47 protein-coding genes, 8 tRNA genes and 1 pseudogene (2 of these 56 running past the window's edge) are annotated in these 57,671 nt (G+C 43.7%); 16 read left to right on the top strand and 40 right to left on the bottom strand.

Annotated elements, in window-relative coordinates; all coding sequences use genetic code 11:
• The 5 genes from J7649_RS14060 to J7649_RS14040 form a co-directional block, all read right to left on the bottom strand.
• A protein-coding gene (locus J7649_RS14060) for a sensor domain-containing diguanylate cyclase (RefSeq protein WP_219308712.1) crosses the window boundary here: on the bottom strand, window positions 1-275 show its 5' end (the start). 1,537 nt of this gene lie to the left of the window's left edge; the window shows 275 of its 1,812 coding nt (coding positions 1-275); it begins with the start codon at window positions 273-275; its stop codon lies beyond the left edge, outside the window.
• A 241-nt stretch (window positions 276-516) separates the two neighbouring features.
• Complete coding sequence (locus J7649_RS14055; protein ID WP_004280661.1) at window positions 517-855, bottom strand: FKBP-type peptidyl-prolyl cis-trans isomerase; 339 nt, start codon at window positions 853-855, stop codon at window positions 517-519.
• Window positions 856-940: 85 nt separating this feature from the next.
• Complete coding sequence (locus tag J7649_RS14050; RefSeq protein ID WP_005247801.1) at window positions 941-1,564, bottom strand: MgtC/SapB family protein; 624 nt, start codon at window positions 1,562-1,564, stop codon at window positions 941-943.
• A gap of 85 nt (window positions 1,565-1,649) precedes the next feature.
• Entirely contained in the window at window positions 1,650-2,180 is a 531-nt protein-coding gene (locus J7649_RS14045; protein WP_026056583.1) for a YaeQ family protein, read from the bottom strand.
• A 101-nt stretch (window positions 2,181-2,281) separates the two neighbouring features.
• Window positions 2,282-3,289, bottom strand: a complete 1,008-nt coding sequence (locus J7649_RS14040) for a CobW family GTP-binding protein (protein ID WP_005265917.1) — start codon at window positions 3,287-3,289, stop codon at window positions 2,282-2,284.
• A gap of 391 nt (window positions 3,290-3,680) precedes the next feature.
• Between J7649_RS14040 and J7649_RS14035 the strand changes: the two genes are divergently transcribed.
• Both J7649_RS14035 and J7649_RS14030 read left to right on the top strand, forming a co-directional pair.
• The gene (locus J7649_RS14035; protein WP_219308707.1) at window positions 3,681-3,914 is read left to right on the top strand and encodes a hypothetical protein; all 234 of its coding nucleotides are present in this window, start codon (window positions 3,681-3,683) and stop codon (window positions 3,912-3,914) included.
• 353 nt (window positions 3,915-4,267) lie between these two features.
• On the top strand, window positions 4,268-5,872 hold the full coding sequence (locus tag J7649_RS14030; protein WP_219308705.1) for a bifunctional 3-(3-hydroxy-phenyl)propionate/3-hydroxycinnamic acid hydroxylase: 1,605 nt from the start codon (window positions 4,268-4,270) through the stop codon (window positions 5,870-5,872).
• Window positions 5,873-5,954: 82 nt separating this feature from the next.
• On the opposite strand, the gene J7649_RS14025 is transcribed toward J7649_RS14030, so the two are convergent.
• The 7 genes from J7649_RS14025 to J7649_RS13995 all read right to left on the bottom strand — a co-directional run bounded on the left by J7649_RS14025 (window position 5,955) and on the right by J7649_RS13995 (window position 11,881).
• Window positions 5,955-6,569 (bottom strand): glutathione S-transferase family protein, encoded by a 615-nt coding sequence (locus J7649_RS14025; protein WP_219310134.1) that lies wholly within the window; start codon window positions 6,567-6,569, stop codon window positions 5,955-5,957.
• Between the two features lie 132 nt (window positions 6,570-6,701).
• Window positions 6,702-7,595: a LysR substrate-binding domain-containing protein gene (locus J7649_RS14020; protein WP_005247812.1), complete on the bottom strand. Its 894-nt coding sequence runs from the start codon at window positions 7,593-7,595 to the stop codon at window positions 6,702-6,704.
• A gap of 1 nt (window position 7,596) precedes the next feature.
• Window positions 7,597-8,796, bottom strand: a complete 1,200-nt coding sequence (locus tag J7649_RS14015) for an MFS transporter (protein WP_005104033.1) — start codon at window positions 8,794-8,796, stop codon at window positions 7,597-7,599.
• A gap of 40 nt (window positions 8,797-8,836) precedes the next feature.
• Window positions 8,837-9,400: a TetR/AcrR family transcriptional regulator gene (locus J7649_RS14010; protein ID WP_219308703.1), complete on the bottom strand. Its 564-nt coding sequence runs from the start codon at window positions 9,398-9,400 to the stop codon at window positions 8,837-8,839.
• A 151-nt stretch (window positions 9,401-9,551) separates the two neighbouring features.
• On the bottom strand, window positions 9,552-10,073 hold the full coding sequence (locus tag J7649_RS14005) for an acyl-CoA thioesterase (protein WP_004280680.1): 522 nt from the start codon (window positions 10,071-10,073) through the stop codon (window positions 9,552-9,554).
• Between the two features lie 287 nt (window positions 10,074-10,360).
• Entirely contained in the window at window positions 10,361-10,537 is a 177-nt protein-coding gene (locus J7649_RS14000; protein WP_004731959.1) for a hypothetical protein, read from the bottom strand.
• Window positions 10,538-10,876: 339 nt separating this feature from the next.
• Window positions 10,877-11,881, bottom strand: a complete 1,005-nt coding sequence (locus J7649_RS13995; RefSeq protein WP_219308701.1) for a patatin-like phospholipase family protein — start codon at window positions 11,879-11,881, stop codon at window positions 10,877-10,879.
• 124 nt (window positions 11,882-12,005) lie between these two features.
• Here J7649_RS13995 and chrA point away from each other — a divergent pair, with 124 nt between their 5' ends.
• The gene (gene chrA, locus J7649_RS13990; protein WP_219308699.1) at window positions 12,006-13,211 is read left to right on the top strand and encodes a chromate efflux transporter; all 1,206 of its coding nucleotides are present in this window, start codon (window positions 12,006-12,008) and stop codon (window positions 13,209-13,211) included.
• Window positions 13,212-13,266: 55 nt separating this feature from the next.
• On the opposite strand, the gene J7649_RS13985 is transcribed toward chrA, so the two are convergent.
• Entirely contained in the window at window positions 13,267-14,742 is a 1,476-nt protein-coding gene (locus J7649_RS13985; RefSeq protein WP_004731963.1) for an alanine/glycine:cation symporter family protein, read from the bottom strand.
• A 45-nt stretch (window positions 14,743-14,787) separates the two neighbouring features.
• On the bottom strand, window positions 14,788-16,026 hold the full coding sequence (gltS, locus tag J7649_RS13980; RefSeq protein ID WP_219308697.1) for a sodium/glutamate symporter: 1,239 nt from the start codon (window positions 16,024-16,026) through the stop codon (window positions 14,788-14,790).
• A 903-nt stretch (window positions 16,027-16,929) separates the two neighbouring features.
• Here gltS and J7649_RS13975 point away from each other — a divergent pair.
• Window positions 16,930-17,637, top strand: coding sequence for a nitroreductase (locus tag J7649_RS13975; RefSeq protein ID WP_044111503.1), 708 nt, complete (start codon window positions 16,930-16,932; stop codon window positions 17,635-17,637).
• Between the two features lie 77 nt (window positions 17,638-17,714).
• On the opposite strand, the gene J7649_RS13970 is transcribed toward J7649_RS13975, so the two are convergent.
• Window positions 17,715-18,932 carry a multidrug effflux MFS transporter gene (locus J7649_RS13970; RefSeq protein ID WP_219308695.1) on the bottom strand — a complete coding sequence of 406 codons (1,218 nt, stop codon included), beginning with the start codon at window positions 18,930-18,932 and terminating at the stop codon, window positions 17,715-17,717.
• A 138-nt stretch (window positions 18,933-19,070) separates the two neighbouring features.
• On the opposite strand from J7649_RS13970, the gene yccS reads away from it, so the two are divergent.
• From yccS to J7649_RS13950, 4 genes are all read left to right on the top strand, one after another.
• On the top strand, window positions 19,071-21,245 hold the full coding sequence (gene yccS, locus J7649_RS13965) for a YccS family putative transporter (RefSeq protein ID WP_219308693.1): 2,175 nt from the start codon (window positions 19,071-19,073) through the stop codon (window positions 21,243-21,245).
• Window positions 21,246-21,330: 85 nt separating this feature from the next.
• On the top strand, window positions 21,331-21,891 hold the full coding sequence (locus tag J7649_RS13960) for a YcxB family protein (RefSeq protein ID WP_004280696.1): 561 nt from the start codon (window positions 21,331-21,333) through the stop codon (window positions 21,889-21,891).
• Window positions 21,892-22,060: 169 nt separating this feature from the next.
• Entirely contained in the window at window positions 22,061-24,691 is a 2,631-nt protein-coding gene (locus tag J7649_RS13955) for a PepSY domain-containing protein (protein ID WP_219308691.1), read from the top strand.
• 98 nt (window positions 24,692-24,789) lie between these two features.
• Window positions 24,790-25,584, top strand: a complete 795-nt coding sequence (locus tag J7649_RS13950; RefSeq protein WP_180037071.1) for a YdcF family protein — start codon at window positions 24,790-24,792, stop codon at window positions 25,582-25,584.
• A 25-nt stretch (window positions 25,585-25,609) separates the two neighbouring features.
• Here J7649_RS13950 and J7649_RS13945 read toward each other — a convergent pair whose 3' ends face one another.
• The 11 genes and pseudogenes from J7649_RS13945 to J7649_RS13895 all read right to left on the bottom strand — a co-directional run.
• Window positions 25,610-26,071, bottom strand: a complete 462-nt coding sequence (locus J7649_RS13945; protein ID WP_004645832.1) for a DUF2750 domain-containing protein — start codon at window positions 26,069-26,071, stop codon at window positions 25,610-25,612.
• 72 nt (window positions 26,072-26,143) lie between these two features.
• A tRNA-Val gene (locus J7649_RS13940) sits at window positions 26,144-26,219 on the bottom strand.
• Between the two features lie 105 nt (window positions 26,220-26,324).
• A tRNA-Asp gene (locus tag J7649_RS13935) sits at window positions 26,325-26,401 on the bottom strand.
• Window positions 26,402-26,413: 12 nt separating this feature from the next.
• Window positions 26,414-26,489 (bottom strand) — tRNA-Val (locus J7649_RS13930).
• 69 nt (window positions 26,490-26,558) lie between these two features.
• Window positions 26,559-26,635: transfer RNA gene (locus J7649_RS13925), tRNA-Asp, on the bottom strand.
• Window positions 26,636-26,649: 14 nt separating this feature from the next.
• Window positions 26,650-26,725 (bottom strand) — tRNA-Val (locus J7649_RS13920).
• A gap of 21 nt (window positions 26,726-26,746) precedes the next feature.
• Window positions 26,747-26,823 (bottom strand) — tRNA-Asp (locus J7649_RS13915).
• A gap of 48 nt (window positions 26,824-26,871) precedes the next feature.
• A tRNA-Asp gene (locus J7649_RS13910) sits at window positions 26,872-26,948 on the bottom strand.
• A 28-nt stretch (window positions 26,949-26,976) separates the two neighbouring features.
• Window positions 26,977-27,052, bottom strand: a tRNA-Val gene (locus tag J7649_RS13905).
• Between the two features lie 493 nt (window positions 27,053-27,545).
• The gene (elsL, locus tag J7649_RS13900; RefSeq protein WP_004731981.1) at window positions 27,546-28,079 is read right to left on the bottom strand and encodes a cell wall-recycling L,D-carboxypeptidase ElsL; all 534 of its coding nucleotides are present in this window, start codon (window positions 28,077-28,079) and stop codon (window positions 27,546-27,548) included.
• A 125-nt stretch (window positions 28,080-28,204) separates the two neighbouring features.
• Window positions 28,205-28,558: pseudogene (locus J7649_RS13895) on the bottom strand (YbaN family protein); the annotation flags it as partial.
• Window positions 28,559-28,645: 87 nt separating this feature from the next.
• Between J7649_RS13895 and J7649_RS13890 the strand changes: the two are divergent.
• The 3 genes from J7649_RS13890 (at window position 28,646) to dapE (ending at window position 31,044) form a co-directional block, all read left to right on the top strand.
• Window positions 28,646-29,521, top strand: coding sequence for a DUF1853 family protein (locus tag J7649_RS13890; protein ID WP_219308688.1), 876 nt, complete (start codon window positions 28,646-28,648; stop codon window positions 29,519-29,521).
• Between the two features lie 112 nt (window positions 29,522-29,633).
• Entirely contained in the window at window positions 29,634-29,786 is a 153-nt protein-coding gene (locus J7649_RS13885) for an entericidin A/B family lipoprotein (RefSeq protein ID WP_004280704.1), read from the top strand.
• A 121-nt stretch (window positions 29,787-29,907) separates the two neighbouring features.
• Window positions 29,908-31,044: a succinyl-diaminopimelate desuccinylase gene (dapE, locus tag J7649_RS13880; RefSeq protein ID WP_114540997.1), complete on the top strand. Its 1,137-nt coding sequence runs from the start codon at window positions 29,908-29,910 to the stop codon at window positions 31,042-31,044.
• Window positions 31,045-31,109: 65 nt separating this feature from the next.
• On the opposite strand, the gene J7649_RS13875 is transcribed toward dapE, so the two are convergent.
• From J7649_RS13875 to pilG, 6 genes are all read right to left on the bottom strand, one after another.
• The gene (locus tag J7649_RS13875) at window positions 31,110-31,568 is read right to left on the bottom strand and encodes a hypothetical protein (protein WP_219308686.1); all 459 of its coding nucleotides are present in this window, start codon (window positions 31,566-31,568) and stop codon (window positions 31,110-31,112) included.
• A gap of 3 nt (window positions 31,569-31,571) precedes the next feature.
• Complete coding sequence (locus tag J7649_RS13870; RefSeq protein WP_219308684.1) at window positions 31,572-36,023, bottom strand: hybrid sensor histidine kinase/response regulator; 4,452 nt, start codon at window positions 36,021-36,023, stop codon at window positions 31,572-31,574.
• 167 nt (window positions 36,024-36,190) lie between these two features.
• The gene (locus J7649_RS13865; protein WP_005106253.1) at window positions 36,191-38,263 is read right to left on the bottom strand and encodes a methyl-accepting chemotaxis protein; all 2,073 of its coding nucleotides are present in this window, start codon (window positions 38,261-38,263) and stop codon (window positions 36,191-36,193) included.
• A gap of 46 nt (window positions 38,264-38,309) precedes the next feature.
• A complete protein-coding gene (locus tag J7649_RS13860; RefSeq protein WP_004280709.1) occupies window positions 38,310-38,846 on the bottom strand; it encodes a chemotaxis protein CheW in 537 nt (178 codons plus the stop codon).
• Between the two features lie 5 nt (window positions 38,847-38,851).
• The gene (locus J7649_RS13855; protein WP_004280710.1) at window positions 38,852-39,220 is read right to left on the bottom strand and encodes a response regulator; all 369 of its coding nucleotides are present in this window, start codon (window positions 39,218-39,220) and stop codon (window positions 38,852-38,854) included.
• 24 nt (window positions 39,221-39,244) lie between these two features.
• A complete protein-coding gene (pilG, locus tag J7649_RS13850; RefSeq protein ID WP_004280711.1) occupies window positions 39,245-39,628 on the bottom strand; it encodes a twitching motility response regulator PilG in 384 nt (127 codons plus the stop codon).
• A 286-nt stretch (window positions 39,629-39,914) separates the two neighbouring features.
• Here pilG and J7649_RS13845 point away from each other — a divergent pair, with 286 nt between their 5' ends.
• From J7649_RS13845 to J7649_RS13830, 4 genes are all read left to right on the top strand, one after another.
• The gene (locus J7649_RS13845) at window positions 39,915-40,562 is read left to right on the top strand and encodes a hypothetical protein (RefSeq protein WP_219310132.1); all 648 of its coding nucleotides are present in this window, start codon (window positions 39,915-39,917) and stop codon (window positions 40,560-40,562) included.
• 51 nt (window positions 40,563-40,613) lie between these two features.
• Complete coding sequence (locus tag J7649_RS13840; RefSeq protein WP_219308682.1) at window positions 40,614-41,741, top strand: efflux RND transporter periplasmic adaptor subunit; 1,128 nt, start codon at window positions 40,614-40,616, stop codon at window positions 41,739-41,741.
• A gap of 24 nt (window positions 41,742-41,765) precedes the next feature.
• A complete protein-coding gene (locus J7649_RS13835) occupies window positions 41,766-44,873 on the top strand; it encodes an efflux RND transporter permease subunit (RefSeq protein ID WP_219308680.1) in 3,108 nt (1,035 codons plus the stop codon).
• Window positions 44,874-44,969: 96 nt separating this feature from the next.
• Complete coding sequence (locus J7649_RS13830) at window positions 44,970-46,688, top strand: proline--tRNA ligase (RefSeq protein ID WP_219308678.1); 1,719 nt, start codon at window positions 44,970-44,972, stop codon at window positions 46,686-46,688.
• A gap of 53 nt (window positions 46,689-46,741) precedes the next feature.
• Here the strand turns inward: J7649_RS13830 and J7649_RS13825 are convergent, their stop codons facing one another.
• The 8 genes from J7649_RS13825 to J7649_RS13790 form a co-directional block, all read right to left on the bottom strand.
• Window positions 46,742-48,025, bottom strand: a complete 1,284-nt coding sequence (locus J7649_RS13825) for a hypothetical protein (RefSeq protein WP_219308676.1) — start codon at window positions 48,023-48,025, stop codon at window positions 46,742-46,744.
• A 17-nt stretch (window positions 48,026-48,042) separates the two neighbouring features.
• On the bottom strand, window positions 48,043-50,328 hold the full coding sequence (locus J7649_RS13820) for a hypothetical protein (RefSeq protein ID WP_219308674.1): 2,286 nt from the start codon (window positions 50,326-50,328) through the stop codon (window positions 48,043-48,045).
• A 33-nt stretch (window positions 50,329-50,361) separates the two neighbouring features.
• Complete coding sequence (locus J7649_RS13815) at window positions 50,362-51,084, bottom strand: hypothetical protein (protein WP_219308672.1); 723 nt, start codon at window positions 51,082-51,084, stop codon at window positions 50,362-50,364.
• 12 nt (window positions 51,085-51,096) lie between these two features.
• The gene (locus tag J7649_RS13810; RefSeq protein WP_219308670.1) at window positions 51,097-53,112 is read right to left on the bottom strand and encodes a hypothetical protein; all 2,016 of its coding nucleotides are present in this window, start codon (window positions 53,110-53,112) and stop codon (window positions 51,097-51,099) included.
• 234 nt (window positions 53,113-53,346) lie between these two features.
• Window positions 53,347-53,916 (bottom strand): dCTP deaminase, encoded by a 570-nt coding sequence (gene dcd / locus J7649_RS13805; protein ID WP_004280726.1) that lies wholly within the window; start codon window positions 53,914-53,916, stop codon window positions 53,347-53,349.
• A 123-nt stretch (window positions 53,917-54,039) separates the two neighbouring features.
• Window positions 54,040-54,633, bottom strand: coding sequence for a LysE family translocator (locus J7649_RS13800; protein ID WP_004732019.1), 594 nt, complete (start codon window positions 54,631-54,633; stop codon window positions 54,040-54,042).
• A gap of 257 nt (window positions 54,634-54,890) precedes the next feature.
• Window positions 54,891-56,150: an iron-sulfur cluster carrier protein ApbC gene (gene apbC / locus J7649_RS13795; RefSeq protein ID WP_219308668.1), complete on the bottom strand. Its 1,260-nt coding sequence runs from the start codon at window positions 56,148-56,150 to the stop codon at window positions 54,891-54,893.
• Between the two features lie 273 nt (window positions 56,151-56,423).
• The gene (locus tag J7649_RS13790; protein WP_219308666.1) at window positions 56,424-57,221 is read right to left on the bottom strand and encodes a putative sodium/potassium/calcium exchanger; all 798 of its coding nucleotides are present in this window, start codon (window positions 57,219-57,221) and stop codon (window positions 56,424-56,426) included.
• Window positions 57,222-57,534: 313 nt separating this feature from the next.
• Between J7649_RS13790 and metG the strand changes: the two genes are divergently transcribed.
• Window positions 57,535-57,671: the 5' end (the start) of a methionine--tRNA ligase gene (metG, locus tag J7649_RS13785; RefSeq protein WP_219308664.1), read on the top strand. It continues 1,924 nt past the right edge of the window; 137 of the gene's 2,061 nt are visible here — the first part of the coding sequence; the start codon lies at window positions 57,535-57,537; the stop codon falls past the right edge of the window.

Genomic DNA, 57,671 nt, shown 5'->3' with positions numbered 1-57,671 from the left:
TCTTTCGGAATTTTAAAATAACTAATAAAGGTACCGTAGCCAGAGTTTGAACCCGCTAGAGTTTTAAAAGAGGCTGGCAATTCAACTGTTTTTGACTGGAGTACGGGGCTGGGCTGAACAATAAACTGACGCGGATAAAACAGCCATTTTCCCTGCAAAGGACTCGTACTATGTTCGGTAAAATGAACTTCAGTAATATGGTCGTGAGATTGCTGCTGAAATGACGGCGAAGGGAGTTCATCCTGAGCGATTGCTGAACTTATGATGCAAGTCATCCAGCTCAAGGCACAGACAAATACGAAAAAACAGACATTCCTTATCAAGTTATGCAAATACGTTATATCTCAAAATAATTCTTTATTATTCTTATAATTTACAAGGAATATTTTCGATTTCAAATCTTTTTAGATGTTTTTTGTAGCTTCTCCGGCACAGCTTATTTTGAAGCGACTGCACCGGAACCAGCGTACATCTTTAAATAAAAAATATAATTTATATTCAGCTAGTTAAATGATTTTAATCACGTGTTTTTACGTCAAACAATTCAATTTCAAAAATCAGGTTGGAATTGGCTGGAATGACTTTACCCATTTTACGTTCGCCATAGGCCAAATGTGCAGGCACCATCAGTTTACGCTTACCGCCAACTTTCATTCCCAGAATACCCTGATCCCAACCTTTGATTACACGGCCTGTGCCAATGACGGTTTCAAAATAATTACCACGGTCAATAGAGGAATCAAACTTGGTTCCATCTTCCAGCCAGCCAGTATAGTGCGTGGTAATTAGGGCACCTTTCACCGCTTCCTTGCCTTCGCCTACTTTTAAATCAATAATTTCAAGTTCGTTGATCATGGTTATTTACCTGAGAGGAGCATAAAATTCAAAGCTCAGTATAAACCGGATTGCTCTGTTTTTTTAAACCTTGGCCATTGATGGGTTAAAAGCTGAGTTCCTGAATATTCTTATCATTGAGTAAATCTTGGGTTAATTCTTGATGATTCTTGGCTGAGCCCATCAGGATCCAGCGTCCGACAATCTGTTGGTCAATTTTTTTTTGTGAGGAATGCACCACTTTTAACTGATAACGTTTGAATAGCATTTCGTAGTGATTGGAATCATTTTGATCGAATGGGCAGACGATTTCATAGCTGCGTTCCTGATTCAGAGATTCGATACCGCGCTGGACATACATCAATAAAACCAGCACCGCCATGACAATAAAAGTAGCCCAAATACTTAAGAGTTCATAGCCTGCACCGACCGCCATGCCGAGTGCGGCTGTCATCCAGATCGTGGTTGCGGTGGTAATTCCAGAAATACGGTTATCATCTTTCAGAATAACACCGGCACCCAGAAAACCCAGTCCAGTCAAGACATTGGCGGCCAGCCGGTCAGGATTGGCCACGCCTATTTTCAGGGAGATAATGGTAAATAAACAGGAACTCAGACTGACCATAATCATGGTACGCAGTCCGGCAGATTTACTATGATACTCACGCTCTGCACCAATAATTGCGCCGATCGCGACAGCCAGCAGTAAATCATAAAGTTCATGGTACATGGTGCAGCCCTGCGTATTCTTATCCCTCAGATATACGCAATTTGAGCTACAGGATACAAGTCCAGACTTGCATCCTTATTTGGCCTTATTGTAACTGTTCCCACTCCACCAGCACCTGGCCCTGATCACCGATCAAGGTCCATTCACCATCCATCACATTGAGCTGTAACTGCATGGTGCGTTCGCATAATTGTGGCAATGCGTCGGTGGTTGCGGTAGATAACTTCCACACTTCCACATTTTTTAAGGTTTTTAATTTGCTGCTGCGCTTATACCATTCATCCACCGCAGAACCATAGGTGACAACTGCGACCTGCTTGCAACGCGCACTGGCCTTTTTGACTTTATCTTCATCCGGGCTACCGACTTCAATCCATTTGACCAGTTGACCGGTCAGATCTTTTTCCCAGAGTGCCGGTTCATCGGTTTCAAAAAGATCCTTGGTAAATTCCAGCGCTTCATCGGCATAGCGTGCATAGGCCAGAATACGCACCATCAAGCGTTCAATGGTTTCTGAAGGATGCAGCGCCATCGTCAGCTGATAGTCTGCATAACGATGCGTATCCATGTCCGCAATATTCAAATCAACCTTATAAATCGTCGCTTTTAACGCCATCACATAATCCTCAAATTTGGCGCCTAGCATATAAGATTTAGCGCTATTTTGCTGAACAGATTTAGGCCAATAATTCATTCAGCGCACTAGAAACAGTACCATTATTTCTCTGGATCCATACGACATTGCATCAGGGCAGTTTCAAAGGCCAGCCAATCCCGTGACTGTTGATAAATCACTTCTACCCGGTTATCAATGCCTTCATCTGCCGACTGATAATTAAACTGCTCAGGATTAAAATTAAAGCTTTTCCAGCCTTGATCCGTATTAAAAATTCCCTTGATTCTGAGCCAGTCTTTTTGTTCACAGAGCAGATCCAGCAGATCATAAAAATTGAATTGCCAGCGTTTTGGCAATTTCCAGCCCGCAACCTGATAACCCTGCGCGCTTTCTACATAATGATAAGGCATTTGCTGAATCACTAAGGGCGTATCTGCTGAACGGGTGATCTGTTGCTGTTTTAACAAAGGCTGAATCTGACGGGCGGAACCCCGATAGTCCTGCTTGATCAGTTCGATATCGAGTTGTCCATGCTCGGTGAACAACCACTGTTGGGCATAAGGTTGATATTCTGTCTGAAGTTGCGTGAGTGCTGCGTGGTCTGCGGTTGTCATCAAGTCAGTATGTGAAATCACCACAATATGCGCTGCCTTGAGTTGGTCTGCGTACAGGTTTTGCTGAGTCCAGTCTCGATCATGCAAACGTGAACCATCTACCACTGTGACCAATGCCTGCATGTTTAAATGACTCTGCCAGTGCGGTTCGGTCAGCTGTTCCAGTAATTGGCCAGGATGCCCCAGTCCGGTAGGTTCGATAAACAGACGATCCGGTTTCACTTCTGACAGCAGGCGTGACAAGGCAATCTGCATCGGCAATTGGCTACTGCAACATAGACAACCACCCAACAGCTCTTTGACCGCATAACCCTGATCTTGCGGCAATAACTGCTGGTCTACCCCAATCTGGCCGAATTCATTCATTAGCACAGCCCAGATTTCCTGTTCCGGTTTTTGCTGTAATAAATGTTTGAGTAGTGTGGTTTTACCTGCACCCAAAAATCCGGAAATGATATGGACAGGAATAGCCTGCGACGCTGACAGAATTTTCAAAATCGACTCTCAAGAGATTGAATAGAAATAGCAATACTCTGCATTATAAAGCACAGTGTGACTTTAAAATGCGTGTTCTTCGCAAATACGGCGTGAAAATCACAGAGATAAAAATTAATGGAATGATCCCAAATTACCAATTTTCTATGTTAACTTTTATTTCAAATTGGATTCTTGAAATATTCACACACACTTTCATTAAATAAAACTCCGCATAATTAACAGAAATAAAACAACTTTCTCAGTTTTGTATCTACAAGGTTATTCCCTGCGTGTCGCTTTTGTTAATTGATTTGCTCAGTAAATTTTCAGTGCTTAGGATGGGCATCTGTCGAATTGATGTGATGGTCAGCTCGGCAGATTACATGACATGAATAAAAGGATGCCAAAAATGAAATATGCACAAATCTTACTTGCCACTACGCTTACTGCTGCTGCAGCCACCAGTTTTGCTGACAGCAAAACCACAGATGCGAAAACCACCACTGCAGAAGAAAAAGTGATTGTGACTACACAAGAATTACCTGAATCGAATGCTCCTGTTGCAGGTGCATCTGCAGAGCAGCCTGCTGCCTCTGAAGCTGCTATAGAAAGCACGCCCCCTGCAAAACCTGCTGCACGTTAAGTAATTGAACGACTCGTTTAATCCTTCAATGAAAATATCAGGGACAGTAATTCTCCAGTAGGCTTTGTCCTATACTGCCCCCGATATTATTCGATGCTGAATCATGCTTGATGCTGGTTCAGCATTTTTATTGCACAAAATCTATTTATCACCATAGTCAAAACTGATCATAGAATTAATACGGGCTATCAAATTTTTATTATTTTTATAATTAAAATCAATTGTTTATTTAAAAACCACCTATTTCATTCCAATATTATCCATATACTTAAGCTACTATCGCCTAACTTGTTTCTAGCTTCTAACTGTCCCTTAATAGCATCAAATGCAAGTCGATTGAATGGACATTCGCTATGAGCAATACTAATTACACTACTGAAGTGGCAATCCTTGGCGCCGGCCCTGTAGGCTTAACCATTGCCAACTATCTGAGCAAGCAAGGCGTAGCTGTCACGATTGTCGAGCAACTGGATAGTTTGATTGATTATCCACGTGCGATTGGAATCGATGATGAATCCTTACGTACCATTCAATCTTTGGGTTTAGTCGATCAAGTCTTACCGCATACCACTCCGAATCATGCGATGCGCTTCTTGACGCCTAAAGGTCGCTGTTTTGCAGATATTCAGCCTTTAACACGTGAGTTTGGTTTCTCGCGCCGTAATGCCTTTATTCAGCCACAAGTCGATAACGTCCTACTGCAAGGCTTAAAGCAATATAAAAACACCCAAGTGCTATTTTCTCGTCAATTGACTCAGTTTAGTCAAGATGCTGACGGCGTAACACTCAATCTGCAAAATAAAGAGGGCGATGCAGAAACCATCCGCGCTCAATATCTGATTGCCTGTGATGGCGGTAATTCTTATGTGCGCCGCAACCTGGGCATTGCCTTTGAAGGTGAAACCGCACCGAATCAATGGATCGTGATTGACCTTGAGAATGATCCGCTTGCTACACCACATATTTACTTATGTTGTGATCCGGTTCGTCCTTATGTATCAGCCGCATTACCACATGGTATTCGCCGTTTTGAATTTATGGTCATGCCGGGTGAAACGCAGGAAGAACTGAGCAAACCGGAAAATATTGCCAAACTTCTTTCTAAGGTTTTACCAAGCACGGAGGGTATCGAAGTGATCCGTCAGCGTGTCTATACCCATAATGCCCGTATTGCCGACAAATTCCGTGTCGACCGAATTTTACTGGCCGGTGATGCAGCGCACATTATGCCGGTGTGGCAGGGTCAGGGTTATAACAGTGGTATGCGTGATGCCTTTAACATGGCCTGGAAAATGGCACTGGTTGTTCAAGGCAAAGCTGGCCCAGCACTTTTAAATTCTTATCAGATCGAGCGGAAAGACCACGCCAAGGCGATGATTGACCTGTCGGTGATGGCAGGTCACGTACTGGCACCACCGAAAAAATGGCAAGGTTTTGTTCGTGACGGCATTGCCTATGCCCTGAACTACATCAAGCCGATCAAACAGTATCTGCTGGAAATGCGCTTCAAACCAATGCCGAAATATCATGACGGCGCACTTTTGAGTAACGGAGCCAAAAACTCTCCAGTCGGCAAGATGTTTATCCAGCCTCAGGTTCAACTGGCTTCGGGTGAAACCGTATTATTGGATGAAGTGATCAGCAATGATTTTGCGATTATTGCCTGGGGTGTCGATCCGAAATGGGGTCTTAGTTCGGAGACGTTGCAACAGTGGAAATCGCTCGGCGTGAAATTCATTCAGGTAATTCCTGCGGTGCAATTGCAAAATAGCCAGCGTAAACAGTATGAAGATGTCATCACCATTGGTGATATCGGCACAGATATCCGCTCGTGGTTTGGCAACACGTCTGAATCCGTTGTGATCTTGCGTCCTGACCGTTTCGTAGCTGCCCTGGCCATTCCTCAATCGATGGAAAGCACCAGCCAGCAACTGTTTAAAAAGCTTTACCTGAAATAATATTAGGGTCACTTTTCACCACGCTTCGGCGTGGTTTTTTTTATTGTTTTTAAATATCTCGGACAATATATAGACCGAGGAATTAGACTCGGTACTCTTGAAACCACGGGATATCTTTCAGGGAATCACGGCGAGCCATCTGCTGCAGGAAGAGCCTAAACTCGTCAAATGGCGGTAAAATTTTCGCAGATATGGCGAAGATCAAACAGTAAGCCACATAGAGATCCGCCGCCGAGACTTTTTCACCCAACAGATAAGGACTAGCCTGCCCGATGCCCTGTTGCAGAAAATCAAATACGGCTGCTTCATTCCCAAAACTTAAACTTCTCCGGTTCTTTTCAATATTTTCTGGCGACACCTGCAAATTTTTTATATCGATATATTCGGTGAAGGGTCCATGACAGAAAAACATCCATTTTAAATACGCCCCACGCTTCGGATCATCCAAAGCAGGTGCCAATCCTTTGTCACGATATTTATCTGCCAGATAGATAAAAATGGCGGCCATTTCTGAAATGACGACATCCTGATCTACCAGACAGGGAACTTTTCCCATCGGATTGATCTGTGTATACGCCTGCTGATGCATATGCCCATAGGCGACTTCCACCTGTTCAATCTGATCTTCAATCTGCAATTCTTTCAGCAAAGGCAACAAGGTCAGGCCACGTGATTGCGGGTTGTTATAGAGCTTCATCATCCTGCTTCAACCGGTTTTTTATTGTTAGATGTTCAGTATAAAGTGATTTGCAGTCCCGATTTAAAAGGATGTGCTACAGATCATTTCTGTCGCACGGCTTTTCATCTGGGCTGATCAAGGATGCAGATATTAGAAAAGATCCACACAAAACTTTTCTTTTAATACTTTCAAAATCAGATCAATCACCACATGTTTTTGATCCTTGCGATAATTGGCATACAGTCCAATCATCGGTAACGGTTCTAGGGTCTTTTTCACCACAATATTATCGCCGAGCAATGGAATCACATAGGCTGGCACCAGACTCCAGCCCACGCCCATTCCCACCAGATTGACATTGAGCAGAATATTGGTGGAATACTGCACCACATTCACTTTTAATTTGGACTGTTTAAAAAAATCCTGAATCAGCTTATGCAGTTGCGGTGAGGACTGCTCATCACTAATCACAAAGTCCTGATTTTCAAAACTCTTGATACTGACATAGGACAAGGCCGCAGCCGGGGAATCTTTCGGCACGATCAGGGTTAGAGGCTCATCAAAAATGCGGATCGAATCAAACTCACTCAACTGCCCTGGATATCGGGTAAAGGCAATGTCAATCTGTCCATTTCTTAAAGCACTAAACTGTTCTGCATCGGTCAGACTGTGAAACTGTGCTTTCAGTTCAGGAAAATGCGCGCGGATATTCGGCATGATATAAGGAAAGACTTTCATTTCCGCGACCGGGACAAAACCGATATTCAGCTGGTCCTGCTGTGCATTGGCGATCTGTCTGGCAGTCTGAATGGCGCGCTCTGCATGCTCAAGACTCAGCAAAGCTTCTTTTAAAAACGCCTGACCGGCTTCAGTCAGTCCGACCTTACGGTTATTCCGCTCCAGCAACTGCACGCCAACCTCACGTTCCAGATCCTTGATCTGCTGGCTCAGTGATGGCTGTACCGTATTTAATTTTTCCGCGGCACGGGTAAAATTCAGTTCCTGCGCCACTGTAACGAAATAACGTAAATGCCTTAATTCCATTTTATAACTCCAAACTTGCCGGGCGCTTATTTTGCTTTTTGGCAACATACTGACGATAAACCAATATCGTCACAATGACGAGTGCGGCACTCAAAACATAAGTAGTTTCAAAGCCCCAATAGGCAATCAATACTCCCATTGCCACGGAACCGATCGCTAAACCCAGATCAAACAGGGTAAAGAAGGTTGAAATCGCATGTCCCATACGCTGTTTGTCGACCGACTGAATGGCCAAGGTCTGCAAACATGGGAATAGTGAACCATAACCGATGCCAATAAACACTGCCGACAACCATAATATCCATTGATTGGAAATCAGACTGACAATCACCAGACCAATGGCAAAGAAAATAAATGAAGGATAAATCACCGCACTGGGTCCCTTACGGTCATAAATCTTTCCAACCCAAGGTCTGACCAGCAACATGGATGCTGCAAATACAATAAAGAATACGCTGGTATAGCCCAAAAGCTGCTTGGTTTCACTAAATGCAGTAATAAAACTCATGATGCCCGAGTAGGCAAAAGCGGTTAGTAAAGCCACAAAACTTACCGCCAGAACTTTGACTTCCAGAATATCCTGCAAGCTCAAGCTGGTTTTTTCTGTGCTTATAGCTTCAGGTTTTGGTAACTCTGTGATTTTGAGCATCCAACAGAAAATGAGCCCCAAAGAAATGATAACGGCAAGAATGCCAAATAAGACTTTGAAGCTGGTGAACTGAATTACGGTCAATGCCAGCAAGGGTCCAAAAACCACACCCAGATTGGTCGACATGACGAAATAGCCCATGCCCTCACCTTTGCGCTGTTCAGGAATAAATTCATTAGCGACGGGTACTGCCACCGTGGTCAGAATACTGAACCAGATACCATGTAAAAAACGCACCAGCAACAGCGACCACATGCTATCTACCAGCAAATAACTAAAGGAAAATAAGGCAAAAATCACGCCTGCACCGCGCATCGAGATTTTCTTGCCGAGCTTTTCGATGATCATGCCGGAAAATGGCCGAACCGCAATCGAAGAGGCCAAAAATAGCGTCAGCGCCAGACCCGCTTCTTTTACCGAACCGCCCAGATCTTTCATGATGTAAATCGGCAAGATGGTCAGTAAGGCAAAATAATAAACAAACAGGAAAAAATTATTGAATAAGCACAAGATAAATGAGCGATTCCATAACCGCTCAGCGCTAACTGACATAATCACCAACTCTTAAAATTTGTAGGGAAATAGCACAAACTCAGGCTTGAACAGTGACCGGATGCAAGGCCAACTCGACCAGATTCTGGATATAGTGTTCATCTGGAATCCGGTTGAAAAAAATGATCTGGTAATGAATCGGGCCGTATAAGGTATCCAGCATCAAATCAAAAGGATAATCAGCGCGGATTTCTCCCCGTTCAATCGCTTGCTGAATCAGTTGATGGGTCTGTTGTCGACGTGGCAAGAGATATTGCTGAAAGAACTCACCTGCCAGTTCGCGGTGATTGGCAATCACTACCAGCAAAGCCCGCCCCACTGGATGATTCAGTGCTTGAGATAAAGAACTGAGTTGTTGAATAAGATTACTTTTCAGGCTTTTAGACGTATCCAGTTCAAATACCGAAGCCGTATGTTGCTTGAAAGTGTCTAGTACCAGTTCCGATTTATGTTTCCACCAGCGATAAATCGTGGACTTGCCAACGCTGGCACGTGCCGCTACATCTTCAATCGTCAGCTGATGATATTCACATTCTGCCAGCGCATCTGCGACTGCCTGTAAAATGCACTGCTGTCGCCGGGAACTTTTTTCGTCACTGCTCATATTTTTCTACTTAACTTTTAAAATCTAAAAACCGAAACGATACGTATCGTTTTATATTAGAGTAAAAAATGGCAAAGCTCCAGTGAAAAACAAAAATTGAATCAAAAAAAAAGACCTCCTGAGGAAGGTCTTTTCTCAATCACGATTTAACTTAACTCTGTGCAGTCTTTTTATAAATGCTGCAAGAAGGATGATGATTTTCTTGCAAACGCGCGACTTTACGCTGTTCCGCTGCTTCAAAACGGCAACGTTTCCAGTCATTGTCCAGATTCAAAGCTGGAATCTGTTTTGGTTTACCATTTTCATCCACCGCGACCATGGTGAAATAACAGCTATTGGTATGACGTACCGTTCTCTTTTGAATATTCTGAGCTTCTACACGAATCCCGATTTCCATCGAGGTACGGCCAACATGATTCACACTGGCCAGAAATGTAACCAATTCACCGACGTGAATTGGCTCTTTAAAATTCACCTTGTCTACAGATAAGGTCACGACATAACTACCCGAATAGCGACTTGCACATGCATACGCCACCTGATCCAATAATTTCAGAATGGTTCCACCATGAACATTTCCTGAAAAATTTGCCATATCTGGCGTCATGAGAACTGACATCGTTAACTCTGACTGGTCATCCGACACTGCTGCAATTTGATCTAAAGGGGCCATCGTTTTCTTTGAACTCTTTGAATGACAAGGTTATCGTTTATTATTATAGCGTTTTTAACATGAATAAAATGTTCAATTCGGCAAATGAAGCATCACAATTATTGATATAGAAAATGTATTCATACAGAAAAAAATATATTTAATTGCTTAAAATCTCAGTTAGAAAGTTAAGTGCCAATAAATCAACACTTATTTATCTGGGGTTGATCACACAGCAACTGAGAATTTTTCACTGTTTTAAGCTCTGAACAAAAATAATTCAGGAAAATAAAAAGGCTCTGTGTGATTTAAAGCATCACTGGCCTGAGCATTTCCTGCGCCACGTTCTGATAACTTAAAATTTGTTGACCATCCAAGGTCGTTTCAACGGTAAAAGAACCATCCTGATGGGTCGCGGTCACTGTAAAAATATAGTGTTCGAATTGTGCCAGTTTGACCTGCTGTCCAATTTTAATATGCATCATGATGTCTACATCTGTGTAGTGATCTTTTCAAACTGCATTCTGGCATGAACATCGATGCTTTTGAATATTTGATCAACTTAAGTATACGAATAATAATATTAAAATTTTAATTTAAGACGAATAAGGCTTATTATTTAAAACAATATACTTATAATTCAATTTGTTATATTTAAAATTAATTTTATCTTTTGCGATAATTCCGACTGACTGATACACATAAGCAATCATCTTAGCTTTTATAACAATCAGTTAAGCGTTACAGCCGATGATCCGTTATCCTTTTGATTGAATATCCCTATACTGCGATATAGGGATAAACAGAAATTTCAAAAAAAAGATTTATTGAGCTTGATGTTTATGTACCACAAACTGTGGAATGCGATGTCCTTGAGCATAATCATGTTTTTGGTAGGCTTGTGAAATTTCCATCAACTTTAACTGGGTCGCCTCGGCACCAGCCTGCATGGTGAGTTCCCTGCCACGTACATCAAAGATATGGCCTTTTTCGCGTAAGTCCGGCTGAATCACCACATCTGCATGCTTTAATTCTTCATGTGCCAGATGTTGCTGCATAATATTAATGTTCTGATTAAACAGTCCCCAGACATTGGTGGTTTCCGTGTGAATGGGCTGTGCCAGAATATCCACCGCAATCACAATATCGGCTCCCAGCTCACGTGCCACATCGACCGGCACCGGACTGACCAGACCACCATCTACATATTCTTTACCTTGAATAATAGTCGGAATAAACATACTCGGAATCGAGACTGAAGCACGTACCGCCTGTCCGGTATTACCATAATTAAAAACGACTTTCTTGCCTTCTTTCAGCGCGGTTGCTACCACAAACATCGGGATTTTCATGGCTTCAAGCGGAGTTTGATCGACCTGCAAATTGACATAGTCCTCAACTTTTTTGCCATCAAAAAAACCTTTTCTGGCCAGTTTGATATCACGGACATCATTCGGTCGCATGCTGAGAGCAATATTGCGCAGTTCAATCGCCGGTTTGCCACTCGCATAAATGGAACCTACAATACTGCCCGCACTGGTTCCGACAATAAAATCGGGGTGAATACCCGCTTGTTCCAGTACTTCCAGCGCACCAATATGCGCATAACCACGCGCACCCCCACTGCCTAGGACTAAAGCAACTACAGGACGCTGTTGGGTTTGCTTGATCTTTTGAAAATCAATTTGATTTGGACGTGCCTGAGCTTCTCCGCGTTGTGCAGCAGGTTGTAGATGACTGGTCGCCGCTTGGGCTGTCATGGGGGTCGTTTGGCAAGCACTCAGGCCAAATGTACCCAGTATCACCATACTCAACACATATTTCTGCATGCAGAGAATGTCCTCATTAATCTAAAGCAGCATAGTGTATAAACACATGCATAAATAGTCTGTAGAATTTCGTAAAACTGTCATACAGTTCAGCTACTTTATCTTCATTTTTCCCCATAACTGTATGTCTTCAATCTCACTGTATCGGATTTTCCTGATTTTCTTGCAACTGGGCTGCATTTCATTTGGTGGTCCAGCGGCGCATCTGGTGTTTTTTCACCGAAAATTTGTGACCCAACTGCAATGGTTGAATGACACCCAGTACAGTCAACTGGTCGCTTTGGCGCAACTTTTACCCGGGCCGAGCAGCAGTCAGGTGGGGCTGTCGATCGGTTATCTGCAACGGGGCTATACTGGTGCCGTGATCGCATGGTTGGGTTTTACCCTGCCCTCAATGATTCTGATGACCTTGGTGGCGCTCTTGGGTCAAAGCTATTTCCATATTTTAAACTCAAACAGCTTTCATACCATCCAGTTAATTGTATTTTCTGTCATCGCCTGGGCATTCTGGCAAATGCTGAGAAGCTTCTGTAAATCAGCTTGGCAATATGCTGTCTTAATCCTCTCTGTCGCATTACTGATAGTCGTTTCAGTGAGTTTTAATCAGATTCTTGTGATTATGCTGGGCGCAATCTGTGGACTCTTGGCTGGATATTTTTCCCCATCAGATTCAAAACCTAAAGAAATTAACAAAACAGCAATCAGCTCGCCTTATATTCGATCTGCCGCTGCGCCCTATTGGCTGCTGGCATTTATCCTGCCATTTTTGCTGCTGCCCTTAGCAGGCAAATTATGGGGCCAATCGGAGCTACAATTTTTTTCTAATTTCTATCAGACTGGCTCGCTGGTGTTTGGTGGCGGTCATGTAATTCTGCCTTTGCTGCATCAGGATTTTGTCACAACCGGTTTAGTCAGTGCAGAGTCTTTTGATCTTGGCTATGCATTTACCCAGCTAATGCCGGGACCTTTATTCAGTTTTGCCAGTTATATTGGTGCTTTGCTGCCTTGGACGCCTTATGCCCGGCTGAATACATTGTTAGCGACCTGTGCAATCTTTTTACCTTCATTTTTCTTGATCTTTGCCACCTTGCCTTACTGGTCGTGGTTGATGCAGCAGCGCCATATTCATCAGGCGGTGATGGGCATCAATGCTGCAGTAGTGGGACTGTTACTGTATTTATTGCTGGATCTTTCACAACGCTATTTTAGTTATGGGTCCGACCTGGTCTTTGTTGCGGTGATGATTGCCCTGCTACGCTCAAAATTACCAGTCTGGTTCAGCCTGATTTTGGGCTTCGTGCTTTATCAAAGTTATTTAAATTTCTTCTAAAGAAAACTTTGGCACAAAAAAAGCCCCGAATGATCGGGGCTTTTTGCTTCAAGTCTTACCAGATATCTGATTTGACCTTGTCTTTAAATTTAGGATGGTTATCCAGTTTAAATTCAGGCTCTTTCACGCCGCGCTTCAGCTGACCGGTATAATCTTTGAGTAGCATCAGCAGGAATGGCATCAGCAACAAGATTGCGATCAGGTTGATACTTGCCATGACACCCATGAACAGATCCGCCATATTCCAGATCAGTGGCACGCTGGCGATGGAACCGAAATACACCATCACCAATACAAATAAACGGAAAATCAACATAACCCGGCTATTATTATTGATGAACTGGACGTTTCCTTCGGCATAGGCATAGTTACCGATAATCGAAGAATAGGCAAACAGGAACAGAATCAAAGCCAGGAAGTCATCACCCCAAGCACCAATTTGGCTTTCGAGTGCCATTTGGGTCAAGGTCACGCCTTCAAAGCCTGCATTTTCATACAGACCTGAAACCAGAATAATAATCGCGGTACATGAACACACCACAAAGGTATCTACAAATACCCCGAGCATCTGTACCAGACCCTGGTTGACCGGATGTTTGACATCGGAAGCTGCAGCAGCATTCGGTGCCGAACCCATCCCTGCCTCGTTAGAGAACAGACCACGCTTGATGCCCATCATCATGGCCATAGATACCATGGCACCAAAGAAACCACCAGCGGCGGCTTCAAACTCAAAGGCTTTACTGAAAATGAGCTGGAAGATGGATGGGAGCAGATCGTAATTGATGACCGCAATATACAAAGCCACAGCCAGATAAAGCACAGCCATAAACGGCACAAAGCTTTCCGCGACTTTTGCAATCCGTTTAATTCCACCAAAAATGATCACCGCAGTCATCAAGACCAGAAACAATCCGACCCAGGAAATTTCCAGATTCAGGCCGCCTAATGGCAGAATCAGGTTCGCCTGATCCCAGCCCCAGGCATGAGAGGTTGCTCCGGTAATGGCATTGGCCTGAACTGCATTGAAGACAAAACCATAAGTCGTGATCAATGCAATCGCAAAGACAATCCCGAGCCATTTCTGTTTCAGGCCTTGAGTAATGTAATAAGCTGGACCACCACGGAATTGCTGGTTTTTGTTATCTCGCACCTTAAACAACTGTGCCAAAGAGGATTCAACAAAAGCAGAACTCATGCCCAAAAAGGCAGTAAACCACATCCAGAACACGGCACCGGGGCCACCAATCGCAATCGCAATGGCGACACCTGCGACATTGCCCACCCCGACCCGGCTTGCCAGTCCAGTGACAAAGGCCTGAAACGGGGTAATGCCGTGCGTATCCTGAACCTTGCCACGGCTATTTTTCATGACTTTCATGCTGTGCCAGAACAAACGAATTTGTACTGCACCGGTCATGATCGTGTAGAAAATACCGACTGCGACCAGAAACACCACCAGAAAATCCCATAAAGGACCATTCAGGGCATTAATCCAGCCGAGTAAGGTTTCATTTAACTGATCATTCATGTCACATCCTTATGAGCCTATGACTCATCGTATCAGGCATAAAAATTATGCAAAAAACTTCAAAATCATCTGAATAACAGTAGCATTGATTAAGTCAACAAAGAACGCACCACATAATGGAACGATCAGGAAGGCTTTATGCGACGCACCATACATATTGGTAATCGCCTGCATATTGGCAACCGCTGTTGGCGTTGCACCCATACCGAAACCACAATGACCTGCTGCAAGTACCGCAGCATCATAGTTTTTGCCCATCAGGCGGAAAGTGACGAAAGCTGCATACAAAGCCATGGTGATGGTTTGCGCACCCAGAATCACCATGAGTGGTCCTGCAAGGTCAGCCAATTGCCATAATTTCAATGATAACAATGCCATTGCCAAGTACAGCGACAATGAAGCATTACCGAACACATCAATCGCACGATCGAAAATCTGAACCTTGAAAACACCTTCCAGTACATTACGCAGGATGACACCACCCGCCAATGCCCACACAAATGTTGGCAGTTCAAATGCAGTACCTTTACTGAAACCCGTCATAAACTCTGCAAAAGCCAAACAGCCTGCGAACAGGCCCAAGGTCGTGATTGCATTATCAGCGGTAATTAAACGCACCTGATGCGGATATTCAAACGGTACATATTCACTGGTCGTGCTATCCATTGGCGTATTGTCACGCTTTTCGATCTGCTGATCGGTACGTGCAGTAGCCAGGTTATGACGATTGATCAGTAATTTGGCCAATGGTCCGCCAATAATACCGCCGATAATCAAACCAAAGGTCGCACTTGCCATACCTAGTGCCAGCGCACCTTGAATACCATGTTCGACTTCTAGAATTTCACCCCATGCGCCTGCAGTACCATGACCACCAGTTAAGGTAATCGAACCGGCAATCAGGCCAATCAACGGATCAATACCCAGTAATGTTGCCAGACTCATGCCGACCGCATTTTGCAAAATAATGAAAGCCGAAACAGCAAACAGGAAAATAACCAGACCGATCCCGCCTTCACGCAACTTGGAAAAGTTGGCACTCAGACCAATCGAAGCAAAGAAAATCAGCATAAAGCTGGTTTGTAATTCTGCACTGGTGGTGATGCTATATCCCCACAATGAATGCACCAGCAATGAGATAATCGCCGCAACCAAACCGCCCGCAACCGGCTCAGGAATATTGTAACGTCTTAAAAAATCGATTTTATTAACCAGGAATCGGCCGAGTAACAAAACAATGACTGCGGCAATCAAGGTATAAAATGCGTTAAAAGTAAAATCCATAATTTTTTGCCCAAGATGATTTTGAATTTTTTATTGTTCTAAAAGTGAGGGAGTGCGCTAGATCTCTAGCTCGCTCATTAGATCTTTATCTGGAAATATCCTGATTTGATCTATCACCATTAGAAAAACAAACCGATTTATCATCTCTTTTAAACTTATGAATATCATCATCACGATCATATTCAACAAATGAGAGATTTATAAAAGCAACACCTTTTCTATTCCGACACTCAGTCTGTTTGAAAATTGCAGACATTTTTCTAACAGACGCGCATGCTGGTAAAAAAAACTGTGTTTTAAGCTCAAAAAAACATTCAGTGCTTGATGAGTGCTTTCAACCTAAAGACTTCATTCAAGCCATCTGGAATCGCGTTATTTAAAACAGATCTTAATCACAAAATGCATGAATTAAGATGAAAAGTCGTACATTATGCTGTTTCTTTGTATCAAGTTTTATTTCTTTTTATTAGCAATAGTTAATTTACCTATAAAAAATAATTATAAATTCTCATTTTTATATGAAGATTAATCTATATTTTAATTCAAAAAAAATATTAATCTTTTACTCGACACGGAATGAAACAGGGATCTTGAAATTAAATTATCTTGATTTTCAGTCAAAATAAACCAGTTCTCTGTTTGAAATTGTTATTGTTGAATGGTTCAAGCACTTGGGTTTTAAGCCATTTTTTAAATCAAAGACCAACATTATGGGTAAATCCATTGCTATCACTGAGGCGATTTAAGCCCAGCTAAAAGCATGCGAAATTTTATTATTCAAGTCATTTTGCTGACAAATTGTTTTTTTCAGCTGGCGGAGAATGAAATTTTCCTATCCCCCGTTCTGTTTGTTTAGTTTATAGTCATTGCAAACTCAATAAGGATATTTGACTGGACCTCATAATGGATCAAAATCTTGTTCATGCTGTAGATCACACGATCACCTCTCGCCATTCAGTGCGTGCTTTTTTAAATACCCCCGTTAGTACAGACACCTTAAAAGAGATTTTGACGGTTGCCAGCCGCGCGCCCTCAGGAACCAATACCCAACCCTGGAAGGTGTATGTGGTGACAGGTAAAAAGCGTGATGAACTCGTGCAACGTGTCTGTCAGGCACAAATGCAAATCTATGCAAATCCTGCATTGTCACAGCAGTATCAGGAAACTTTTGCCTATTATCCTGAACAATGGATCTCGCCATTTATTGAACGTCGTCGTGAAAATGGCTGGGGTTTATATGGCTTGCTGAATATTCAAAAAGGCGAAAAGGAAAAAATGGCGCGTCAGCAGCTGCGTAATTTTGAATTATTTGATGCACCTGTCGGCCTATTTTTTACTGTACATCGTTCTTTGACCATTGGATCCAAGATGGATGTTTCCATGATGATCCAGAATGTCATGCTAGCCGCAAAAGCCCGTGGCCTGGACACTTGCCCGCAGGCAGCCTGGAATCACTTTCACCCGATCGTGCTTGATCTGGTCGGCGCACCTGGTGATGAAGAGCTGGTCTGCGGTATGGCACTGGGTTATGCCGATCCAGAGCAGATTATTAACAGCTTTATCACCCCGCGCGTTCCCGTAGAGGAATTTGCCGTGTTTATCGATGAGTGATGCAAGCAGGGCTAAGCCAACTTGCTTAGCCCTCTGTTCGATCCAGCATTTTTAATATATTAGAGAACGCCCAGCATCTATGCATTTTGCAAGATTGGCATCTTTATTTTAAAAATCGCCCAAGCGGAAATACCGACAAAAACCAGCATGATCAAGGCCATATTCAACAAAGCATGCCAGATCAGAAAATTCAGTAATACACCGCCCAATAAACCACAGACAAATTGCATACTGCCCATAATCGCACTGGCAGTTCCTGCCCGCTCGCCCTGTTCAGCCATTGCCAAAGCCATGGCATTCGGACCAGTAAACCCGATAGATGCCACCACAATAAACATGCCTAACAACACCCAGAGCACAGAATCGACGTCCAGACAGCCCAGCAAGATTAACCCTAATACACCGGCAAACTGCAGGCAGGTGCCGATTTTCAGGCGCTGCAATATCGAGAATCGTCCAGCCAGACGTTTATTCAAGGTCGAAAACAGCATGATGCCGAAAGCATTGGCACCAAAGGCATAAGCAAACTGCTGCTCGGTCAGTTGATAACGATCCATCAGAATAGTCGAAGAAGCACTGATATAACAGAACATCACCGCACCGGAAAAACAGCCGGCATAGAGCGGGCGTCGAAAGCTTGGATCCTGAAAAATAGTACGGTACAAACTTAATACCTGCTGGAAGTTCAGCTTGAGACGACGTTCTGGCTCCAGGGTTTCTTTAAATAGAAAATGTACACAGGCCAGACTCAACAGACCGCAGCCCATCAGCACCAAGAAGATCACATTCCATTCATAAAACATCAATACCCAGGCCCCCAGACTCGGAGCGATGATTGGTGCAATCGCAGTCACAATCATCATGCTGGCAAAGGCCTGAGCTGCTGAATGCATATCCAGGCGATCACGAATTGCAGCACGTGCCATGACCACCCCGACACAGCCACCGAGGGCTTGCAGAATCCGTGCAGCGATCAGACTCCATTCATCCTGCGCAAAGACACACAGCAAACTTGCCACAATGTATAAACACAGCCCAAAATACAGTGGCGGTTTACGCCCAATCCGGTCACTGATCGGACCATAAATCAGTTGTCCGATCGCCAGACCGAAGAAATAAGCTGGCAGGCTATTGGAAACCATTTGGGTACTGACACCAAAATCTGCTGCCATGGCCGGTAAGGCCGAAAGATACATATCAATGGACAAAGGCCCGAGTGCACTTAAGGTCGCCAGCAACACAATCCAGAACATGGCATAAGGTTGTTGTACTATTTTATTTGTTGTCATAAGCATGAAGATTTAAAGCGCTAATATGCAGACAAATTAACACAGTGCATAGTATGATTTAGCCTGAAATGAAGATTTATAAATATACTATTTTCATTAGCCTATTCAGATTCAGCTCTAAGACTGCAGTATAAAGGATGACCTTTGAAATCTTGGCTCACTCGTCTCAAGCAAACCACCTATAATACGACTTTGATGTATAACCTGCGCATGATGACGGCATTTGCAGGTACCGCCTTTGTTCCCTATTTTATGGGACAACAATTGATGACGATTCCACTGACTTTAGGCGTGGTCGCAGCCGGTTTAAGTGATATTGATGACCGCTTTTCGGTGCGGATTTTAAATCTGCTGTATACCTACATTGGCTTCTTTATTACCGCAGTGGGCGTATATCTGCTCTTTCCTTATCCCCTGCTATTTGCCTTGGCCTTAATTGTGTCCTGTATTGCCCTGATTTTGCTGGGTTCACTAGGGCGACGCTATGCCACGATTTCTTACGGCTGTCTGGTGATTTCCGTTTATTCCATGCTTGGGGTGGAGCTGTTTGATGAATGGTATAAACAGGCTGGTTTATTGGTCATCGGCGCGATGTGGTACGGTCTGCTGTCGACACTCAGTTTCCTGACTTTCCCTGCCCGGTTGGCGCAAGACAAGCTTGCCATTTCCTATTCTGCGCTCGGTGACTTTTTATATGCTAAGTCCAATCTGTTTGATGTGGACATGACGCCGAAAAGCTATCAGCAGAGCATGATTGAACTCTCGCTTGAAAACGGCAAACTGATTGCGATTTTTAATGAAATGAAAACGGCTCTCCTGACCCGCCTGAAAGGCGACCGTGGGCAAAAAGATACCCGTCGCAGTCTGCAATATTATTTTGTCGCGCAGGATATTCATGAACGTGCCGATTCAGCGCATATTGATTATCAGAAACTGGCCAAGATTTTCCAGCATAGCGATATCCTGTTCCGCTTCCAGCGCATCATGTCAATTCAGGGCAAAGCCTGTAAGGACCTGAGTGAAAGTTTGCTGCTGCGCAAACCTTATGTGCATAACCAGCGCTTCAAGCATGCCTTTGATAACCTGAGACAGTCTCTGGATAAGTTACGTCAGGAGCAGCAGTATGATCAGGTCTGGATCAATTCCTTATTTGCGCTGTTTCAAAACTTGAAATCGATTGATGCCCAGTTACGCAACCTGGAAACCGAGCAAAATATCAAGTCCGAGCGTTTCAAACATATCGAAAACCAGCTCAGAGATGATGACCTGAAAGGCTGGGATGACATCAAGATTCGGATTAAACAGCATTTGACACCCGAGTCGGTGCTGTTCCGGCATGCCATTCGCCTGTCGATTGTGCTGCTGATCAGCTATATCTTCGTACAGGTCAGCAATATTGAATATGGTTACTGGATTTTATTGACCGCACTCTTTGTCAGCCAGCCCAACTTTAACGCCACCAAACGCCGTTTACGTCTGCGTATTGTCGGTACGTTGGTCGGTATTATTCTAGGTTATGCCATTTTGTATTTTGTGCCTTCCATCGAAGGACAATTATTGCTTCTGGTACTAAGTGGAATTCTGTTCTTTGAATTGCGCAGTAAACAGTATGCACAGGCCACCGCCTTTATCACGATTTTAGCCCTAATCAACTTCAATCTGGACGGTATGGGCTATGCCGCGGCCATTCCGCGTATGATCGATACCCTGATTGGCTGTGCGATTGCCTGGTTCGGCGTCAGCTTTATTTTTCCGGACTGGAAGTTCCGGCGTTTGCCGCGCAGTATCAAACGCAGCTTGCAGGCAGAAGCGGATTATTTGAGTGAAGTGATCGAGCAGTATAAGTCAGGACGTAATAATGGCCTGAAATATCGGATTGTGCGCCGTGCTGCCCACAATACCGATGCCGAGGTGGCTTCACTGATTTCGACACTGGCCACTGAACCGGATATTGATCCGGTACAAAAATCGCTGGCCTTTGAGTTCCTGTGCCTGAACCATACTTTTATCAGTTATATTGCCGCACTGGGCGCACACCGGGAAAAAATTGAAGATCAGGACATTCTGAATTTACTGGACAAAGCTCTTGAGAACATTCGTGGTGCATTGATACGAGATGAAATGCCCGATTTAAGTGCGCAAAATATGATTCCCCATATTCGCCAGCGCCTGGCTCAAGATCAGGAGCAAGATCAGAAATCCCTGATCATTTTGCAGCAGCTGTCTTTAATGTTCAGCATTTTAAAGCAGTTGAGCCAACTGAAACAAAGTTTGAGTCATGAGCGTGATGAACAGGCAACTGAATTAGGTTCATTATAATTTGGCTGATTTTGGAACAATATACTCACTGAATTGGTACAATTAGTGCTAAACTTTTTACAGTTTAAAATCTGCTAATTTCATTATGACCGCGAAAAATTTATACGCTTATACCCTACAGCCTGTGAACTATGAAATTTCAGAAGCCGAGCAGCGTCATGCTCAGCTGGTGATCTGGCGTAGTACCAATAAAATTGGCATGAAAGCATGGCTGATCATGGGTGCTGTTGTTGCACTTTCTATTCTGGGCATTCTGCTCCTGAAGAACTATTCTACCGTCTTCTGCTGGGTGGCGATTGTCTGTGTAGTGTTGTATTACCTGATCCGTACCTTTGGTCTGGAATGGTATGTTAAACGCAAGATGAATGAATTTCCGGTACAGGAAATCAAGGGTGTTCGCCTGGGCGTACAACCACATGGCATCGTGATGCGCCAGAAAATGGGCATGCAAGAAGGTGTTGGCGCGATTAGCTGGAAAGACATCTATGAATGGTACAACACACCAGAATTCATGTTGGTCAATTTCAAAGTAAAAGGCCAGCAAGGTGCGTATATCCTGCCGAAACGTCTGGACAGTAAAAACTTCTCTTTCGCCACGATTCGCAAGCATCTGGAAGCCGAAGTCGGCGCAGCAAAACAAATCTAAACTGTTCTTTCTTCAGTGAAAAACCTCCTGCCCCGGCATGGAGGTTTTTTTAATCTCAAAACAATAAATGATAATGAGAATAAATATTATCCTCAACACCTATAATTCGGGCTCAAACTTCAGTTATAATTTTGCCACTTTTATAGATCTCACCCTTAATCTGACGACCATGTTTAAAAAGACATTTTTCCAAATCCACTGGTTTCTGGGGATTACAGCAGGTTTAATCCTCTCGATAATGGGGGTCACTGGCGCAATCTATTCCTATGAACAACAAATATTAAAATGGATGAATAGCGACAGTTATACGGTTCAGGTTCAGCAACGTGACAAACTCACGCCTGCCGAGCTGTATCAGCACTTTAACCATACTGCGCCTGACATGAAGATCAACAGTATTACCGTGGCACAAGATCCGAGTGCTTCGAGTACTGTGAATGTTGCCAAAGAAGGCGCACGGCGTGGTCAGAACATCATGATCAACCCCTATACTGCGGAAGTCTTGCCAGAGATTAAGGGTGGGGAATTTTTCCAGTTTGTTCAGCAACTGCATCGTAATTTGACGGTTGGTCCGGTGGGTAAGCAGATTACCGGTGCCTGTACCCTGATGCTGATCTTTTTTGTCTTGTCAGGTCTGTACCTGCGCTGGCCGAAACGTCATTCGATCAAGCAATGGTTCTTTGTAAAACCTCAATTGAAAGGCCGTAATTTTATCTGGGATCTGCATGCTGTTGTGGGAACCTGGGTGGTAATTTTCTACTTGATTCTGGCCTGTACCGGTCTGTACTGGTCTTATGACTGGTGGCGCAATGGCATGTTTAAAGTGCTGGGTGTGGAACGCCCGCAACCGGAAATGCAGGCCAATGCCGGCAATAACCGTGGTGAAGGACGTCCAGGCGGCGAACGTGGCCCACGTGCTGAAGGTGAAGCACGAGGTGAAGGCCGTCAGGGTGGCGAACGCGGTGCTGGTCGTGAAGGCCGCGAAGGTCTCAGCCCTGAAGCTACTGTCCGTGCATTGGACCAGAGCTGGATTGGCTTTAACACTGAATTTTCAGATAAGTATTCTACTGTAACGTTTAACCTTCCGAAAAAACCGGATGGTGAAATGCAACTGAGCTTTGTCGATCCAATCGTTCAGCATGAACGTGCACGAAACAGCGCTACTTATAATTACCAGACAGCTGAATTTACCAAAGTTGAGCTGTATGAAGATAAAAAGCTCAATGAAAAGATCATGAGCAGCATGTTACCGGTGCATCGTGGCAGCTTCTTCGGCCCGATCTACCAGTTCCTTGTCATGGTCGCAGCCTTGTTGATGCCATTATTCTTCGTAACCGGCTGGATGCTCTATCTGAAACGTCGCAAACAGAAACGCTTAACGCTGGCAGCACGTCAGGGTGCAACTCTAGTAAACTTGGATGAAAATGCCAAACCGTGGCTCATTGCTTATGCCTCACAAACAGGGGTTTCTGAGCAGCTGGCTTGGCGTACAGCAACTGCCCTGCAGGAAGCGCGTCAACCGGTAACAGTGAAGCCAGTACAACAACTGACGCTAGCCGATTTACAACAAACCGAACAGGTATTATTTGTTGCCAGCACCTATGGCACAGGTGAAGCGCCGGATCTGGCCTCTTCTTTTGAGAAAAAAATCCTGTCTGCTCAAGCTGATCTCAGTTATTTAAGTTATGCGGTATTGGCCTTGGGTTCTCAGGAATATCCAGACAGCTATTGCAGTTTTGGTCACCGTATTGATCAGTGGTTAAAACAGAATGGTGCCCAGCAGCTATTCAATACGATTGAAGTCGACAATGCCAATAACGAGCATATCCAGCAATGGAATAGTGCGCTGGAACAAGTCACTCGACTTGAGCTACAAGCGATGAGTATCGATAAGACCTTTGATCGCTGGAGTTTGAGTAAACGTGAAGTCCTCAATCCGGGTAGTCTGGGTGCGCCTGCCTTCAATATCGAACTGACCCCTGAGCATGAAGCCGTCTGGCAAGCAGGTGATATTGCCGAGGTTCAGCCAGGGAATAGCCAAGAACGTATCGATGCATTTATGCAAAAGCACCAGATAGCAGCGGGTACACAAGTACATTCTATGCAACAGAATATTGAACAGGCACTCTGGGATCGTGATCTGACTCAGGCTGAACCTTTTGATTCTCTGGATCAGCTCCTCACGCAATTACCGGTTTTGGCAACACGTGAATACTCCATTGCCAGTATTCCAAGCCAGCAGGTTTTACGTCTGGTGGTACGTCAGCAAACCGATGCTAGTGGTAATCTGGGATTGGGTTCAGGCTGGCTGACCCAGCATGCGGCTCTCAATACGCCAATTGCACTGCGTATTCGCAGCAATGAATCTTTCCACCTGATTGATGACAACCGCCCGATTATCTGTATTGGTAATGGTACCGGGATTGCGGGATTATTAAGCCTGCTCAGTGCGCGTAACCGTCAGGACTATAGCCAGAACTGGCTGATCTTCGGTGAACGTCAGCGTGAACATGACTTCTTCTTTGAAGAAACCATTCAGGCCTGGCTGCAAATGGGAACCCTGAAACGTCTCGATCTTGCGTTTTCTCGCGACCAGCAGGAAAAAGTCTATGTACATCACAAATTGCGTGAACAGGCTGAAGAACTGAAAGCCTGGATTGCTCAAGGTGCAGTGATTTATGTCTGCGGTAGCATCAATGGTATGGCCAGCGATGTGGATCAGGCCCTGACCGAGATTCTCGGTGAAACAATGCTAGATCAATTACGCCTGGATGGACGTTATCGCCGTGATGTATATTAAGATAACCTGATATGCTAAAAACCGGGCTCAATGGCCCGGTTTTTATTGAAGATGCAAAAGCAATAATAAGAATATGAATAAGAAAAAAGGAACCCTGGATGCTCAATCAACTTAAACGAAGTCTTAGCCTGATCTCTGGCTTGATCCTATGTATCAATAGCGTCTGGTTACTGAGCCAAGGTCAGAGGCATTTTGCTATTGCCCTGTCGATCTTCATTGGGGTGGCACTCATCCTGTACGCCTTATTTTTTTCATCTATTCAGCGCTGGAAACAGAATTCCCGATTCAGAACCTTGTTCTGGAACAGTCTCTGGGGCGGATTTTTATTCTGGATAATCAGTGTCGCGGCTTTCTTTGTTTATATCCAGATGTCAATCAACCCGAATATTCCGGCACGACCTGCTGCAGCGATTTTAGTATTAGGCAGTGGCATTAATCAGGGTCAGCCCTCACCCATCTTAAAAAATCGTCTGGATACCGCAGCAAAATATGCAGAACGATATCCAAATACTTTAATCATTATGACCGGTGGACGAAATTTCCGGGAGAGACAGAGCGAAGCTGAAGTCATGCAAAGTTATATCTACACGAACTATCCGCAGCTCAAAAACCCCATTAGCTTAGAAGATCAAAGCAGAAGTACCCAACAGAACCTGCAATATTCTCAGGCAATCCTAAAACAGCAACATATTGATCGAAATGAGCCCATTGCGATTGTCACTAGCGATTTTCATAGCCCTCGTGCCCGTGCCATTGCCAGACATCAGGGTTATCAACAAGTCATCAGCCTGAGTGCCAGCACACCCCAGAATGTTCGCTATAATTCCTGGTTACGCGAATATTTTGCTTTGATAAGTGGCTGGCTACTGAATGAATATTCATTGTTCCAATAAACAAGCTGTTTTAAAAACAATAAATTTAATTTAAACGGATCTGCCTAGGCAAAGGCATATCCGGATTTTTAAACAGTTCCGGCTTTTGTACATAGATCTGATACAGATAATTTTTAATATCAAGTAATAATTTTTCCGGTGCCACCAGAATATTCTGCCCTTCCGGGGTCAGGTCAAGCGAAACAATGGTACTTTCCTGACGTAAAAAGGGAATGACTTTCTCTACAAAATCCTTGAGACCAATTTCCTGAATCTCGTAATTTTCCCAATTGTCTTTAATCAACAGTCGAGCCAGACCTTTACTTTGCCAACAGGCAAATGCGCGTTGTCCGGTCGGCGTGGCACATAAGGCCCACCCATCCTGATAGAGTGCAAAAATGCCAGCATTAGCAACAATGGCTTCAATATATTGCTTATAAAGCTGTTGAGGATCGAAAGCAGTTTTTTGGGATTTGGTCGCGGCTTTGCGCTGATAGGGATTTCTCATGGTCGTGAAATCTTAATATTATTATAATAGAATCAGATTCTAAGGAATAAATAGCGTTGAAGCAAGAAGATATGGTGGGCGCTGACGGGATCGAACCGCCGACATTCTGCTTGTAAGGCAGACGCTCTACCAACTGAGCTAAGCGCCCTGAGAAAACAACAGTGTTGTTTTAAATGACGCAAGACCAACAAGGGATGTAGTCTTGGTATCTTGAAAACTCAGATCTCAGGAATCCAAGCTTCTCATCTTAGGATGGCGCAGCGGACGGGGCTCGAACCCGCGACCCCCGGCGTGACAGGCCGGTATTCTAACCAACTGAACTACCGCTGCATCGTAAGAATCTGGTGGGCGCTGACGGGATCGAACCGCCGACATTCTGCTTGTAAGGCAGACGCTCTACCAACTGAGCTAAGCGCCCTGATAAAGAGTGTCAATCTTTAGTTTATTAAATTCAGGCTCAGGGACCTCAATTTAATTTCTTTTGAAATGGCGCAGCGGACGGGGCTCGAACCCGCGACCCCCGGCGTGACAGGCCGGTATTCTAACCAACTGAACTACCGCTGCATCGCAAAAGAATCTGGTGGGCGCTGACGGGATCGAACCGCCGACATTCTGCTTGTAAGGCAGACGCTCTACCAACTGAGCTAAGCGCCCTCAAAAGGTCTATCGTATAAATGGCGCAGCGGACGGGGCTCGAACCCGCGACCCTCGGCGTGACAGGCCGATATTCTAACCAACTGAACTACCGCTGCATTTACACAATGTCGCTATTGTGGCAAACGAAAATCAAGATCTTAAAGTGGCGCAGCGGACGGGGCTCGAACCCGCGACCCCCGGCGTGACAGGCCGGTATTCTAACCAACTGAACTACCGCTGCAACTATAAGGTCTCAACATGAAAGAGCTTGGTGGGCGCTGACGGGATCGAACCGCCGACATTCTGCTTGTAAGGCAGACGCTCTACCAACTGAGCTAAGCGCCCTTTCTAAACGTCTATCATCGTTTGATGGGTGCATTATAGAGAATCTGCACAGCCTGTCAAACGCTTTTCGGAATGTTTTCCACTTTTTAGGTGTGAGTGATTAAAAAATAGGTTGTTTGTTAAAAAAAACAACACTTTTTGTTTATTTTTTAAGTCTCTACCGAAATTTTTTAATTTTCAAAATGAAAATTGAAGCGAAATTTTGTGTTTTACCCTGCGAAGTTTCAGTCTAACCACACGACATATTGCAATTCTGATTAAGGATTATACAAAGCTTTAAAATACTCGACGTTGTGTTCATGTAATCTTACAACTGTCATTTATTTTTATTCAGAAAATGCCAGTAAATCTAAGCTTCAAATAATCATTTAACCCATTCCATGCGATAAAAATACCATCTGGATCAGATTAATCAATCTTTTCTGCTGTCTCCACCAAGCAGATTCAGTCCATAAAAACAAAACCATTTTCACATAATCTTAAAATCTAACTTTTATTCGCTTTTCGAAACATTCAGCCTGCCCAGATCTAATGCCTGTTCTGAAATATAGACCAGTGCATCTTCACTGATCAGGTCAAATAATTCAGCGACCTCCGGATTACGCATACGGATACAGCCGTGCGACAGCGGCTCTCCCATCTTTTCGGTTTCTGGGGTGCCATGAATATAGATATAACGCTGATAGGTATCGCAGCCCTCGCCTTGATTAAAACCCGCTTCAAGGCCACTCAGCCATAAAATGCGCGTCAGGATCCAGTCCCGCTGCGGGAATTCTGCCGCCAATTGGGGATTATAAATTTCACCCGTCGCCTGACGTGCGACAAATACACTATTTAAGGGAGCATTCTGACCAAACTTTTCAGCAATCTTGTGCCAGCCACGAGGAGTCTTGCCACTATTTTCAGTTTCACCAATGCCATTTTTGCCACTGGAAATCAGATATTGCTTGTTTAGACGGGGCAGATACAGTTTTTGTTGGGCAAGATCAATCAGGATATCGGCTTGATCCAGATGCAAGGTATTCATGACTTGTTATTCTCAGATTCTATTTTATTTGGCTTTATAGGGTTTAACTGATTATCTTCAGATGGCGCTGTTGGTAGATCTGTCTTTTCTGGGTCAACTGTATTTTGCTGAATAAGGATCTGATTCGGTTCAGGGCGTCGCCATAACCAGATCGCGACGATCAGCATCGTAATATTGGTAAAGGCTTTTACGGCCAAGGGTGCAGTAGTAAACAGCATGATGATCCCGCTGATCAGCATCATGATACTGGCCAGCCATTTGGCCTTACGCGGTACACTACCATGCGCGCGCCAATCTCTTAAGGTTGGACCATATTTGGGATGATTCAATAACCACTCATCCATTTGCGGCCAGCCTTTGGATGCTGCCCAGGCCGCCAGAATCAAAAAGACCGTTGTTGGCATACCCGGCAGGATTGCACCGATAAAGCCCAGGATCACAAACAGCACCACCAGACTTCGCCAAAACAACACTTTCATACATCAACCCTAGCCGCAGAATTCAGGTAGTATAAAGCGTTTTCCGATACTGTCCGTTGTATTTCTGCACTTTTCACAGGTTGTACTATGCCCTTTTCCAATTTAAACCAAAATCTTGTAGAAGCATGGCAACGTTATCAACATCCTCTGGTGCGTCAACTGGCATTTGCTGTTGGCAGTCCGAATATCCTGTCCCATATTCCAGATGAACTTGAGCTCATACATCGCTTTGAGTTGCATGACAGCCAGATCTGGCAGCAACATCTTAGCCGTTATCATCTACGTTTAGAGTTTCTTGATCAGCACCCAGAAGAATTAATTGAATTTGTGCAGCAACTGAAAAGCACGCGTTTAGGGCTGCGTTTTGAAATGCTGGTCTGGTTCTGGTTGCTTGATGATGCTTACCATCCCTATCGGCTGCTTGGCCATAGTCTGCAAAAAATTGAAGGCGCCAAAACCTTGGGTGAGCTGGATTTTCTGCTATTGAATACTGCTACAGAACAGATTGAACATTGGGAAGTAGCACTGAAATATTATCTGGCCGAAGCCGATTTTAGTCTGCCGCATTGGTATGGCCTGAACCGCACCGATACTTTAATCAGAAAAATGAAACATTTCACACAAAAACAATTCCAGTTTGATGAGGCTTTGCAGCATCCCATTCAAAAACGGTATTGCGTCCTGAAGGGACAGCTGTATTTGCCTACACATCATGCCGATCAGCCAATTCCCTCATGGATCAATACCGAGCGTCGTCTGGGCTTATGGGGACAGCATATTCCTGCTGCACAGCACGGTTTCTATCGTCTGCAACGACATGAATGGATTTATCCGCAAGCCCGGCCGAGCAGTTCAGCTGCGATTTGGTGGACGGATGGACTTTATAAAAAACTCGATAGCAATGACTTTTATATGTATCGCAATCCGGTGCTGATTCAGCATCCTTCGCATAAGCCCCTATAAAGCATTACATTTATTAACCGAAGCACTATGAAAACCACATATTTTTTAGAGCGTATATTTTCTACTCTAAGTCCCACATCATAATAATTTTATTATTGATTATACGGAGATGATGATGAAAAAAATTCTTGCTGCTTCATTAATGATGGCTTTTGTATTGACTGGCTGTAACACCGTAAAAGGCATGGGCAAAGATGTGTCTAAGGCTGGCGATGCGGTAACCAATACTGCTGAAAAAACCTCTGACGAAATCCGTCAAAACTAGTTTTTTCCTAAACGCTCACAGAACCCTATCCCAGATAGGGTTTTTTTATATCAGTCGTTCACATTCAAGCCTATATTCGCCTATTATAGAACCGAAAAAATTATCGACTGTTGAATACCGTATGAGCTCTTCCGCTACCCTCGATTTAAGCCTGCAACTATTACGTCAGCCTTCTGTCACACCGATTGATCATGACTGCCAGAACATCATGGCTGAACGTTTAAAGAAGATTGGTTTCAATATTGAATCCATGCGCTTTGAAGATGTAGATAATATCTGGGCACGCAAAGGCACAGAAGGTCCGGTCTTCTGTTTCGCTGGCCATACCGATGTCGTGCCAACAGGGAATCTGGATGCCTGGAACTCAGATCCTTTTTTACCAGAAATCCGTGAAGGCAAACTTTATGGTCGTGGCAGTGCCGACATGAAGACGGCTTTGGCAGCCATGGTAGTTGCAACAGAACGTTTTGTTGAAAAATATCCGAATCACAAAGGTTCTATTGCCTACCTGATTACTTCAGATGAAGAAGGTCCATCGATTAACGGCACGGTGAAAGTGATTGAAACACTGGAAGCGCGTAATGAGAAAATTACCTGGTGTCTGGTCGGTGAACCGTCAAGCACTAACAAACTAGGTGATATTGTTAAAAATGGCCGTCGTGGGTCTTTGAATGCCAATCTCACAGTCAAAGGCAAACAGGGTCATGTGGCTTATCCGCATCTGGCCGTGAATCCGATTCATACCGCCTCTAAAGCGATTGCTGAACTGTGCGACACAGTCTGGGATCATGGCAACGAATATTTCCCGGCGACGACCTTCCAGATTTCCAATATCAATTCGGGTACAGGCGCAACCAATGTTGTTCCCGGCACCATGAACCTATTGTGCAACTGGCGTTATTCAACTGAAGTGACCGCCGAAGAACTCAAAGCACGTACTTTAGAAATTCTGGATCGTCATGGTGTGGACTATGACATTTCTTGGACTTTATCTGGCCTGCCTTTCCTGACGCCAGTTGGTGAACTAGTAAATGCAGCTAAAACCGCCATTCTGAATGTGACGGGGACTGAAACTGAACTATCGACTTCGGGCGGTACCTCAGATGGCCGCTTTATTGCCCCTACCGGCGCACAGGTACTGGAACTTGGCGTATTGAATGCCACGATTCATCAGATCAATGAACATGTCGATATTGCAGACTTAGAGCCATTGGCTGAAATCTATGAGCAGATTCTCGTGAATTTACTCGCCAATTAAGTAAATTCATAACGCAATAAAAAAGGAACTCCATGGAGTTCCTTTTTTATATTTTATAGCCTGGATTACAGCCCGATTGTAGCCTGAATATTGGTCATATTCGGAATATGGAACAGCTGTTCGTTCATGCGCACATATTGAAAGATGGCAGGATCATTCACGGGCTGATCGACATCGACCACTTCGGAAATACGAATCCGGATGGTTTTCGGCATTTCATTACACATCAGGGCAAAGCGCTGAGTAATTTCATCCCCCTCAATCACCAGTGCCACCCCATTTTGACGTGACGGATCATTCACTGCATAGACCGGTAACTGTGCCTCATGCCATTCTACAGTTTTGACCTGCGTATTGCTATCCAGTGCTGAAAGGACAATATTTTGTGGCAATAGCATCGGATCTTTGCCATGACAGTCAATAATATAGGCATCAATAAATCCGGTCGATACCGTAATCAGATGCTGAAGTTCCTGCTGGCTAATCTGATCAGCCATTTTACTGCTTGAATTGGTCTGACTCATGTATTACCCCTGTTTTTCAGCAATGAGTTGTTGGATATTGGCCAGCAGTTCCGCTTCCTGGAACGGTTTACCCATATAATGCGTTACGCCCAGGCTGAATGCACGTTCACGATGCTTCTCACCGGTACGTGAGGTAATCATGATAATCGGCAAGTCACGGTGAATATCATGGTGACGAACCAGATTGGTCACTTCGAAACCGTCCATACGTGGCATTTCGATATCCAGCAACATCAGATCCGGTCTGACGTTTTCGAGCTGTTCGATCGCATCTACGCCATCTTTGGCAGTGACAATATCATAGCCTTGACGTTCCAGCAGACGCGACGTCACTTTACGTACAGTCACCGAGTCATCGACAATCATCACCAGACGACGTGCATTGGAATTACGCGAACCATCACGCTGATCATTCAGCTGTTTGACACGCTGTGTCGCCTGAATCTGGCGGGCAACATTCTGTCCATCGAGAATCAGACAGACCTGACCATCACCCAGAATCGTGGCACCAGCCACCACTCCGACATTGGCAAACTGCTGTCCAATCGGTTTCACTACAATCTGCGCTCGTGAACCAACCAGCTGATCGACCAGTAAGGCAATGGTCTGACCACTATTTCCTTTGATCAACAGCACCGGCAATGAATGTCCAACATTATTAAGACGTGGAATCGGCTGGTTGCCAACAAACTCAGACAGATAACGCAACTTATAGTTTGCGCCATCGATCTTGAAATAGTCATCTTTACTGTTGAAATAGCTTTCCAATGTGGTCGGCGCAATACGCACGATTCGGTCAATCTGCGCCAGAGAAATCGCATATTGCTGATCGCCCACTTTCACCATCAAGGCATCGCTGACCGCTACGGTCGTCGGTACGCGAATCGTAAAGACCGTGCCCTTGCCCAGTTCCGAACTCACTGACACATGACCGCCCAGCGATTTGATCTCGCTTTGTACCACGTCCAGACCGACACCACGACCAGAAATCTGGGTGACTGCTTTCGCGGTACTGAAACCAGGATGGAAGATAAATTGCAGGATTTCTTCCTGATCAATGACTTGATCCGCTTTGATCAGATCCAGACTCAGCGCTTTTTCACGAATCTTCTCTGCATTAATCCCCTTACCATCATCACTAAAGGACACGATTACATCGGTTCCCTGACGGCTGATGTTCAAGACAATAGAACCGACTTCCGGCTTGTTCAGTGCGATACGATCTGTCGTATCTTCCAGACCATGGTCAATCGCGTTACGCAGCATATGCTCAAATGGGGTGACCAGACGCTCGAGAATATTACGGTCCAGTTCACCTTCGGTATTCTGTACGATCAGTTCTGCAGGACGGTTCAAGGTAGTCGAGGTTTGGCGCACGATACGCTGTAAACGCGGCAACATCCGGTCAAATGGGACCAGACGGGTACGCATCAGGCTTTCCTGAATCTCGGCCTGAATACGGGATTGTTGCAATAACAGTCCTTCGGTTTCGCGAATCTTGTCGGCAAGCGTACTCTTGAAGTCGACCAAATCCGATGCAGATTCTGCCAGTGATTTGGACAGCTGGTTGAGCGACGAATACTGGTCCATTTCCAGCGGGTCAAAGTCGGCATAACGCGAATTCTCTGAACCATGTTTGGCAATAATCTGTGATTCCAGCTCGCCTTCCATTCGACGTAACTGATCGGCAAGACGCTTGATCGCCAGTTCCATCTCGTTCAAGGTATTGCCCAACTGACCCAGGTCCATCTCGATACGCGAACGGTTAATCGAGTTCTCACCGGACAGGTCAATCATCTTCTCGACCAGATCAGCAGAGATACGGATCATTTCGTTATTACTATCGCTGGTACCGCTATTCGCCCATTCACCCATCATCTGTGGCGGTTCAGTACCATCACCTTCAACAAAGCCGAAGTCGGTGCTGACTACAAGATTATCTGTTTTCGCCAGACGCTCAGGCAATTGCGCAGTAACATCCACATAAGCAATCTTTTTCAGACTGCTGTGAAGCGGCTCAAAACCGCTATAGTCGCGCTGGAAAATCGCCTGTCTTAACCAGACCAGCGTTTTCTGCAATAAGCCATCATAGGCATTCGAGTTAAATTGATAGACCGCAAACTGTTCAAAAGTCGTTTCTAGCTCATAGGCAATACTGGCCACTTCTTCAACATCAATCATACGTGCGCCGCCCTTGATACTGTGGGCAGCACGCTGTAATTGCAGCAATAAACTACGGTCACTACGCTGATCAAACCATTGATTGAGGAGCTTCTCGGCATTGGCCAGAATCTCTTCGGATTCTTCCAGGAAAGATTCTTCAACAATGGATTTCAGTTGGTCTTCTTCAGAACGTTCTACTGGTGTGTCTTCAGTAGCCTCAGGAGATTCCAAGATTTCCAGTAATTCTTCAGCTTCAGCCAGATCAGTTGCAGGCTGTTCAGTCGTTGCTGACTCTTCAAGTTGCGGTTCAGGAATTGATGTCGCTTCGACCTCTGCAACTTCAACTCCAGCGTTCGCGCTCTCCGCAGCAGCAACAGCTTGTCCAGACACCAGCGCCTGAATATTTTGCAGAATCGCAATCGCTTCTGGTGCAGGATAATCAATACCGTCTTCCCGAATCGATTGAATACGATCGGAAATGTTGTCCTGTACTAGGCGAATAATTTGGATTAAAGCAGGTGTCACGGCAATTTGCTGACGGATCACCCGCTCATAAATACTTTCCAGTTCATGCGCAATCAAACCGATATGCGAAGCTGCAATCATGTTTGCACCACCTTTTAAGGTATGCAAATGACGCATCAGATTGTTCAGTGAAGTCGTATCATCCTGTTTTTTGCTCCAGGTATTCAGATCTTCATCAATGCCTGCGAGCAATTCATCCGCTTCTTCCAGGAAGATACTTAATAATTCTTCATCAAAATCACGGTTGGTTTCAGTACTTTGCTGCTGCTGACGATCTGCAGCGATGCGTTGACTCAAACCAGCAAAATCGACACTGCCAGGCGCGACAGTTTCAGCCGCCTGCGCAGTCTCTGAGCTTAGCTCAATATTCTGACTGCTAGTATCTTCAGCAAATATCTCGAGATCCTGCTGCACAAATGCAGACAGTTCGCTGAGTATTTTTTGAATCTCATCATTCAGAATGACGCGCTGTCCTGCGGCCAAGGTATCAAATAAATGAATAAATTCCTGATGCGCCTGTGCGAACAGTTCATAAGCATAATCGCTGTTTAGCAGCACTGGCTTTTCAAGCAGCGCATCATAAGCCAATTTCAGGTCGGCAGTGAATTCATGAATGCCTTGCGCTGCCCGGCTTTCTGTATGTGCCAGCAATTCTGCAGCCTGCTGGCTGAGTGCCTGAATATATTCCGGATAATCGACTTGGGCGCGTTTATCAAATTCAAACTCGGCATCCAATAACAGATCAATATCCAGCTCAACCAGTTTGGACACCAAGCCTTGCGTCTGAATACTATTGGTTTCAGTAACTGCAAAGCCATAATCATTCCAGACACGCTCAAAGGTGGCATATACCGCATCCAGTTTTGCAGTATTGCCCTGACGTAGCAAATGCAGATAGTCACTGACAAACTCGGCATACTGAATCAGTAAAGCAGTTTCTTTTGAGGTTGAGACAATTTCATCTTGCAGCAGGGTTTTGAACAGATGCTCCACTTTAGAGCTGGCCTCAAAAATCTGGTCAATCTGCGCCATGGATGAACTGCCGCGCAAAGTATGAATCGCACGAATCAGCGCATTATAATCTTGTGATTTTTCATCTTCAGTGCGAAGGAAGGTGGCAATCGTATCCAGATGCTCTTCTGCTTCTTCAATAAAGATCGCCACAGTTTCTTCGATATCACTGCGAACCGGTACTTCTACTGGCGCTACTGTTAGCTCAGCTTCACTTGGCTCATTGTCTGCAAGCTCAAGACCTGTCATCTGACCTTCAGCAGTCAAATGAACTGCCAATGCCAGTAATTCTTCCAATGCAGGCTCAGGCGAAATTTGTTGTTGTAATTGTTGTCCCAAGAGCACCATTGGACGCAGGTCGAGATCCAATTGCTGTACATGTTTGAATTTTGGATATAAAGCATATTGATAGACATTCAGTACCGCTTGGGCAAATTTCTGTACCGTCGGTGTTAGCTGAATCGAACCGGACAAAACCCGGTTTAAGGTATCTTCAACCGCCCAGGCCATTTCCCCTGCCGATTTTGCCCCGACCATGCGGCCTGAACCTTTCAGGGTGTGAAAATGGCGGCGAATGGTCTTCAGATTTTCTTGATGATCTGGATTGCTCAACCATTCTGGAAATAAAGCATTTAACTCAACGAAGATCTCTTCGATTTCCTCAACAAAAATTTCAAGAATTTCTGCATCTTGGTCAAGATAACTATCTTCAGGAAGCGTTGTCGTTTCAACTAAATTTTTTAATATTTCTTTCATAGCTCATGCTTCTTACGTTATGCCGCCAAGAAGGGCGCTCAAACTTAATTGTGACCGTCACGCGATACCTAACGTATGAAGTTAAGTACATCTTGTCGAGGCTTTATCTGTATTTTCTGAATGTGTCTCAACCGCGGTCAAGACACATTTCCCCATCATGTCTGACTTTATTCTGGTAGTTTAAAGTCAGATACAGATTCACGTAATGCATCGGCCATGTTTGCCAGTTCAGATACTGAACGTGCTGTATCGAAGGTTGCACTGGTGGTTTGCGAGGTAATTTCCTGTACGACATTCATCGTGGTCGCAATATGACCTGCAGATGCTGACTGCAGTTTCGCAGCATCAGAAATGTTCGCAATCAGTTTCGCAAGGTTGTTCGATACTGTTTGAATCTCATCTAGTGCTACACCGGCATCTTTAGACAAGTTCGCACCACGTACAACTTCCGATGTAGTTTGTTCCATCGAAATAACGGCTTCGTTCGTATCCGTTTGAATGGTTTTTACCAGGCCTTCAATCTGCTTCGTTGCAGAAGCTGAACGTTCCGCAAGACGCTGTACTTCATCGGCTACGACCGCGAAACCACGACCTGCTTCACCGGCCATCGATGCCTGAATTGCTGCGTTTAATGCCAGGATGTTCGTCTGGTCAGCAATATCGTTAATCAAGGCTACGATGTTACCAATTTCCTGAGAAGATTCACCCAAACGTTTAATACGTTTTGAAGTTTCCTGAATCTGTTCACGAATCGTGTCCATACCCTCAATCGAGCGATGTACGACATCCGCACCGTTTGCAGCAATTTGTACTGAACGCTCTGCTACCACCGCTGATTCATCGGCGTTGGCAGATACCTGGTCAATCGACAGTGCCATTTCGTTAATCGCTGCAGAAGCACCGGCAATTTCTTGTGCCTGATGTTCAGATGCTTCGGCTAACTGGTTGGTAATACTTTGTGTAGTTGCAGTATATTGCGCAACTTCTTGCGAAGTTTCAGTAATACGCGATACCAGGTCACGTAACTGGTCGATCGCAAAGTTAATCGAGTCGGCAATCGCACCGGTAAAGTCTTCAGATACGGTTGCATATGAACGTAAGTCACCATCTGCAAGATCGGCGATCTCATCAAGTAAACGCAAAATCGCATTCTGGTTACGGTCATATTCTTCTTGTAAACGGCCTACACGCTGCTTATCCGACAAGCCACGCAGAGAAAGTAACTTGAATACACACAGCAAGAAACCGACTAATAATGCGATCAGAAGGACTGCCGGAACAACCGTTTTAAGACCTGAGTTACCCGATAATTTATTCAGGTTGTCCAAAAGCACATCAGATTGAGAAAAAATAGATGCGGCTGCCTGACGAACTTTTACGATCTGTGTAGAGTTTTTCAGAATAATCGCTGATGCAGATTCCAGTACGTCATCATATTCAGCCTTGATGCCTTCCAGAGATTCACGCAGGGTTGGATCAGCAATACGCTGTACACCCAGTTCAGCAGAACCATTCAACTGTGCATTCAGATAAGAACCGAAAGTTTCGGTATCGGCACTGAAGTCATCCGCTGATTCACGTGAACCATCGTTACCTGTCAGTACCAAACTGATTGAACGTAAGATACGTTCTGCAATGAATACCTGGTTTTTGGCAATAACTACCTGGTTCGATGGCATATCTTGACGTGCCATCTGGTCGACCATCAAGTTATATTCCGCCTGAATCCCCGGAATCGCTTCACCAATAGCGATGTTGGTGTCGTATAACTGGTTAATAATCTTTTGTTGCGAGGTAATCAGATCAATACTGCTGGATACTTCTGTCCACTGTTTATCAACAGCTTGCAACGCATCATTGTTAGAATGAATACTTTTAACTGTCTCAAGATTTTCAGCAAAAGCTTTTTGTGAATCAGTCAGGTTCTTCATAGCCTCAGGCGTACCCGAAGCTGTCGCTTCAGTCGCTTGGCGCGAAATCGTTTGCGAGAGGAGACGCAAATCACCCAGACTTTGAGTGAGTTCATTGGTACGTGGAACGCTATAAAAAAGATACAATAAAGTGATCAGTGCGGCTAAAAGACAGCCTGCTGCTCCATAGATCAGCGGTTTTGATTTCTCACTATCACCGAAGACACGTGATAACTGATCTACTTGCGTTTGAATCTTAGCTAAAAAAGCATTACCGCCTTTGCGGCCAGTGCTCTCACCTGTATTTTTCTTTTTAAGTTTAAAGCCCATGCAGCCTCTCCCCGGTTGACGCCTTGCTTAGTTTCGAGCGCGACATTTAATTTATAAATTTTATAGATGCGTTCATAAATTTTGGATTTTGCAACAGACGACTGAATAAAAACACATGCCACTGCTGGTTGTGCTGATGGAAAAACCCCTGACAATATTCTTGTAAGTTTTTATCCAATTCAGATTTCTTCGAAAAGAAACTTTTCTTATTGAAATGTTGTATACCCAAAACTTGATCTACGACCAAACCCACATACTGGTCATTATGGTTGATACATAATACTTTTTGAGTCGGTGAAAATTGACTGCTTTGCCCTGATACGTACTGCGTCAGATCAGAAACCGATAACAGTCTTCCCCGGATATTCGCCAGACCCAACACCCATGCTTGCGTTTTGGGTACCGGCGTATATTCTGGGGGATAAATCACTTCTGATACTTCCCCCAGCGGGGCAACAAAATATTGCCCCATCATCTCAAAAGCAATGCCCGACCATCGGTTAACTTCATTGCCATTGGAAACGTAGTTTTTATTCCCCCGTTTCGCAATGCGAAGCAATTCGATAAATCCATTTGCTGCCATAGAGCTTATCCTGCATTGAGGTGCTGCTTAATTACATCTATTAATTGTTTTTCATCGACTGGTTTTGTTAGATAATCCGCTGCGCCTTGACGCTTGCCCCATACACGGTCAGTGGCCTGATCCTTGGTACTGACAATCACGATTGGAATATGTTTGGTCGTTGCACCACGTGCAATCTGACGGGTTGCCTGAAAACCATTCACACCCGGCATAACCACATCCATCAGAACTAGGTCCGGCAATTCTGCCTGTGCCATGGTGACGCCATCTGCGCCATTGGCTGCTTCAATCACCTCAAAGCCATGTTTAGAAAGAATCTCTCTAAAGCGAAAAGTTTCTGTCGGTGAGTCATCCACAATTAGGATACGTGCCATGCCAATTCCCCAAAAAATCAAATATTAAGCACTAATATGGTTACGGATTGCATTGAGCAATTCATCTTTACTAAAAGGTTTAGTCAGGTATTCATCTGAACCCACGACACGACCTTTGGCCTGATCAAATAAGCCATCTTTACTTGATAGCATAATCACAGGAATATTCTGGTAATTCTGAGAGTTTTTGATTAAGGCGCAGGTTTGGTAACCATCCAGGCGCGGCATCATAATATCTACAAAAACGATATCTGGATTTGCTTCGGCAATTTTTGACAAAGCCTCAAAACCGTCTACTGCAGTAATGACCTCATAACCTTCGCGTTGAAGAAGAGTTTCCGCAGTACGACGAATGGTCTTTGAGTCATCAATAACCATAATTTTTAGATTTTGGAATTTATCGTCCATTTGTTTAACCCTTCCCATTTTAGAAACTATATGCCATAAGGCTCATAGGATTATTTTATTACGATCGATAAACATTTTTAACATAAAGTCACTTGTATTATCAATGAACATTTTCTACACAAGTAGACAAAATCATTTATTTTTAATAACAGCTTCACATTTTCTTATCGTTATTGGTTTTTTTTTGACTAACGGTAGTTTTTTATTGATAAATTTAAGTCTAATATAACAAAATTATTACTTTAAAATAAGTAATTTAGTCAACTTTAAATTCGGGGAGCCAATGATGAGTCAGTTTTTAAGAAAACTTGCTGTCATTGATAAAAATAAAATGACTGGTCAATTCATTGTTGTTGTGCTGCTACTGTTACAGGTGAGCTTAACGTGTGCGAGTAGTAACCAACTCCCGCAAAAAGCCACCTGGTATCGTTATTATGACAGCAAGGGTGTGGCCAATATCAGTACTAATGTCACGCCAAATCATATCCGTTATGGCTATGAAGCACTTGACCAGAATATGCAGGTGATTAAGCGTGCCCGTCCTTATAATGCCGAAGCGGATATCAGGCAAGCGCCACAACGTGCCAAGCAGGCGCAGCGAATTGCCGAAGATCATAAACTCAAGCGTGCTTATAACAATAGCCAGACCGCTTTACAGAAAAAGAATGACAGCCTGGTCCAGTTAAAAAAACAGATTGATTTTCAGCAAGAACAAATGAAGCAACTGCAAAAAGATCGGGTCATGTTTGTGCGTCAGGAACGTGAATATTTACGTAAAGGTAAAACCCCACCGGCACACCTGAAAACAACATTAGACAATAACCAGAAAAATCTCGCTTCCCAGAAAGAAAATATTCAATCTTTACAAAGTCGCTATCGAAATCTGGAAGCAGAATACGACAAAATTATCGCCCGTTTAAAAGCACTTGAATAAATACAAATAGCTAGCCGTGGTTTTGATCCATAGCCAGCTAAAAGGACTCATATGCAAACTGCACCGCATTCTCATGATTTAAATATGCCTTCCCCGCGCTCTATCCTGATCATGAGTGCACTTTGCTTAAATATGTTTTTAGTGGCTTGTGATAAAGATGAACCCGTACAGCAAACCGAAACAGCCAAATCCATTGAAGTCATTCCTCAAGATCTAGTTGCAGTTCAATCTGGCAATTCAGTTCAAAAAACCGCATTCACCGGCACCATTCGTGCAGTCAATCAAAGCAGCATACAGTCACAGGTCTCTGCTACTGCCACCAGCGTAAACGCACAGGTAGGTCAAACAGTTGCCAAGGGACAAGTGCTGGTACGCCTGAATAATCAGGACAATGCAGCCCGTCTGGCACAGGCACGTGCGAATCTGGCCTCCACTCAAGCGCAAGCCAATCAGGCCCGCAATATGATGCAGCGTAAAAAGCGCCTGCTCGATCAGGGTTTTATTTCAAAAGTAGAATATGAACAAAGTCAGGTGGACTATCAGGCACAGCTGGAAAATGTTCGTGCCCAGCAAGCCAATGTTGATATTGCCCAGAAAGCAGATCGTGATGGCATCATGACCAGCCCGATCAGTGGCGTGATTACCCAACGTCAGGTCGAACCGGGTCAAACCGTGGCGATTGGACAAACCCTGTTTGAAATTGTCGATCCAAAACGATTGGAAATTCAGGCACGCGTACCCAGTGATCTGCAATCAGACTTAAGACTGGGCAGTCAAGTCGAATACAGCATTCAAGGGAATCCAAATCGGCTCACTGCCGTAATTAGCCGGATTTCCCCAATTGCAGATCAGGCCAGTCGTCAGATCGAATTCTTTGCCAAGCCGAATGAAACCATTCCCTCGCTAAGTATCGGCTCCTTTGTCGAAGGCAACATTCTGAGTCCACAACAGATTTCTGGCCAGCTGATTCCATTAGATACTGTTCAAGACATTCAGAATAAACCTTATGTCTGGGTAATTCGCCAGAATAAAATTATCAAGGTCAACATACAGGTTTTGGAACAGCGTTATAGCGATAACATTGCTGTGGTTCAAGGACTGGAAAATGGTGATCAGGTCAGCCGGGTGAAGTTTAGCGAAGCTGATCTGCAAAAAACTGTCACCCTTCGCGCCAACTAAAGCCATTCACACAGGATCATTGATATGTGGTTTACCCGAATTAGTGTGAATTATCCGGTTTTTACCATCATGATGATGTTCTGCCTGATGGTGCTGGGGCTGGCTTCATGGCAGCGGATGGGCGTTGAAGAATTCCCTGATGTCGATTTCCCTTTTGTGGTGATTTATACCAACTATCCGGGTGCTTCTCCGGAAACGGTTGAATCGGAAATCACCAAGAAACTCGAAGATCAGATCAATACCATTTCCGGTTTAAAACAGGTCATTTCCCAGTCCAGTGAAGGCCTGTCCATCATCACCACTGAATTTAATCTGGATGTGACATCTACCACAGCAGCCCAGGACGTGCGGGATAAAATCGCTTCTGTAACTGCTGAATTTCGTGATGAAATTCAGGAACCGATTGTTGAGCGTTATGATCCGACAGCAAATGCAGTGATGTCAATTGTATTTGAATCCGACAACATGGATGTAAAAGCGCTCAGTTCTTATCTGGATCAGCGGATTGTGCCACAACTGCGCACAGTTCCGGGAGTCGGAACGGTCAATCTGCTTGGTGATGCGCAGCGCCAGATCCGGATTCAGGTGGAACCGCAAAAACTGCAAGCCTTTGGCATTGGTGTAGATAGCGTGATCAACACCTTAAAAGCCGAGAATATTGAAGTCCCGGGGGGGACGCTTAAATCGGGTAATTCGGAACTGGTCATTGAAATCAATTCCAAAGTGCTGCATCCCCTCGCCTTCGGCGATCTGGTCATTGCCAATAAAAACGGCGTACCAATTTTCCTCAGACAAGTGGCTAATATTCAAGACAGTCAGGCAGAGCTGGAATCCGCAGCTTTTCTGAATGGCAAAACTGCAGTTGCGATTGATATTTTGCGTAGTTCAGATGCAAACGTCATTGAAGTAGTAGACAAGAGCTATGTAACTTTAGAAAGTATTGAGGCGCAGCTTCCCCAAGGCACTACTTTACAAGTAGTGGTAGATTCCTCCAAAAGTATCCGCGGCACCATTGGCGATGTAGCCCGCACCATTATTGAAGGTGCGGTACTGGCTGTGCTGATTGTCCTATTATTTTTAGGCTCTTTCCGTTCAACTGTGATTACCGGTTTGACCCTACCCATTGCACTCTTGGGCACGCTGACCTTTATCTGGGCCTTTGGCTTTAGCATCAATATGATGACTTTGCTGGCGCTGTCCTTGAGTATTGGTCTGCTGATCGATGACGCAATTGTAGTACGTGAAAACATTGTCCGGCATACCGACATGGGCAAAGATCACGTGACTGCTGCACTCGATGGCACCAAAGAAATTGGTTTAGCTGTTCTGGCCACAACACTGACCATTGTTGCCGTATTTCTGCCTGTGGCCTTTATGGGCGGAATTATTGGTCGTTTCTTCTACCAGTTCGGGGTCACGGTGAGTATGGCCGTTCTGATCTCGATGTTTGTCAGCTTTACCCTGGATCCTATGCTCTCTGCACACTGGGCAGAAAAGAAAAAAGATCCAAACAAAAAACCAGGTCGGGTGAAACGTTTCTTTAGCTGGATCTCCGGCAAGCTGGATAACTTAAGCTATGTCTATGAAAAATTATTAAAACTGGCATTGCGCTTCAGATTGATTACTTTATTAATCGCGGTCGCTTCATTATTTGGTGCTTTGGGTTTATCCAAACTGATCGGCACCGAATTTGTACCGGTCCCGGATAAAGGCGAAATCCGGATCAAGTTTGAAACACCGGTCGATTCATCGCTTGAATATTCACAAGCCAAACTGCAGCAGGTGGATCAGATTATTCGTCAGCATCCGGATGTCAAAGCCACTTATGGGGTGATTAATGGCGCAACTGACCGCGGTAAAAACCATGTCAGTTTACGGGTGACTGTAACGCCGCGTACCGAACGTGAAAAGACCCTGAATGACCTGAATAATGAATTCCGCCAGCGTCTACAATCGGTTGCAGGAATCAGCATTACCTCGGTGGCATCCGCCGATGAAACCGTTTCAGGTGGCCAGAAGCCGATCATGATTTCGATTAAAGGTCCGGATCTAGATGAACTGCAAAAAATTTCCGATCGCTTTATGACGGAAATGGCGAAGATTAATGGCATTGTCGATCTGGAAACTTCATTAAAAGAACCCAAGCCGACTCTTGATGTACAGATCAATCGCGTCTTGGCCAGTGATTTAGGTTTATCGGTCAATCAGATTGCCAATGTAGTGCGTCCGCTGATTGCCGGTGATGATGTCACGACCTGGCAGGATGAAAAAGGTGAAACCTATGATGTGAATCTGCGCCTGACCGAAGACCAGCGCAGCTTGCCTAGCGATTTACAGAATATGTATATCACCTCAAATAAAACCGATGCCAATAATCAACCAATTCTGGTTCCGCTTTCGAGCGTGGCCAAATTTGAAGAAAAACTCGGTGCCTCGCAGATTAATCGACGTGATCTGGCACGTGAAGTTCTGGTCGAGGCCAATACTTCAGGACGTCCTGCAGGCGACATCGGGACGGATATCAGCCGCTTGCAAGAAAATTTCGATATGCCACCGGGTTATAGTTTCGACACTCAAGGCTCCAATGCCGACATGGCAGAATCCGCAGGTTATGCACTGACTGCGATTACCCTGTCGATTGTCTTTATCTATATTGTGCTCGGTTCGCAGTTCAACAGTTTTATTCATCCTGCAGCAATTATGGCCTCACTGCCATTGTCGCTGATTGGCGTGTTTCTGGCCTTATTCCTGTTTAATTCCACCATGAATCTATTTTCGATTATCGGCATTATCATGCTGATGGGACTGGTGACCAAGAATGCGATTCTGCTGATCGACTTCATCAAGAAGGCCATGGACCGCGGTGAAGACCGTTATGATGCAATTATTGCCGCTGGTAAAACCCGTTTGCGTCCTATTCTGATGACCACCAGTGCCATGGTCATGGGCATGGTTCCACTTTCCCTAGGGCTAGGTGAAGGTGGTGAACAAAGTGCACCGATGGCGCATGCGGTGATTGGTGGGGTAATTACCTCTACCCTGCTGACCCTGGTGGTGGTGCCGGTGATCTTTACTTACCTGGATGACTTTAAGAATTTTATGCTGCGTCAGGCACGTAAAATCATGGCATAATTTAATGCAACACAATGAGGTGACATTCCCAAAAGCTCACCTCATTTTTTATTGTATAATCCCTGCTTTAACGCTTAATTTTTTAGGACAGTTTCCATGCGCGCGAGTCGCTTTTTATTTGCAACGTTAAGAGAAACCCCGAACGATGCTGAGGTTATTTCCCATCAGCTCATGCTTCGTGCCGGTATGATTCGTAAGTTGGCTTCAGGTCTATACACCTGGTTGCCGATGGGCGTTCGCATATTAAATAAAGTTGAAGCGATCGTTCGCGAAGAAATGGACAAAGTCGGTTCACTTCAGGTCTATATGCCGGTGACTCAACCTGCATCTTTATGGGAAGAATCAGGTCGTTATGTACAATACGGCCCTGAACTTTTACGCTTCAACGACCGCCATGGCAACCCATTTGTTCTGGGTCCGACGCATGAAGAAGTGATCACTGATCTTGCACGTAACGAATTAAAAAGCTACAAGCAATTGCCTGCAAACTTCTACCAGGTACAAACCAAATTCCGTGACGAAATTCGTCCACGTTTTGGCGTAATGCGTTCACGTGAATTCATCATGAAAGATGCCTACTCTTTCCATGCCAACCAGGAATCACTGCAACAAACCTACGACGACATGTATGCAGCCTACTGCAAAATCTTCACCCGTCTTGGTTTAGATTTCCGTCCGGTTCAAGCAGATACCGGCTCAATTGGTGGTTCAGGTTCTCATGAATTCCACGTTTTGGCTTCAAGCGGTGAAGATGATATCGCTTTCTCCACTGAATCTGACTATGCAGCCAATATTGAAATGGCTGAGGCGGTGCTTGTCGGTGAACGTGCGGCACCAACACAAGAACTTAAACTGATAGACACGCCAAATCAAAAAACCATTGCGGATGTATCAGCATTCTTGGGCACCAATCCTGCCCATTCAGTGAAAGCGTTATTGGTTCAAGGTGTTGTAGCGGAAGAAGGTCAAGAAGCACCAGTCGTTGCATTATTCCTTCGTGGTGATCATGAACTAAATGAAATTAAAGCTGAAAAACATCCTTTAATTGCTGCACCTTTGACATTTGCTACTGAAGAACAACTTCAAGCCCTTGGCTTAACTGCTGGCTTTGTCGGTCCTCAAGGTCTGGTCGAAAAAGGTATCACCGTCATTGTTGATCGTGCAGCATCGGTATTGTCTGATTTTGTTGCGGGTGCAAATGCAGCAGATCAACACGCAACAGGTGTAAACTGGGAACGTGATGCGCAGTTCACTGAAGTTTATGACCTACGTAACGTGGTTGAAGGCGATCCATCTCCAGATGGTAAAGGTACGCTTCAAATCAAACGTGGTATCGAAGTGGGGCATATCTTCCAGTTAGGCAAAAAATACTCTGAAGCTTTAGGTTGTAAAGTCTTGGGTGAAGATGGCAAACCATTCACTGTAACAATGGGGTGTTATGGTATTGGTGTAACGCGTGTAGTAGCTTCTGCAATCGAGCAGAACTTTGATGAGAAAGGCATTATCTGGCCAACTGCCATTGCACCGTTTGAAGTTGCCATTGTGCCGATGAATGCACACAAATCTCCACGAACTATGGAAGCTGCGGAAGCACTCTATGCTGAATTACAAGCTGCAGGTTTTGACGTATTACTTGATGACCGTAACGAACGTCCGGGCGTGAAATTCTCTGATCTTGAGCTGACAGGTATTCCACACCGTATTGTAATTGGCGAAAAAGGCTTAGATGCAGGTACGTTTGAATATAAAGGCCGTCGTGATGCTGAATCTGTAAATATCTCGAAAGAAGAATTATTGGCAAAAATTGCTAAATAATTTTGCTTTCTTATAAAAAATCCCGCGTAATACGGGATTTTTTATAACTAAACTTAGCAGAATTTGTGTCCACCAAAGCAGTTCGGTTTAAAGTTCTGGCCTTGTAAAGTTAAATTAGTAAGAGGGAAATCAAGTAGCGCAGGATTTTTAATTTCCTTTACATCAAGTGCACTTCCTAGCACACAACCAAAAACCAGACTTCCACAATCTCGCACATTAGTGGTTAAATCATGGTTAATTCCTGCAATAGTTTGCTTTAAAACAGCATCTGAAATTGGCACACTATATGAAGGTGAAATACTTCCTAAATCCACTTCATCTTCCATTGCCAGCCACCACCCTTGTTTTGCCGCGACTGCTGCACCAGGCCATAAAATGCTTTGGGATTGCAAGGAGAGTGAAGCTGGATTATTTAAATATAAAGCATGAATAAGTCCGAGATTTTGTTTAACGGTAATGTCTGTCTGTAGCCCGGTTAAGTAGCCTGTAATATCTTTATCTAATTTTAATGCTCCATCCAATAATTCTGCTTTTAATGGTCCTTTAAAATCAATACGACCTACTGTCCCTGTCCCTTTTAGTACAACTTCTTTCATTCTTGTTCCTGACACTATCGTAGCAGGAATAGTAAAAGGTGCTGTTGTAGAATTTAACTGGAAAGCATAATTGCTAGATGTGTAATGTAAATCCAGAGGTAATGGTTGACCTAATATAGTGCCTTTTACCGTGCCCTCAATATTCATTCCAGTTGTAGCATAATCCATGACACGAGGAGCCGTTGTTGCAACTCCTGATGAGGATTTTGTTTTCATATAACCACTGAAACTGTTAATACCATTTGGTGTAGCACTATTTTCTGTCCCCATTGTCAATAGACCCGAAATCTTTTCCGCACTTAAACGAAAACCTAAAACTTCACGTGTAGACGCCTGATTTGGATTTTTTATGGCAAATTGTACAAATGGATTAGTAATCAGAGCTGAGGTCGCGGCACGATCCGCACCATTTGTAGGATTACCACTTAAGGCTATATGATCAATATCAATATCACAGCCGGTTGCACCATTAACACCGCCACACCCGAGCTGTAGCTTTTTTATATTGGCATTAATTTCCATCTCGGCTTCCAAGCCTAATTTATAAAATGAGATATTACTCTGGTCATAAGTAGCTCCTAGATTATCCATCTGGTTAAATCCAGACTGAACCTCCATTGACAATAAAGCCTGCCCATTGACTTCTGAGAGCTCTTGGTCTTCCAATGAGGTTAATGCAGATACCTGGCCACTTAGGCCCATCATAGCTACCACTAGACTTTTTAATATTATTTTTTTCATTTTTCTCATCCTGATTTTTAGCGTGGTGTGATTCCCATCGTGCTACGAATGGTTCCACCAGTCAGTGCAATACTTGCCATGTTTTGCATATTGCCATTGGTCGCCATGGCAAAATTGGTTTTAAATGGTGTTGCAATATTATTTTCATAATTGAGTTTGACCTGATTATCCAAAGTCACTGTATCTGCACTGACACGAACTTTTGCTTTGACACCCAAATGACCTTCCATCCGGTTAAAGTTAATTGACGAAGTTTTTAATACCCCGGCTGAATCAATATCTTCATTGGCAATACTAAAATAGCTGCCCAGATTATCTTTATTTGCAGTTTCTTCTGCGGTAAGGGGTCTAAACTTAAAATTTGCATCAAATGACAGGAAGTTGGTATCTGGTGAATCGCTGGTCGGATCCACTCCTGGAATGATGAGGAGCTCGCCGTTTCCATCAAGTTTAAAAGCAATATTAGTCAGGACATCATCACGTTTAGAAAAATTATCATGAGGCACATAGCTTCCGCATTTAGTGACTAATGCATTGGTACAATTATATTTAGAGCCAGGTAATTGACCAATCGCAAGTTCTGCTTTGGCAGCAATCAGTAAATCATCGGCACGAATATAGATCCCTTCATCTTCATAGCCAATAATACCTTCTGACTTGATCAAAGCATCGATATTCCTAAAACCGGCATAATAGTTAACAGGTTCACCATGCTCACCATTTTTACCATCAATCAAAATAATTGAGGTTGTGCTCGGCAACTCAGTTTTCTTGTCAATTCCATAGCCTTCTGTAGATGCCATAATGTTATAAGCAATTGCTTGCTTATTGTCTGTTCCATAAGTCGTTCCAGACAACGCAACATTGGCATTTAAATTATAAATAGGAATACCGATTCCCCAAGAACCACCATCTCCACCAATTTCCGCCAAAGAGTTATCTGATATGAAACGTGCCTTAGCAGCAATAGACTGAAAATCCATTCCACGTACGGCGATATAAGCAAAATCTTCTTCATTCGTGGTGGTACTGAGTGTCTGTTTAAGCACAGTGCTACTACTACCTAAAGTCTTTTGCATATTTTCATTAATTATGAAATCGAGACTTTTTGCAGTAATGGTATTTATATAGATATTTCCAAAGTCGATATAAGCATTTTTACCGTGTAAGGAGCCAGCAGCATTACGTGTAGTCAAGGGTCTGAGCTTGGAAAATTGCACAGCATGGCTTCCCTTACCGGTATGACCAATCTCAAGTGTTGTCGGTGCCATAGTTGCTGGAAGCCCAGTACTATTATCACCTGTAAAATCTGCAGACAAGCCTAGATTTAACCCACCTTCTCCGACCAGGCCACTGTAACCTGTTGCAGCTTTGTCCTGACGCTCTAGTACACCATTCACCTTGTTACTAACATCAAAAGTACCGATCTGGGTTTGATCGGCACTCATCGATAATCTTGCATTAGTGACTGCACCCGAAGCCCCTAAACGCATAATATTTTTGCGTTCGTTATTTGGCGTGTTATAACGCAAGTCAATATTAACCCCTGGATTGGTCGAATTAACCCGGCCAGCTGCGATATCGGTAATATCTTCAGCACGCTTTAGATCCACATAGTGATCTTGACTGCCATTTCGTGTGGTGAGTACCACGCCTTCATCCGGGTCAATGTACATATATCCTTGACCCGCGAAGTTAAAGTTAAAGTCATTTAAAATCAGACTATTTTCACCTAACTTATGACTAATCGTGGCATTTTTAAGCTGAAAATCGATACTGGCAATTGAATCTTTATTAAATAGACCTGCACTAGTTTGTAATAGCACACTAAGCGGTGTAGAGGTACTAATCCCTAATGCCCCCAAACTTTGATTTGATTGAGTACCCGCAGTCCGAATACTCTTCGCAGATTGACTACATGGATTGGTCGTACAGGCGATCTTTACCAACTTTAAATCTGCAGTGGCTTGAAATGGTGAAACACTTGCAGCAAGCCGAAGTCCTGCCCCTTGTGAAGTCGCTCCTACATCTATTTCAAGTTGACTAATGATTGGTTTATTATCTTTGCCAATAATCTCAAGATTATGTAGACCTAAACCCATTTTAGTGTTGGCAGTTGGATTTGGATCATACCAATTGGCTTGAGCAATATTGGCTTTAGAGATTTCATGAGTAATCACCATACCATCTTGTCCAGTAACTTCACTCAATTCTTGCTCTTCAATAGTTTCAAGTGCATAACCTTGTTGTATAAGACACATGCATACCGTTAGCAATTTCAACTTTATTGTTGTTTTTTTCATTTTTATATCCTTATGCTGTACTTGACGTTGTTACTAACAACGACTTTGTGCCCCACCTGTACAGTTATAACCAAATATTTTCAAATTGCCTGACATATGCAGATTTCCATGAACGTTCAACCCCATAAATCCTTTTTCAGCACCTTGATCAAACGAAGGAACATCTTGGGGCGCGGTTGTATAAGTTCCGTCGGCATTATAGGTACGCCCTGTATACGTACTATAAACACCTATATTGGCATAACCTTCTAAGGCGCCATCCCCTGTGCCCGTTTCAATGGAAACTGTATTAAAGCCTAAATTACGGATCTTTAAAGGCTGGTGATCATAAAAGGTAATTTGCATCGCCGTCTGTGGTTCATTACGATGATTAATGATGGTTGTCCCATCAATTGAAAATTTATCAATCTGAATCGTGCCTTGAATGCCTTTAAAGACTAACCACTTTTTATTTCCATTGGCATCGACATGGTTATTCGGTGCTATTGCCAGACGGCAAAATTGTTTTGTTGCTCCACAAGCGGTGGGATCTAGAACATAAAATACTTCTAGCGGGTTGCCACTTCCATCAAGCCGAGAAATTTTATCTTTACTTAAATCTGTCGCATAAACATGGTTTAAAGATAAAGTCCAGTTAAGATCTGCTCCGCCCTGCCCCACTGTATTGGTTAATGCTTGCTGATCAAGGGCTTCCAATCCGGCAAGACTGGCCATAGAAGTACATAATAATGCACAGAGTGTTACTAATTTGGACATTCTTATACTCCCTTAAAGACCAGTTGTTCTAATTTTCAGATGCTGAATCAGGACACCATCAATGACAGCAGATCCAAAATTCTTACTTACACCCTCAGTATTTTTAAATACGATTCCTGTTGAATTCACACCATCCTTGGCACGCAGCATATTTGTTCCTGAGATACGCTCTGTAGTCCCTATTGAGATACTACTGTGAGTCGCATTACGCCCTTGATAAAGTGCGGTGGTATCTGACACATTATTTTTAATCGGTGTACCACAACTATAGACATTACAGGTCGAACCCTTTAAATCTGTTGTACCCAATCCGCCCCCATAATTTTGATAAATTTGATTATAAATAGCAGGAATATTGGGAATACGTGTCACTTCTAAAATAATATTATTGCCTTCTGAACCGACAACGAAAGGCTGGTACATATTACCAAGCACCAAATTAATATTTGGACTATAGAGATATAAACCCTCAGAATCATGAAATATAGGAGCATCACTTCCATTCAAGGCCGGGGTCGGGACATTACCATCAAGTGCATCTGTTTTTGCTGCGGTACTGAGACGAATACCTTTACTGTTAAGATTACTATCGCTACTGCTTAGATTTTCTGGTCGATCATTGGTATTCAGACGAACAATACTCGCCATACCTAATGTTTGGCTGTAATTCTTATTGTCAGATTCTAAGGTTTGGAATAACCGAACTTGCGAGCCATTAAAACTCAGACCATTAGCAATAAATTGAGTTCTTAATCGATAATTTGTGTCAAGGCCTGAAGTCGGCCCACCTGTTATAGGATCTACAGCATTCGAGGAATTAAGCTCACGTGCAAAAATATCACTCCAGAAGCCCAGCTTGATATTATTATCACTTTCGACCCCTGCAATTGGACTTAATGGGGCTTCCAAAGCAATATAGCCTACATCTTTAGCAGCGTCCTTAAACTGTTTGACGTTTTCAGTTCCTGCCCGGAATAACCAAGGATTATCTGCTGATCCCCAGCTAAAACCCTGATTACTGTATCGTGTGCTTAAAGAACCATCGCTTTTCGATAATGCCAGACCATAAATAAATACATCGGCTTTAGTTCTTAAAGTGCTCACAGAGCTTTTAGCAGCTTCAGTTTTAGCAGCCTGATCTGCTCTAGCAATGATTTCAGCCATAGCAGCACTATCTGCATCTTTCATCATTCCAGCTAGAGCAGCTTCCAATTTTTTGTTGTATTCTGCTTTAACTAGTTCAATAATTCTTGCATCTACAATTGCTCCAATAATATTTTGTCTATCAACAGTCGTACTCCATTGAGTATCTGGAATCTGCCGATCTGCATTTTGGCCATACAGAAGCTGAATCATTTCCAATGTATTAGTTTTGGCTTTATCATCTAAACCAATTAAATCCCATCGTAAATGCTCAAACATTGTTGTGCCATCATCTACCAGATCATATTGAGTTAAAAGGGGGTTACCGGCTCCATTATAATAATCATCACGACGTTGGTCATAATAGGCTTTCATAAAGTCTGTATTATAATAATAATCAACTAATTCTTGTTTAAATGCGTCCCGGTTTGTTTGTGTATCATGAGTATTTTTAATCGTATTATAGTTATCATTATAAAAATCAGTTTTTAAGGTATCAAAGGCTTGCTGATACTCAGTTGCATAATTCTGCGTTCTTTCAACATGAAAAGCATTATCATATGTAGATTTATAAACTTTGTCGTATACACGCTGCCCAAGTTGGTTGTAATTCTCACCCGTCGGGATAATACGAATAAAGCCTGTATCTGCTTGTCCGGGGTTTTCAATGCCTCTGGCATAACTAGAACTAGCAGAAAGATCTTTAGGACCTTGAAACACCATTTTAAAATCATCAAGTACCAGCGCAACACCCTCACCGGTGGTGTCAGAAAGAGAAGAATCTGATAATTCCTGCATCGCATGTGCAGAAGGCAACAGGCTGAAACCGATTGTCATCGCCAAATAACTTTTGCGAAATTTAAATATATCTTTTATCTGAGCCATCTCACTCTTTCCTTTTTATTCGATGCTCCGCACCTTATGCTTCAGCTTCCCAGCCGCCAATCTTTGATTTTTTATAATGCATCGCATCTTTTTTATGGTTATGCGGAATCCATTATGCTGATTTTTGATACAGATGCCAAAGCCAATTAGGCGAAAAATAGCAGTTTCCGATGAATGAAAATCTCAAAAAAATAAACGGGACATAAAGTCCCGTCATTCAATATTTTAAAACAATTAGGTCTTCGGCAAAGTAACGCCTGTCTGACCTTGATATTTACCACCACGATCTTTATATGAGGTTTCACAGACTTCATCAGATTCAAAAAACAGCATCTGCGCTACACCTTCACCTGCATAAATACGCGCAGGAAGATTGGTCGTATTTGAAAACTCTAAAGTGACGTGTCCTTCCCACTCTGGCTCAAGCGGAGTCACGTTAACAATGATGCCACAACGCGCATAAGTAGACTTGCCCAAGCACACGGTCAAAACATTACGTGGAATGCGGAAATATTCGATGGTACGCGCCAAAGCAAACGAGTTAGGCGGAATGATACAGACATCCGACTCGATATCAATAAAGCTGCGTTCATCAAAGTTCTTCGGATCGACAATTGCAGAATGCACATTGGTGAATACTTTAAATTCACGTGCACAACGCACGTCATAACCATAGCTGGATACGCCATACGAAATCAGCTTTTGACCATTTTCATCCAAACGTACCTGGTTTTCTGCATACGGTTCAATCATGCCGTGTTTTTCGCTCATTTCGCGAATCCAACGATCAGACTTAATTGCCATTGATATAATCCAAAAATCTTAAGAACAAGTTATTGCGACGTACTTTAACTGAAATTGACACTAATGAAAATAAGTGAAAGGCTTAGAGCTAAAGTTGCCAAAAAATTGCTGATTGAGATCAGCTTATAAACTTAAAAGTGCAGAATAGCTTAAAGGAATGGAAAAGCTCATTAATACCAGCGAAGCCGTTTTCTGCAGGTTTTTCTGATTGAGCCAGCGACTGTTTTTTCTGGCCAGGATTGAACCCAGAAAAGTCCAGAAGAATGCAATCGGGATCAACAGAAGCAAGAAAACCAGCATATGAGTCACATAATGTTGGCCGCTTTTCCAGACAATGACAGGAAAGATCGCTGAGGCAAATAAAAGTGCTTTAGGATTAAGCAAGGTTGCCAAAAATAATTCTCGTGCGCGAATCGAGACATTTTCAAGATTTTCGCTTATTTCTGCAGTCCGCCATAATTTCACAGCGAGAAATAGAATATAGCCAGCACTAAAAAGTTTGAGAATGGTCGGTAAAAGCGGAAGATGAACGGAAATTTTTCCGATCAGAATGCCCCATAAGCTAATGGCAATCAGATAACCAAAGGCTTCCGCAGGAATTAAACGAAATGTTTTTTTAAATCCGACCTGAATGCCTGAAGATGCCAATAAGGTATTGGTTGGGCCTGGTGTTAAAAGAATGGTTGCCACTAAACCAATAAAAAACCATGAAATCATAGTTTGACCTCGCTCTAATCCGAGTAGCATAGAAGAATTCGGTCAGTGCTGCAAAAAAATAATTGTAAGAGAACATATGATCTAAAATTTAAATTTATTTATTTTAATTAATTCAAATACTTATATAAATATTTAGGATAAATACCCGATAGTCATTTCAGTCAATTTCGGTCATTTAAATCGAGCTAATTTTAAAAATAAGAAATAAAAAGCCCTAGCTTTTAACTAAGGCTTAAATATCTGAATTATCTATAGAATTAGAAAATTCGGCTATGATCTTTTTCTGCTTTAGGTAGCTGCGCTGCAATTTTCTCTGCAATCAGCATATAGCTTTCTGCAGCAGCATCTTCGGCAATGACAGAAGGTGTACCGGCATCCGCATTTTCACGAATTTTAGCATCCAAAGGTAAACGGCCCAATAATGGGATTTGATATTGCTCAGACAGTTTATCGCCACCACCTGTACCAAAAATCTGTTCCTCAAAACCACAATTTGAGCAGATATGGGTCGACATGTTTTCAATCACGCCCATGATCGGAATCTGCACCCGATTAAACAATTCAATGCCTTTGGTCGCATCCAGCAATGCCACGTTTTGTGGTGTCGTCACAATCACTGCGCCCGTCACCGGAATACGCTGCGCGAGAGTTAACTGGATATCGCCTGTGCCAGGTGGCATATCAATCATCAGCACATCGAGGTCTGGCCATAGGGTCTGATTGAATAACTGCATCAATGCCCCCGTGGCTTTTGGACCACGCCAAGCGACTGGAGTATTGTGGTCTCCAGTTAAATGGCCAATTGATAACACCGCCATTCTATAGGCTTCAATTGGAACAAACTGCTCTGCTTCGATCATTGGCGTTTTGCCGGCATTGCCGAGCATGGTCGGGATACTTGGACCGTAAATATCGGCATCCAGTACGCCTACGCGCAGGCCTAATTTCTGTAGAGCCAAAGCCAGATTTACAGTCGTGGTCGATTTACCTACGCCACCTTTGCCGGATGACACCAGAATCACATTTTGAATCCTTGGGTGTTTTGGAACATCACGCTGTTGCGGCGCAGCTTTTTGAATAGGTGGATTATTTGGATCAGCTTCTTCAGCTTTTGCAGGCTGTGCCGACGCATCAACCACAGGGGGAAGATTGGGTTTTTCTTCCGCTTTAGGCTCGCTTGAACAGTTTTCACCTTCAGCATGATTATGCCCGCAACCACCTTCTTTCTTATGTCCAGTTTTCTGCTGAATCACATGCATATTCAGTTCTTGAATACCACATTTTTGCAAAGCTTCCGCCAGTTCATCATGAATCTGTTGCAGCTGCGCTTTTTCTTCTGGATAGGTATTCAAAGTGATTTGCAGAATCTCACCCTGTACATTGACCTGCGTAATACGATCTTTCAAGGCATTGCTGGAATTTGGCAAGATATAGTTTTGCAGTACGTTTTGCACAGCTTCTTCGTTCACCTCCTTGGAAGGCGAAAAAACCGATTTAAGCGAAGAAAGCCAAGACATAGGTTACTCCAAAAATGTAGATCGACATCTGAATCGCTTAGTTTAACGGGGTTTTAGGCGAAGGTTAAGCACTGTATTGGAGAAGATGAAACAGATATCTTCAATTTCCAACCATTTTACTCGGTTTTGTGAAATATTTTATGGAATCTTGGTGAATAGAAATAATGAAAGAAAAGAGAGATGGACTATTTTGATGTAATAAATTTTTTTACTGATCTTATGCGATCAAGCCACTTTAACCCTCTGTAATTAAAGTGGCTCCCTGATCACAGACTATTTATGATTTTTATTGTTTTCAGATTTGTCCTGTTGATCCTTAGTATTTTTATCCTGATCTTGTTTCGATTCATCCTTTTTGGACTGAGAGTTGCTTTCTGAATCTGTATCTTTGGCATCTTGCTGCTGATTAGAATCACCTTCCTTCGATTGATTATCTTTCATTTTATTCATCGTATCAGTTGCCATCTGTTTCAGCTCAGCGAACTTAACCGAGGCTTCGCTGAATAAATCTGTGATTTTCTGTCTGGTATCTTCAAACTTATGCATGGCTTCATCTTTTAAATTTGCCATACCTGCCTGCTGATCGGTCTGACCATCTTTAGCATTTTGTTTATCTGACTTGTTAGATGATTTATCTTGAGAGGCATGATCCGCTTTGGTCTTTTTCGCATCATCCGAACCTTGCTCAGCATTTTGCTGGTTGTCAGATTTGCCATGTTTCAGCTCATTCAGAAGCTTTTCACCTTTTTGCAATAGCTCTTCACCGATCGCTATCGCTTTGGCTTTTAAGTCATCCATCTTAAAGCTTTCAGTTTTTTTATCGGACTGATTCTCTTGAGAACTGTCTTTTTGCGTTGATTGCTCAGCATTTTCATCTTTACCGTTATGCTGGGTATCAGACTTCTGATTAGCATGGGTCTGGGCACTTTGCCCGTTCTTATGTTCCTGATTATGCTGTTTATCTATCTCGTTTTGCTTTTGCTCTTTAGCAAGCTGATCATTCAATTCGCGTGCATGTTGTTCTTTATCTTGATTTTGCTTCGACGTATTGTTTTGGTTCTGCTGAGTCATGAGGTACCCTCCTTAGGCATATCATATAAACAATCAGCCATTTTTTTAGCACAAAGCATCACGCGAATCGGGCGAAGTAAGCAAACTGCAACAAAGCCTGTACAAGTTGTTGCTATTGTTTGCAGGATGTAGCATGAGCTGAGTCAAATCTGTATTGAAAAGCTATATGCTAAAGATGATGCAGGCTTTTGTATTCGGGCTGTCCAAGTCCATCTATTCGCAGGGTTTCAGCAAAGCATTTCTTTGTAATCCCCTCGGCATCATGTAAAATTATGGCCCATTGCATAATGAATACGAATGAGAGAGTGAATCCGTGCGTAAAATTTTAGTCACCAATGCCCTTCCTTACGCCAATGGCCCGATTCATATGGGTCACTTACTTGGCTATATCCAAGCAGATATTTGGGTACGTGCCATGCGTGCGATGGGTCATGATGTGACTTATGTCTG

The organism is Acinetobacter lwoffii, assembly GCF_019343495.1.
GTDB lineage: Bacteria > Pseudomonadota > Gammaproteobacteria > Pseudomonadales > Moraxellaceae > Acinetobacter > Acinetobacter lwoffii_P.
Note: the sequence above shows the minus strand (reverse complement) of the source record. Positions and strands in the feature narration are given on the sequence as shown.

What these genes read in the sequence shown, in the direction of transcription:
- J7649_RS14055 (WP_004280661.1), bottom strand. Translation starts at nt 855, where the DNA reads ATGATCAACGAACTTGAAATTATTGATTTAAAAGTAGGCGAAGGCAAG.
- J7649_RS14050 (WP_005247801.1), bottom strand. Translation starts at nt 1,564, where the DNA reads ATGTACCATGAACTTTATGATTTACTGCTGGCTGTCGCGATCGGCGCA.
- J7649_RS14045 (WP_026056583.1), bottom strand. Translation starts at nt 2,180, where the DNA reads ATGGCGTTAAAAGCGACGATTTATAAGGTTGATTTGAATATTGCGGAC.
- J7649_RS14035 (WP_219308707.1), top strand. Translation starts at nt 3,681, where the DNA reads ATGAAATATGCACAAATCTTACTTGCCACTACGCTTACTGCTGCTGCA.
- J7649_RS14030 (WP_219308705.1), top strand. Translation starts at nt 4,268, where the DNA reads ATGAGCAATACTAATTACACTACTGAAGTGGCAATCCTTGGCGCCGGC.
- J7649_RS14025 (WP_219310134.1), bottom strand. Translation starts at nt 6,569, where the DNA reads ATGAAGCTCTATAACAACCCGCAATCACGTGGCCTGACCTTGTTGCCT.
- J7649_RS14020 (WP_005247812.1), bottom strand. Translation starts at nt 7,595, where the DNA reads ATGGAATTAAGGCATTTACGTTATTTCGTTACAGTGGCGCAGGAACTG.
- J7649_RS14015 (WP_005104033.1), bottom strand. Translation starts at nt 8,796, where the DNA reads ATGTCAGTTAGCGCTGAGCGGTTATGGAATCGCTCATTTATCTTGTGC.
- J7649_RS14010 (WP_219308703.1), bottom strand. Translation starts at nt 9,400, where the DNA reads ATGAGCAGTGACGAAAAAAGTTCCCGGCGACAGCAGTGCATTTTACAG.
- J7649_RS14005 (WP_004280680.1), bottom strand. Translation starts at nt 10,073, where the DNA reads ATGGCCCCTTTAGATCAAATTGCAGCAGTGTCGGATGACCAGTCAGAG.
- J7649_RS14000 (WP_004731959.1), bottom strand. Translation starts at nt 10,537, where the DNA reads ATGATGCATATTAAAATTGGACAGCAGGTCAAACTGGCACAATTCGAA.
- J7649_RS13995 (WP_219308701.1), bottom strand. Translation starts at nt 11,881, where the DNA reads ATGCAGAAATATGTGTTGAGTATGGTGATACTGGGTACATTTGGCCTG.
- chrA (WP_219308699.1), top strand. Translation starts at nt 12,006, where the DNA reads ATGTCTTCAATCTCACTGTATCGGATTTTCCTGATTTTCTTGCAACTG.
- J7649_RS13985 (WP_004731963.1), bottom strand. Translation starts at nt 14,742, where the DNA reads ATGAATGATCAGTTAAATGAAACCTTACTCGGCTGGATTAATGCCCTG.
- gltS (WP_219308697.1), bottom strand. Translation starts at nt 16,026, where the DNA reads ATGGATTTTACTTTTAACGCATTTTATACCTTGATTGCCGCAGTCATT.
- J7649_RS13975 (WP_044111503.1), top strand. Translation starts at nt 16,930, where the DNA reads ATGGATCAAAATCTTGTTCATGCTGTAGATCACACGATCACCTCTCGC.
- J7649_RS13970 (WP_219308695.1), bottom strand. Translation starts at nt 18,932, where the DNA reads ATGCTTATGACAACAAATAAAATAGTACAACAACCTTATGCCATGTTC.
- J7649_RS13960 (WP_004280696.1), top strand. Translation starts at nt 21,331, where the DNA reads ATGACCGCGAAAAATTTATACGCTTATACCCTACAGCCTGTGAACTAT.
- J7649_RS13955 (WP_219308691.1), top strand. Translation starts at nt 22,061, where the DNA reads ATGTTTAAAAAGACATTTTTCCAAATCCACTGGTTTCTGGGGATTACA.
- J7649_RS13950 (WP_180037071.1), top strand. Translation starts at nt 24,790, where the DNA reads ATGCTCAATCAACTTAAACGAAGTCTTAGCCTGATCTCTGGCTTGATC.
- J7649_RS13945 (WP_004645832.1), bottom strand. Translation starts at nt 26,071, where the DNA reads ATGAGAAATCCCTATCAGCGCAAAGCCGCGACCAAATCCCAAAAAACT.
- elsL (WP_004731981.1), bottom strand. Translation starts at nt 28,079, where the DNA reads ATGAATACCTTGCATCTGGATCAAGCCGATATCCTGATTGATCTTGCC.
- J7649_RS13890 (WP_219308688.1), top strand. Translation starts at nt 28,646, where the DNA reads ATGCCCTTTTCCAATTTAAACCAAAATCTTGTAGAAGCATGGCAACGT.
- J7649_RS13885 (WP_004280704.1), top strand. Translation starts at nt 29,634, where the DNA reads ATGATGAAAAAAATTCTTGCTGCTTCATTAATGATGGCTTTTGTATTG.
- dapE (WP_114540997.1), top strand. Translation starts at nt 29,908, where the DNA reads ATGAGCTCTTCCGCTACCCTCGATTTAAGCCTGCAACTATTACGTCAG.
- J7649_RS13875 (WP_219308686.1), bottom strand. Translation starts at nt 31,568, where the DNA reads ATGAGTCAGACCAATTCAAGCAGTAAAATGGCTGATCAGATTAGCCAG.
- J7649_RS13870 (WP_219308684.1), bottom strand. Translation starts at nt 36,023, where the DNA reads ATGAAAGAAATATTAAAAAATTTAGTTGAAACGACAACGCTTCCTGAA.
- J7649_RS13865 (WP_005106253.1), bottom strand. Translation starts at nt 38,263, where the DNA reads ATGGGCTTTAAACTTAAAAAGAAAAATACAGGTGAGAGCACTGGCCGC.
- J7649_RS13860 (WP_004280709.1), bottom strand. Translation starts at nt 38,846, where the DNA reads ATGGCAGCAAATGGATTTATCGAATTGCTTCGCATTGCGAAACGGGGG.
- J7649_RS13855 (WP_004280710.1), bottom strand. Translation starts at nt 39,220, where the DNA reads ATGGCACGTATCCTAATTGTGGATGACTCACCGACAGAAACTTTTCGC.
- pilG (WP_004280711.1), bottom strand. Translation starts at nt 39,628, where the DNA reads ATGGACGATAAATTCCAAAATCTAAAAATTATGGTTATTGATGACTCA.
- J7649_RS13845 (WP_219310132.1), top strand. Translation starts at nt 39,915, where the DNA reads ATGAGTCAGTTTTTAAGAAAACTTGCTGTCATTGATAAAAATAAAATG.
- J7649_RS13840 (WP_219308682.1), top strand. Translation starts at nt 40,614, where the DNA reads ATGCAAACTGCACCGCATTCTCATGATTTAAATATGCCTTCCCCGCGC.
- J7649_RS13835 (WP_219308680.1), top strand. Translation starts at nt 41,766, where the DNA reads ATGTGGTTTACCCGAATTAGTGTGAATTATCCGGTTTTTACCATCATG.
- J7649_RS13830 (WP_219308678.1), top strand. Translation starts at nt 44,970, where the DNA reads ATGCGCGCGAGTCGCTTTTTATTTGCAACGTTAAGAGAAACCCCGAAC.
- J7649_RS13825 (WP_219308676.1), bottom strand. Translation starts at nt 48,025, where the DNA reads ATGAAAAAAATAATATTAAAAAGTCTAGTGGTAGCTATGATGGGCCTA.
- J7649_RS13820 (WP_219308674.1), bottom strand. Translation starts at nt 50,328, where the DNA reads ATGAAAAAAACAACAATAAAGTTGAAATTGCTAACGGTATGCATGTGT.
- J7649_RS13815 (WP_219308672.1), bottom strand. Translation starts at nt 51,084, where the DNA reads ATGTCCAAATTAGTAACACTCTGTGCATTATTATGTACTTCTATGGCC.
- J7649_RS13810 (WP_219308670.1), bottom strand. Translation starts at nt 53,112, where the DNA reads ATGGCTCAGATAAAAGATATATTTAAATTTCGCAAAAGTTATTTGGCG.
- dcd (WP_004280726.1), bottom strand. Translation starts at nt 53,916, where the DNA reads ATGGCAATTAAGTCTGATCGTTGGATTCGCGAAATGAGCGAAAAACAC.
- J7649_RS13800 (WP_004732019.1), bottom strand. Translation starts at nt 54,633, where the DNA reads ATGATTTCATGGTTTTTTATTGGTTTAGTGGCAACCATTCTTTTAACA.
- apbC (WP_219308668.1), bottom strand. Translation starts at nt 56,150, where the DNA reads ATGTCTTGGCTTTCTTCGCTTAAATCGGTTTTTTCGCCTTCCAAGGAG.
- J7649_RS13790 (WP_219308666.1), bottom strand. Translation starts at nt 57,221, where the DNA reads ATGACTCAGCAGAACCAAAACAATACGTCGAAGCAAAATCAAGATAAA.